Here is a 57,410-nt window from a genome sequence, read left to right as displayed (position 1 = left end):
CGAAGCAGTAAATACAGCCATGTTCGCAGCCCCGATACGGGTTCAGCGACACGCTGAACGGAATATCCGGAGACGCATTACGCGTGAGAATGGTCTTGGCGCGCTCTTCGAAAACCTGCGTGCGCAAGGCCTTGGGCTCGCCGTCTGCTTCCGGCGACGAAAGCCAGCCGTCGTCCACCACTTCGCGCTGGTCGACTTCGTAACGGCCTTGCAGGTTCGTCACCGCGCCGCGCCCCTTGCGGGGCGTGGGTGGAGCGATCGGAAATTCGTTAGCGGAATGGATGTCGGAATCGGTCACGGCTGGAGCACGCAAAAACAGAAACGGCGCAAAACACCTGTATAAATATACAGTGTTTACGCCGTTTGTCGAGTCCAGCTACGTCCCTGCCGCGCGAGCTAATCGCCAACCGCGATCGTCAGCGTCTCCTTGATCTCTTCCATCACCACATAGCTCTTCGACTGCACCGCGCCGGGCAGTTGCAGCAGGATGTCGCCCAGCAGCTTACGGTAGTCGGCCATTTCGCCGATGCGCGCCTTGATCAGATAGTCGAAGTCGCCCGAGACGAGGTGGCACTCCAGCACCTCGGGGATCTTCTGCACTTCACGGCGGAACTGGTCGAACATGTTTCCGCTTTTGTGATCGAGCGTGATCTCGACGAACACCAGCAGCGCCGCGCCCAGTTCAGCCGGGTTCACGCGCGCGTGATAGCCCGTGATCACACCGTCGCGCTCCATTCGCTTAACGCGCTCGATGCAGGGCGTAACCGACAGCCCCACCTGCTCGGCGAGGTCTTTCATCGCCATCCGGCCGTCCTGCTGCAAGAGCCGCAGGATCTTGTGATCGAGTTTGTCGAGGGCCCGGACCGGTTGGCGCTGTGTACGCATAGTGTTTTTGCTGAAAATCTTGAAAATACAATAACAAAACCTACCTGACTGTTAATAGTATAGCGGTTAACACTGGGCGATCCGCGTTACACCTCGTTAATCGAACGAATTCCAACGAATCCACGAGCGCGGCGCCCTCAGAACTCTTATTGAATATCCTGGAGCAGCTATGCGAGTCGTCGTTTTGGGCAGTGGCGTCGTCGGGGTGACGAGTGCTTATTATCTGGCGCGTGCCGGTCACGAAGTCACGGTGATCGACCGCGAGGCCGGCCCGGCGCTCGAAACCAGCTTTGCCAATGCCGGCCAGATCTCGCCGGGCTATGCGTCGCCATGGGCGGCGCCGGGCGTGCCGCTGAAGGCGGTCAAGTGGATGTTCCAGAAGCATGCGCCGCTGGCGATCCGCCTCGACGGCACGCAATTCCAGTTGCAATGGATGTGGCAGATGCTGCAGAACTGCACGTCGTCGCGTTATGCGGTGAACAAGGGCCGCATGGTCCGCCTCGCCGAATACAGCCGCGATTGTTTGCAAGCGCTGCGCGCCGAAACCGGCATCCAGTACGAAGGCCGCACGGGCGGCACGCTGCAGGTATTCCGCACGCAACAGCAGTTCGACGGCGCCGCGAAAGACATCGCCGTGCTGCAGGAAGCCAACGTGCCGTATGAACTGCTATCGCCGGCCGAACTCGCGCAAGCTGAACCGGCCCTCGCCGCGGTCTCACACAAACTGACGGGCGGTCTGCGCCTGCCGGGCGACGAAACCGGCGACTGCCAGATGTTCACCACGCGCCTCGCCGCGCTCGCCGAGCAACTGGGCGTCAAGTTCCGCTACAACACGCCGATCGACGCACTCGCCATGGCGGGCGACCGTATCGCCGGCGTGCAATGCGGCGCTGAACTGGTGCGCGCGGATTCGTTCGTTGTCGCGCTCGGTTCGTACTCGACGAAATTCCTGTCCGGCCTCGTGAAGATTCCGGTCTACCCGCTCAAGGGCTATTCGATCACCGCGCCGATCGTCAATAAAGCAGCGGCGCCGATTTCCACCGTGCTAGACGAGACCTACAAGATCGCGATCACGCGCTTTGACGACCGGATTCGCGTCGGCGGCATGGCGGAGATCGTCGGCTTCGACAAGTCGTTGCGCCAGGCACGCCGCGAAACGCTGGAACTGTGCGTGAACGATCTGTTCCCGGGCGGCGGCGATACGACGAAGGCCAGCTTCTGGACCGGCCTGCGTCCGATGACGCCGGATGGCACGCCGATCGTCGGCCGCACCCCTGTGCCGAACCTGTTCCTGAACACGGGTCACGGCACGCTGGGCTGGACGATGTCGTGTGGCTCGGGCCAATTGCTGGCCGATGTGATGTCGGGCAAGCAGCCGGTGATCAAGGCGGATGATCTGTCGGTGCATCGCTATCTCGGCGAGATCGGCGGTGCGCATCGTCCGGCTTATGCGTAAGGTTTAATGTTTTAACGCTTCGCGAGCGGTTGCGCCGGTTCGTCATCCCAGACAGACCGGCCTGACAAAAGCAAACGGCGCCTCACAAGGCGCCGTTTGCTTTTTTCGCACGAGCTTTCGCTAATTGGCTCGAGAGAAGAAGTGCAATATCAGAACTGATCTTCCGACAACGCCAGCACGCTCTCCCCACCCTTCGCGCTAACGATCGACGCTTCCAACGCCGAAGCCAGCGGCAGCACATGCTCGGCATAGAACTGCGCCGTCGCGATCTTCGCGCCGTAGAACGACGGATCCTCGTCGCGCTTTTCAGCCGCCACGAGCAACGCACGAGCCATCTGCCAGCCGCCCAGCACAACGCCCGCCAACTTCAGATACGGCACGCTGCCGGCGAACACCGCGTTCGGATCGCTCTTCGTGTTGGCGACAACAAAATCGACCGCCGCGCTCAACGAGCGATGACCCTGCGCCAGATACGTCTTCATCGAATCGAACGCAGCGCCTTGTTGCGCGCCGAGCGCCTCGATCGTTTCCGCGACACCGGCCAGCAGCGACTTCGCGACCTTGCCACCGTCGCGCACCGTCTTGCGGCCGATCAGGTCGTTGGCCTGAATCGCGGTCGTCCCTTCGTAAATCGGCAGAATGCGCGCGTCGCGGTAGTACTGCGCGGCGCCCGTTTCTTCGATGAAGCCCATGCCACCGTGCACCTGCACGCCGAGGCTCGTCACGTCGATCGACAGCTCCGTGCTCCAGCCCTTCACGATCGGCACGAGGTATTCGTAGATCGCCTGATGTTCAGCGCGTTTCGCTTCATCAGGATGACGATGCGCGATATCGCTGTGAGCCGCGGCGACATACGCCAACGCGCGCGATGCTTCCGTAAGGCCACGCATCGTCGCGAGCATGCGGCGCACGTCCGGGTGTTGAATGATCGCCACCGATTGTTTCGCGGAGCCATCCACCGGCCGGCTTTGCACGCGATCCTTCGCATACGCGACGGCCTTCTGATACGCGCGATCCGACATGGCAACACCCTGCATGCCCACCGCGAAACGCGCCGCGTTCATCATGATGAACATGTATTCGAGGCCGCGATTTTCTTCGCCGATCAGATGCCCGATCGCGCCGCCGTGATCGCCAAATTGCAGCACCGCGGTCGGGCTCGCCTTGATGCCGAGCTTGTGTTCAATCGACACGCAATGGACGTCATTGCGCTCGCCGGGCGAGCCTTCTTCGTTGATGAGAAACTTCGGCACGATGAAGAGCGAAATGCCCTTCACGCCTTCCGGTGCATTCGGCGTGCGCGCCAGCACGAGATGGGCGATGTTCTTCGCCATGTCGTGCTCGCCCCACGTGATGAAAATCTTCGTGCCAAACAGCTTGAACGAACCGTCACCTTGCGGCTCCGCGCGCGTGCGCACCAGCGCGAGATCGGAGCCGGCTTGCGGCTCGGTCAGGTTCATCGTGCCGGTCCAAACGCCTGCAATCAGCTTGGGCACGTAGGTTTGCTTCTGCTCTTCGCTGCCCGCCGTGAGCAGCGCCTCGATGGCCCCATCCGTGAGCAGCGGGCACAGCGCGAACGACAGGTTCGACGCGTTCAGCATCTCGATACAGGCTGTGGCGATCAGCTTGGGCAGGCCCTGGCCTTCATACTCGACCGGATGTTGCACGCCTTGCCAGCCGCCTTCGCCAAACTGGCGGAATGCGTCCTTGAAACCGGGCGTTGCGGTGACCACGCCGTCTTTCCAGCTGCTCGGATTGCGATCGCCTTCAACGTTCAGCGGCGCCAGCACTTCGCCGCACAGTTTCGCCGATTCTTCGAGCACGGCCTGAGCCGTGTCGAGGTTCGCATCTTCGAAGCCCGGCAGCGTCGCGATATCTTCGAGACCGGCCAGTTCTTTCATCACGAACAGCATGTCCTTGATGGGCGCCGTATAGCTCATTTCAGTTCTCCTCCTGCCTTTCGATATAAAAAAGGGCGCCGGACTTGATAGGTCCCACGCCCTTTCGTGTGCTGCCAGACGCCTTTTACCGGCGCTGCGGCGCTTAGCCGAGCTCGTTCACAAGTTCCGGCACGAGCGTGAACAGATCGCCCACCAGACCATAATCGGCGACGCTGAAAATCGGCGCTTCCGGGTCCTTGTTGATGGCGACGATCACCTTCGAGTCTTTCATGCCGGCCAGATGCTGGATCGCACCCGAGATACCGACCGCCACATACAGTTGCGGCGCGACGATCTTGCCGGTCTGGCCGACCTGATAGTCGTTCGGCACGAAGCCTGCATCGACGGCTGCGCGCGATGCGCCCAGCGCTGCGTTCAGCTTGTCAGCCAGCGGCTCCAGAATCTTGGTGTAGTTCTCGCCATTGCCCAGACCACGGCCACCGGAAACGATGATCTTCGCCGACGTCAGTTCCGGACGATCCAGCTTCGTCACTTCACGGCTCACGAATTGCGAGAGGCCCGTGTCGGCTGCCGCTTCGATCTTCTCGACGGTTGCGCTACCGCCTTCTGCTGCCACCGGGTCGAAACCGGTCGTGCGGACCGTGATGACCTTGATCGGATCAGCCGATTGCACCGTCGCGATCGCGTTACCCGCGTAGATCGGGCGCTCGAACGTGTCGGCGCTGTCCACTGCGGTGATGTCGCTGATCTGCGCGACGTCGAGCTTCGCGGCGATACGCGGCGCGATGTTCTTGCCGTAGGCAGTCGCCGGCGCGAGGATGTGCGTGTAGTCCTTCGCGATGTTCATCACGGTTGCCTGGATGTTTTCCGCCAGGCCCGCTTCGAGTTGCGCCGCGTCGGCCAGCAGCACCTTCGCAACACCTGCAATCTTTGCTGCCGCATCCGCCGCAGCCTGTGCGTTGTGCCCTGCGACCAGCACGTGAATATCGCCACCGATCTTCTGCGCGGCTGCAATCGTGTTCAGCGTCGCGGCCTTGATCGACGCGTTATCGTGTTCTGCAATTACCAGATTCGTCATTTCGTCCGTCTCCTTACAGCACCTTGGCTTCGGTCTTCAGCTTCTCGACCAGCGTCTTCACATCCGGCACCTTTACACCGGCGGAGCGCTTCGGCGGCTCAACGACTTTCAGCGTCTTCAGGCGCGGCGTCACATCAACGCCGAGGTCTTCCGGCTTGATGACTTCCAGCGGTTTTTTCTTCGCCTTCATGATGTTCGGCAACGTGACGTAGCGCGGCTCGTTCAGGCGCAGGTCGGTCGTGATCACAGCCGGCAGGCTCAGCGACAGCGTTTCCGCGCCACCGTCGACTTCGCGCGAAACCGTAGCCTTACCGTCGGCCACGACAACCTTCGAGGCGAACGTGGCTTGCGGCAGGTTAGCCAGCGCAGCCAGCATCTGGCCGGTCTGGTTCGAATCGTCGTCGATAGCCTGCTTGCCGAGGATGACCAGTTGCGGCTGCTCCTTGTCGACCAGCGCTTTGAGCAGCTTGGCGACCGCCAGCGGCTGCAGGTCTTCGCCCGACTCGATCAGGATCGCGCGGTCCGCGCCGATCGCCAGCGCCGTGCGCAGCGTTTCCTGCGCTTGCGTGACACCCGCCGACACGGCGATCACTTCGGTCGCCACGCCCGCTTCCCTCAGACGAACAGCTTCTTCAACCGCGATTTCGTCGAACGGATTCATCGACATCTTCACGTTCGCGATGTCGACGCCCGTGCCGTCCGATTTCACTCGAACTTTCACGTTGTAATCGACCACTCTCTTGACTGGCACCAGGATTTTCATGCACACGCTCCAAAGTTACGAATACGTCAACCCAACGAACATTATAGCGACTGCCTTTTCGCGGCAGCCGTGTTGTGGGTGCTCTAGCAGGAGGATATCGCTCCTCAGCGGCGTGACGGCAATATCGAACGATCGTTCTATTTTAATCTCGAAAAAACCCGGGCGACAACCCCGGGTTAAGACCTACGACTCTAATTTTGCATTGCCATCGTGTTTTGCTACGCGAAACGGTCGAAAAACTGGCCGTCAGATCACCAGGCGGTGATCACCGACCCGCCGAACTTGCTCTCGACGAATTGCTTCACTTCCGGCGAATGATACGCCGCGACCAACTTCGCAACCCAAGGCTTGTTCTTGTCAGCTTCCCGGATTGCGATGATGTTCACGTACGGACCCTTCGGGTCTTCGATCGCGATGGCGTCCTGCTTGGGCTTCAGACCCGCTTCCATCGCAAAGTTCGTGTTGATCGCGGCGGCGTCCACGTCGTTCAGCGAACGGGGAATTTGCGCGGCGTCGAGTTCGACGATCTTCAGCTTCTTCGGGTTGTCGACGATGTCGAGCGGCGTCGCCTTCAGACCCGCATCCGGGCGCAGCTTCAGCAGACCCTGCTTTTGCAGCAACAGAAGTGCCCGGCCTCCATTGGTCGGATCGTTCGGCACCGCGATCTTCGCGCCCGGCTGCAATTCAGCCAGCGTCTTCACTTTCTTCGAGTAGATGCCCATCGGATACGTGACCGTATCGGCGATACGGATCAGCTTGTAGCCGCGGTCCTTCACCTGTGCCTGCAAGTACGGGTCATGCTGGTAGCTGTTCGCGTCCAGGTCGCCGCTGGCGAGCGCCGCGTTCGGCTGCACGTAGTCGGAGAACTCGATGATCCTGATGTTCAGACCGTTCTTTGCGGCAACCGTCTTCACGACTTCCATGATCTGCGCGTGCGGGCCGCCGGTGACGCCGACCTTGATCGTGTCTTCAGCGTGGGCCACAGTCGCGGCAGCGAACAGCGACGCGGCGCCGAGTGTGGCGGCCAGCTTGAGAATGAAACGACGTTGCATGATGGACCTTTCCGAATCTGGCGATTCTGTTGTTTACTTATGGCTCAAACGACGCACGAGCCAATCCCCGAACGACTGCACCAGTTGCACGAAGACGATCAGGATCACCACGACCGTCACCATCACTTCCGGCAGGAAACGCTGATATCCGTAACGAATGCCCAGATCCCCGAGCCCGCCGCCGCCAATCGCACCGGCCATCGCCGAATAGCCGACGAGCGAGACAAACGTGATCGTCAACCCGGCGACCACGCCCGGCAGCGACTCCGGCAGCAGCACCTTGAAGACGATCTGGCTAGTGGTCGCGCCCATCGCCTGCGCCGCTTCGATCAAACCACGATCGACTTCGCGCAAAGCGGTCTCAACCAGACGCGCGATAAACGGCGCCGCGGCGATCGTCAGCGGCACCACGGCCGCAGCCGTGCCGATCGACGAACCAACTACGAGGCGCGTGAACGGAATCACGGCGACCAGCAAGATGATGAACGGCGTCGAACGCACCGCGTTGACGATCACCCCCATCACCCGATTCACCGCAATGTTCTGCAGCACGCCCTGACGGTCCGTCAGATACAGCAGCACGCCGAGCGGCAAACCAACCGCCGCGCCGACCAGACCGGAAATGCCCACCATCACGAGCGTTTCCCAGAACGACTGGACGAACATATCGAACATTTCACTCAACATACGACAGCTCCTCGACCACCACACCCTGTTCGCGCAGATACGTCAGCGCCTGTGCCACCTTCGCCGGTTCGCCGCCCGCGAGCACCGCGAGCGAGCCGAACGCCTGCCCCTGGATCTCGTCGATCTGGCCATGCAGGATGTTGAAGTCGAGTTCGTAGCGGCGAATCGTTTCCGACAGGATCGGCTGATCAACACCCGAGCCGGTGAACGCGAGGCGCAGCAAATGGCCGCTGCCCGTCTTCAGGCGTTCGGCCACGCGCGCCTTCATCGCGGGCGGCAGTTCCTGCGCGATCACGTCGCCAATCAACGCGCGCGTCACTTCATGATGCGGTTGCAGGAACACGTCGATAACCTTGCCCTCTTCGACCACACGGCCCGCATCCAGCACCGCGACCCGGTCGCAGACCTGCTTGATCACGTCCATCTGGTGCGTGATCAGCACGATCGTCAGGTTCAGTTCGCGATTGATACGCTTGAGCAGATCGAGGATCGCGCGCGTAGTTTCGGGATCGAGCGCCGAAGTCGCTTCGTCCGAGAGCAGCACCTTCGGCTTGCTCGCCAGCGCACGCGCGATGCCGACACGCTGCTTCTGCCCGCCGCTGATCTGCGCCGGATAACGATCCTTCTGCGCCGACAGGCCAACCAGTTCGAGCAGCGGCAGCACGTTCGCCTCGATCTCATCGCGCTTCATGCCGGCGAGTTCGAGCGGCAACGCCACGTTCTCGTACACCGTGCGCGACGACAGCAGGTTGAAGTGCTGGAAAATCATGCCGATTTCGCGACGCGCCTCACGCAATTGCGCGGCGGGCAGCGTCGTCAGATCGCGGCCGTTGACGACGATGTTGCCTTCGCTCGGGCGCGTCAGCAGGTTGAGGGTGCGCACGAGCGTACTCTTGCCCGCGCCGCTGCGGCCGATGATGCCGAACACCTCGCCCGCCGGAATCGACAGATTGACGTTGTGCAGCGCCTCGACCCAGCCCCGGGGCCCGGCGAACCGCTGAGAGATATTGCGTATTTCGATCATGAAAAAACGAAACGGCGGAGTTTGCCACCGAGCGTTGTGCGCTCCCGACAAGCGGCCGCCGTTGCTTTTATTAGGATTTGAGCCCGCAATTCTACCGCAGCACCGTCATTCCCTTTAATAATCAATTACGATCTTTTCATAACCACAGGGCATTAGAGGCGTGCCCGGCGCGAGATGCTCGCGCGTGCACACCCGCTACGACTATGATCGGGCGAATCAGAATCAGGACACGTTCAGGATAAACGGCCGCGATGGAAACCACTCGATCCGGTAATGCACGTTCCGCAGCGGACGCCCCTGCAAACGCCCCGAAAGGCGGCGCCGCGCTGCGCTCGACAGTCACGACGAGCGACGGCGTCGAACTGCCGTTGTACCGCTGGCCCGCCACAAAACCATTGCGGGGCACGGTCGCACTGGTGCACGGGCTCGCGGAGCACGCCGGGCGTTACGCGGCGCTGGCGGATCGGCTGAACCCGGCCGGCTTTGAACTCGTCGCCATCGATTTGCGCGGACATGGGCATGCGCCGGGCAAACGCGTGTGGGTGAAGCGCTTCGACGACTATCTGCTCGACGCCCGAGCCTTGCTCGATGAAGCGGCGACCAGTTGTGCGCCGCTGTTTCTGATGGGCCACAGCATGGGGGGCGCGGTCGCGGCGCTTTATGCAATCGAACGGCTGGAGACGAGCGGGCGTCGGCTGAGCGGTCTGATCCTGTCGAGCCCCGCGCTCGCGCCGGGCCGCGATGTGCCGCGCTGGATGCTCAAGGTGAGCCAGGTGATCAGCCGCATCTGGCCGACCTTCCCGGCGATGAAAATCGACGCGGCTTTGCTGTCGCGTCTTCAGCCCGTGGTGAATGCCAATCGCAACGATCCGCTGGTTCATCACGGCGCGATTCCCGCGCGTACCGGCGCGGAGTTATTGCTGGCGATGGCGCGCATCGAACGCGGCCGTGCAGGATTGCGCGTGCCGCTGCTGGTGTATCACGGCACCGCGGACAAGCTCACCGAACCCGACGGCAGCCGCGATTTCGGCGCGCACGCAGGGTCCCCGGACAAGACGCTCACGATGCACGAAGACAGTTATCACGAGACGATGAACGATCTCGACCGGGATCGGGTAATCGGCGCGCTGATCGACTGGATCGAGAGACGGCTGCCCAAAACCTGAGCGCCGGACGGCAGGCAGGAGCCTCAGACTTCCGTACACCCGAGTGCTGAACCCGGGCCCCGCCAGGAACGGTTCAACCCGGCTAGCGCTTCCAGTCAGGCGGTCGTTTGTCGATAAACGCCTGTACACCCTCGAGCGCCGAGTCATCCATCATGTTGCAGGCCATCGTCTGGCCGGCTAGCTGATACGCGGCTTCGATGCCCATTTCGAGCTGGCGATAGAAAAGGCCCTTGCCGGCGCTCACCGCTTCGACGGGTTTCGCGCAGATGCTTTTCGCGAGCCGCGCGACCTCTGAGTCGAGCGCGTCCGCCGGAACCACACGATTCACGAGGCCTTGCTGCCTCGCCTGCACGGCGTCGATGAAATCGCCAGTGAGCAGCATTTCGAGCGCCGCCTTACGCGACAGATTGCGCGACAACGGCACCGACGGTGTGGCGCAGAAAAGGCCCAGGTTGACACCCGAGACGGCAAAGCGTGCGGTATCGGCAGCGACGGCCAGATCGCACATCGCGACCAGCTGACAGCCGGCCGCCGTGGCGATGCCATGCACGCGCGCGATCACCGGTTGCGGCAAGCGCTGGATCGTCAGCATCAGTTTCGTACAGCGCGCGAACAGCGCCTGGTAATACGCCAGCGACGGCGCCGCGCGCATTTCCTTCAGATCGTGTCCCGCGCAGAACGCGCGGCCGGCGCCGGCGATCACCACCACCCGGGCATTGGACTCCGCCAGCGCCGTCAGGGTCGACTGAAGCTCGCCGAGCAAAGCTTCAGAGAGCGCGTTGAAGGCATCGGGCCGGTTCATGGTCAATCGGACGACGCCCGGCACGCCGTAGGCGTCGTGTTCGATTTCGACCAGCGAAACACTGCGCACGTCGGCATTCATGGCTCACTCCTCATTGAGTTCATGCAGTTCGCGACGCTCGACCAGCGCTTGTGGTGTGGCCGCTCAGATCCCGGCCAGCGCTCGCACGTGCGCGACCACGCTGCGCCCGAGCGCCGACAGGTTGTACCCGCCTTCGAGACAGCTGACGATCCGCCCCCGCGCATAGCGCTTCGCGATCTCGCGCACCTGGTCGGTGATCCAGGCGTAATCGTCTTCGACGAGACCCAGGTTGCCGAGATCGTCCTCGCGATGCGCGTCGAAGCCGGCCGAGATGAAGAGCATCTCCGGCTTGAAATCGTGCAGGCGCGGCAGCCACAGCATGTCGACCGCCTCGCGCACCGCCATGCCTTTCGAGCGCGCCGGTATCGGCACGTTGCACATGTTGGGCGCCTGATTGTCCGCGCCGGTGAACGGATAGAACGGATGCTGGAAGATGCTGCACATCAGCACACGCGAATCGCCCGAAAAGGCGGCTTCGGTGCCGTTGCCATGATGGACGTCGAAGTCGATGATCGCGACACGCTGCATGCCATGCACGTCGAGCGCATGACGCGCGGCGATCGCCACGTTGTTGAAAAAGCAGAAGCCCATCGCGCGGGCCGGCTCCGCATGGTGGCCAGGCGGGCGCACGCTGCAGAACGCGTTGTCGTAGCGGCCTTTGATGACCGCGTCGGTCGCGGCCACCGCGGCACCGGCTGCGCGCAACGCGGCCTGCAACGTGTGCGGGTTCATCGACGTGTCGGGATCGATTTCGGCGAGCCCCTCCGCGGGTGAACGGCTGCGGATGTAATCGATGTGGGCTTGCGTATGCACGCGCAACAGCGCGGCGTCATCGGCGAGCGGCGGCGACTCGCGCTCGATCAGCGAGTCGATGCGGCTCGCGATCAGTTGATCTTCGATTGCCTGCAGGCGCGCCGGGCATTCGGGATGCCATTGCCCCATATCGTGCAGCAAACAATCGGCGTGGGAATAGAAGCCTGTTGCCATGATTCTCGTCTGCGGCGCGGCGCTTTCAAGGCGCGCGCGGCGTGTCTCCGTCCAGGGGCGCGCGCACTGGGCGCGCCAACATTTGCCAAGTTACCACACCATGCGACTGTGACGCGCTGGGCACAGTTTTGCAGAAAGCGTCGGGTATACTGCCCCGATCCGTTTCCCCCTGTCTCTTTCGCACTGCGCCCCTAGCTCAATATGACCGTCAAGCTTGCTCTGTCTGCACGAAACCGGCTACGCATGAAGACCGTGGCCACCGCACTGTCCGTCGCATCGTGCATGTTCATGGCAACCAGTCCAGCGATGGCGCAAAGCGCCGCGAAGAAGCCGCCGGTGCTGCTCGCGCAAAGCCAACCGCAACCGGCGGTGCCGCAAGGCCAGACCTTCGAAGAAGAGATCATTCCGCAGCGCTACGCGAACAATCCGAACGTCGACGCGTTCATCAGCGACATGTCGGCTCGCTATGACTTCGACGAAGCCGCACTGCACGCCCTGTTCGCGCGCGTGAGCTATTCGGCTACCGCGGTCAAGCTCGTTACGCCGTCGCCCTCCCCGACGATCAAGAACTGGCGCGTGTATCAGTCGCGCTTTCTCGACCCGGTGCGCATCAACGCCGGCGTGCGCTTCTGGCGCGCCAACCAGGCCACCCTGCAACGCGCCTATGAAGAATTCGGCGTGCCGCCGGAAGTGATCGTCGGCATCATCGGTGTGGAGACGATCTACGGGCGCTTCATGGGCAACTTCCGTGTGCTCGACGCGCTGACCACGCTCACCTTCGACTACCCGAATACCGCCAATCGCGCGGATCGTCAGGCGACCTTCCGCAAGAATCTCGAAGACTACCTGGTGTGGACGCGTGATTCGCAAATCGATCCGACCACCGTGCTCGGCTCCTACACCGGCGCGATCGGCATTCCGCAATTCCTGCCGAGCAGCATCGTGCAATACGCGGTGAGCTACGACGGCAACAAGCAGATCGATCTGCGCACGAGCCAGGCAGATGCGATCGGCAGCGTGGCGAATTATCTGCGCCAGAACGGCTGGGAAAACGGCCGGCCCGTGGTGTGGAAGATCGGCATGGACGCCGGCAGCCTGGGCGTGGCGCAAGCAGCCGCCGACGGTAAGCCGGAGCCGCATTGGCCTCTGGACCAATTGCTGCGTGCCGGACTGCTGCTGAACGAGCCGGGCGTCGATATCACGGCGGAAGCCGGCACGCCGGTGACGGTGGTCGATCTGCCGTCGCCGGGGCGCGGTACCGAGTACATGCTGGGCTTGAAGAACTTCTATGTGCTGACGCGCTATAACCGCAGTTTCTTCTACGCACTCGCGGTTTATCAATTGGGCCAACGGGTCAAAGCGCAGATGGAAGCGAGCGACGCGGCGAACGCCAGCAGCAATGCAGCGGCGCCGGGCGCGGCTTCGCAGTAAGCTGAGCGGCGGGTGTCTGGCGGTCGCCGCGTCACGAACGGATAGCAAGCAATACAAAAAAAGCGCCGGTTAGACCGGCGCTTTTTTATTGGCCAACTCAGTTTGCAGGCCGCTCAATGCGCCGAAGCGCAATCAGGCCGGGAATACACCCGTCGACAGATACCGGTCACCCCGATCGCAGACGATAAACACGATCGTCGCGTTCTCGACCTGGCGCGCGACGCGCAGCGCCACCTCACAGGCTCCACCCGACGAGATGCCGGCGAAGATCCCTTCGACCGAGGCCATGCGTCGCGCCATCGCTTCGGCTGCAGCCTGGCTTACGTTCTCGACGCGATCCACGCGGCTACGATCGAAAATCTTCGGCAGATAGGCTTCCGGCCATTTGCGGATGCCCGGAATGCGCGAACCCTCTTCCGGCTGCGCGCCGATGATCTCGATCGCCTGATTCTGTTCCTTCAGATAGGTGGACACGCCCATGATCGTGCCGGTCGTGCCCATCGACGAGACGAAGTGCGTGATGCGCCCTTCGGTGTCGCGCCAGATTTCCGGACCGGTACCTTCGACGTGCGAGGCTGGATTGTCCGGGTTCGCGAACTGGTCGAGGATGATGCCTTTGCCTTCGCGCTGCATCTGTTCGGCCAGATCGCGCGCGTATTCCATGCCGCCTGTCACCGGCGTCAGCACGATCTGCGCGCCGTACGCGGCCATGCTCTGACGGCGCTCCACCGACAGGTCTTCCGGCATGATCAGCACCATCTTGTAGCCCCGGATCGCCGCAGCCATCGCCAAGGCGATGCCGGTATTGCCGCTGGTCGATTCGATCAGCGTATCGCCCGGCTTGATGCGTCCACGCGCTTCCGCCTTCTTGATCATCGACAGCGCCGGACGGTCCTTCACCGAACCCGCAGGATTGTTGCCCTCGAGCTTGGCAAGGACCACGTTATTGCGGCTGCGGATCTCGTCGTCGGGGAGCCGGACGAGTTGCACGAGCGGTGTATTGCCGATCGTGTCTTCAATCGTTTTGTAAGCCATATCGGTTCGTGTGCTGTCGATGCGCGGAGTCTTCAATCTGTCGATTCTAAACCACCGTGCGCGCGGCTGCCGTGCGGCCCTTCTGGCCGCATGGATGCAGCGATGCCAGGCGACTAGCGCATAGCGCCCATCGGGCCCGCAAATACAGCGCAAAGAACCACGCAAAAAGCCCGCGGCTGAGAACCGCGGGAGCCAGTCATCTGCATGACAGCTGAAGGAGTGTTCTTACCCACTCCGACCATGAAGCGGAACGACGATAGCGAACCAGGCGCGGGACCCAGCGCGCGAGAGGTGACCCGCCTCGCGCGCAGGGCCCGCTTCAGGCTATTTCTTCACCGCCACAGTGGCGTTGCTCTTTTGGGTAGTTGCGTTGGTTGAGTTGGCCGCGTCGGCGCCATTGCCCGCAGCGGCCGCGCCCTTGGCTTGTGCAGACGCCGCAGCCTGCGTGTTAGCAGCCGCGCCAGCCGGACCGACAGCGAGACCCTCCGCCTGCAGGCGCTCGACGGTATGCCCGCCCATGCCTTTGACGCGCTTGCCGAGATCGGCCGGGTCCTTGAACGGACCATGCGCTGAACGCTCTTCGAGAATGGCTTTCGCTTTGGCAGGACCGATGCCCTTGATGCCGCGCAGCGCATCCTCGTTAGCCGTGTTGACGTCGACCGCCGCATACGCGTGGCCGAAAGCGGCGAGCATGGCCGCGGTAACCAGAATTTTTCGAAACATATGGAATCTCCCTCGTACAACCGGTTGGCGACCATCACCAACCGGGAGATTCCAGTTTAAAGAGGTATCCGAAAGATTTACACCTGGCCGAATAGCCAACGTACGTATCGATCGACACCTTCCTGCACGCTCAGGAACGGCGCGTCGTAGCCGGCAGCACGCAACTTCGTCAGGTCAGCTTGCGTGAAGCATTGGTACTTGCCACGCAATGCTTCAGGGAACGGAATGTATTCGATCAGCCCGCGCTGCACCTGGTCCGCGAGCGACAAGGGCGGCTCGTTGTTCAACGCACGCAGCGTGTTGACCACCGTGCTCGCGATGTCGTTGAACGGCTGCGCACGGCCACTGCCCAGGTTGAAGATGCCCGACTTGTCCGGATTGTCGAAGAAGAACAGGTTCACCTTGACCACGTCTTCGACAGAGACGAAATCGCGCGTCTGCTCGCCGGCGGCATAGCCGTTGTATTCGCCGAACAGCTTGACCTTGCCTTCAGCGCGGAACTGGTTGAAGTTGTGAAACGCCACCGACGCCATGCGCGCCTTGTGCGTCTCACGCGGTCCGTACACGTTGAAATAACGGAAGCCGGCAATCTGGCTCTTCGCGGTGGGCAGCACACGGCGAATCACCTGGTCGAACAGGAACTTCGAATAGCCGTACACGTTCAGTGGCTGCTCGACTTCGCGCTCTTCGACGAAACGGCTCGAACCGCCATAGGTTGCCGCCGAGGACGCATACAGAAACTGGATGTTCTGCGCGAGACAGACGTCGAGCACTTCACGGCTATAGCGGAAGTTGTTGTCCATCATGTAGCGGCCGTCGGTCTCCATCGTGTCCGAGCAGGCGCCTTCGTGGAAAATCGCGCGCACTTTGCCGAAGTCGCCCCGCTTGAAGCGCTCGACGAATTCGGTCTTGTCGAGATAATCGTCGATCTCGCAATCGACGAGATTCTTGAACTTGTCCGCGCGCGTGAGGTTATCGACCGCGATGACGCGATGTTCACCGCGCTCATTGAGCGCCTTCACGAGATTGCTGCCGATAAAACCGGCCGCGCCGGTGACGATGAGGGTCATGATGATCCTGCGGTAATGAGCTTTGCATGGGATCGGAGTAACACGCTAACTCCGATCGACAGCTTTGCATGGGATCGGAGTAACACGCTAACTCCGATCGACAGCTTTGCATGGGACCGGAGTAAGCGCTAAAGCGCTAACTCCGGTCGACAAGTTCAGTTGACGCCCTGCGGATCCCTGCCTCGCGCCGCTGAAAGGCGCGAGGCAGGAGACCCGGCGGGCCGCATCAATGAAAAAGTTCGTCGTAGTTAACGGTAGCGGTGCCGAGTTTGCCGACCACGATGCCAGCCGCGCGATTCGCGAGCCCGACCGCCTCGACCAGCGTAAGACCCGCGCCGAGCATGGCGGCGAGCGTGGCGATCACCGTGTCGCCCGCGCCCGATACATCATACACTTCGCGTGCAACGGCCGAAGCGTGCAGGATGCCGTCGTCGGAGAAGAGCGTCATGCCCTCTTCCGAACGCGTCAACAGCAACGCCTTGAACTCGAGATCGGCACGCAGTTTAGTCACACGCGCAATCAGATCTTCTTCAGACTTCCACTGTCCGACCACCTCGCGCAACTCGGCGCGATTCGGCGTGATCAGCGTGGCGCCGCGATAGCGCTCCCAGTCGTCGCCCTTCGGATCGACCAGCACGGGTTTGCCCGCCGCATGCGCCTTCGCGATCATCTGCGTGACGTGCGTGAGACCACCCTTCGCGTAATCGGACATCAGGATCACGTCGTGCGACGGCAGCAGGTCGTCGAAACGCGCGAGGCCCGCGAGCAGCACTTCGTGCGCCGGCGAGTTTTCGAAGTCGACGCGCAGCAACTGTTGCTGACGCGACAGCACGCGCAGTTTGATCGTCGTGAGCAAATCCGGATCGCGTTCCAGATGCGGCGCTACACCGCTTTCGGCGAGCAGTTGCACGATGCGCTCGCCGGGCTCGTCATGGCCGACCACGCACAGCAAACCCGCTTGCGCGCCGAGCGCAACCGCATTGCGCGCCACGTTCGCCGCGCCGCCGAGACGGTCTTCCTGACGCTGCACATGCACGACCGGCACCGGCGCTTCCGGCGAAATACGGTTCACGTCGCCAAACCAGTAGCGGTCGAGCATCACGTCGCCGACCACCAGCACGCGCGCCGCAGCGAGACGTTCGCGCGGCACCACGGTCAGTGCGGGCGCGGGTGTGGACTGAGCGGCCTCAGGCATGGCTGGCGACATCGGCCGGAAATTCAGAGGGCTGGGCATAAGGTCGTCCGATCGAGTGATAGTCGATGCCGAGCTCGGTCATCGCGTCCGGCTCGTACAGATTGCGGCCGTCGAAGATCAGCGGCGACTTCAGCACTGATTTCAGGTGCAGGAAATCCGGGCTCTTGAATTCCTTCCATTCGGTGACGACCACCAGCGCGTCCGCGCCGGTGAGCGTTTCGTCCTGGGTGCTCGTGAACGTGAGACGCGCGAGCTGATCCGGTGCATCGTGCAGATCCAGGGCGAACACGCGGCGCGCTTCGGCCACCGCGACCGGATCGTAGGCGCGCACGTGGGCGCCACGCGCCAGCAACTCAGCGATCACGCGGCGGCTCGGCGCCTCACGCATATCGTCGGTATTCGGCTTGAACGCGAGGCCCCACACGGCGAACGTGCGGCCACTCAGATCTTCGCCGAGCTTGCCCGTGATCTTGCGCACCAGTACGTCTTTCTGCTTGTAGTTCACTTCCTCGACCGCTTCGAGAATGCGCAGATTGTGGCCGCTTTCGCTCGCGGCGCGGATCAGCGCCTGCACGTCCTTCGGGAAGCACGAGCCGCCGTAGCCAGCGCCGGCATACAGGAAGTGGTAGCCGATACGCGGGTCCGAACCGATGCCGCGGCGCACCGCTTCGATATCCGCCCCAACGCGGTCCGCCAGATTCGACATCTCGTTCATGAACGAGATACGTGTGGCGAGCATCGCATTGGCTGCGTATTTCGTGAACTCAGCCGAGCGCACATCCATGTACAGCGTGCGCTCGTGATTGCGGTTGAACGGCGCGTACAGACGCTTCATCAGTTCGCGCGCCCGCAGGCCGGCTTCGTCTTCGTCGCTGCCGAGCACGATGCGATCAGGGCGCATGAAGTCGTCGACCGCGGCGCCTTCCTTCAGAAACTCAGGATTGGACACTACCGAGAAGCGGTGCTGCTCGCTGTTGGCGAGCCCGCGTTTGGCCAGTTCCTCTTCGATCACCGCGCGCACGCGTTGCGCTGTGCCGACCGGCACCGTCGATTTGTCGACGATCACCTTGAAGCCGTTCATCGTGCGGCCGATGTTACGCGCCGCTTCGAGCACGTATTGCAGATCGGCTGAGCCGTCTTCGTCGGGCGGTGTGCCAACGGCGATGAACTGCACCTCGCCGTGCGCCACACTGGCTTCGATATCCGTCGAAAACGTGATGCGGCGCGCCTTGCGCGTGCGGGCGATCATCTCGAGCAAACCCGGCTCGTGGATCGGCACGCCGCCGTTGTTGAGGATTTCGATCTTGCGCGGATCAACGTCGAGACAGAAGACGTCGTGGCCGATTTCAGCGAGGCACGCGCCAGTGACGAGGCCAACGTAGCCCGTGCCGATAATGGTGATTTTCATACGCTTTCCGGTAGAGGAATCCGGTGAGGGTTTCTCGTAGTGAACAAGGCCGTCATGATCCCGCCCGGCCTAGTCCGCCTGACGAGCCGCCGTCGTTGCGGCGCGGCTGTACGATTGCATTTACGATCAGTTCGACGCCGTGATCGGTTCGACGCGGCGCGGCGCATAGGTTTCCCAACCACTGCAACCCGGGCACTGCCAGTAGAACAGCCGCGCCCTGAAACCACAATTCTGGCACGTATACCGTGGCAAATTTTTGGTGCGCTGACGGATCAGCGTACGCATCAGTTCGAGCTCGCTCTTCCGCGGCTCTTCCGCGACGGCTTCCTGGGCTTCAAGAAGACGCGTCATGCCCGCCAGATTCGGCGACTTCTGCATCTGCGAGCGCGCCAGCGCATGCGCGGCGTCGGGGCCGCGTACCGCCGCAATGTGCTGATAGGTCACGTCGAGCAGATCGTTCGACGGATAGCGGTCCACCCACGTGATGAGCAGATCAGCGCCATCCTGCGGGCGGCCGAGTGCCTCATAGGCCTTCATCAGCTTTTCCGCGACGAGCGGCAGATAAGCAGAATTCTGTTCTTCGACGCGCCGCCATTGGACGATCGCCGCCTCTTGCGAACCGGCCGTCGCATCCACGTCGCCAAACAGGATCGTGGCGCGTACGTTGGTCGGGTTCGCCTTTAATGCAAAGCCTAGCTGACGTCGTGCCTCGTCGGGATCTTTCTGCTGGAGCGCCTCCTGGGCGAGCTCGCAATGAAACTGTGCGATTTCCTTGTCGAGCGACTCGGCACCCATCGTTTCCAGATGGCGCGAGGTGTCGATCGATTTAACCCAGTCTTTCTCGATCTGGTAGATGGTTAGCAGCGCACGCTGCGCACCCAACGCGTAATTGCCAGTTTCAAGAGAACGGAAGGTTTCTTCGGCGCGATCGAGCAACCCGGCCTTCAGGAAATCCTGGCCCAGTTCGTACAGCGCGTGATCGCGCTCGGTGACAGGCAGATCGGTACGGCTCAGCAGGTTCTGATGCACGCGAATCGCGCGGTCCGTTTCACCGCGGCGGCGGAACAGATTACCCAGCGCGAAGTGCAACTCGATCGTTTCCGGGTCGAGCTTGACGACTTCGATAAACGCGTCGATCGCCTGGTCAGGTTGCTCATTGAGCAGGAAATTCAGGCCGCGGAAGTACGAGCGCGGCAGGTTGGCGCTTTCGGACAGCAGCGTCTTGAGGTCGTAGCGTGCGGCCATCCAGCCGAACGCAAAAGCGACGGGTATGACAAGCAGCCACCAGAAGTCTAGATCCATGCGATTAATGCAAATGTACGGGACAGCGGAAACGGAAAGCCGCGCTTCAGAAGCGCGGCAGAAGACAACTTAGATCAGCGGCGGCATGGGCGGTTGTTCGACCACGACGGGGGCTTCGCGCGCCACACGCAACTCGCGCTTGAGCCGGCCATTCTCTATGCGCAGGCGCACCATGGCCGGCATCGACGATACCAGCCCGGCCAGCAGCCCCACCACGAAGAACGCGAGGCCGATCAGAATCAAAGGCGCCGACCACGCGTAGCCAGCGAGGAAATTCAGCGTAGCAGGTTGCGTATTGGAGAGCGCGAGCACCAGCAGGAGCACGAACACCAGCACACGGATCAGCCAGACGATAAATTTCATGAATAGGTCTCTTGACGGCAGTTGCGGGGTGACGCCGGCTTGATGACGCGTCGCGCCACGGTGTTGCCCGCGCCGAAGTGACCCGTATTGTAATGGATGCCCTCGCGGCTGGGCAGGAAGTGGCTGATAGCGGACTTACGCGAGGTTTATCTTGCCGCAAAAGGATGCGTGGGCAGGTGTGTTCGATTGGGGAATGTGCCGGGCGTAACGGAGGAAAAAGCGGACGAAAAAAAAGCGCCCGAAGGCGCTTTTTCTGGTCTTTTGCCGTCTGGCTTTGGCCGCTGACGCTACCAATGCCATGCTGCAAACCGCGCAGCGAAGCATTTACAGGTCGTCGTCATCCGGCTCGTCGGCCTTCAGCGGCTCGCCCGAACGTCGGTCTACCCGCTCGCGCAATTCCTTGCCCGGCTTGAAATGCGGTACGTACTTCTCAGGTACCAGCACCTTCTCGCCCGACTTCGGATTACGCCCGACGCGGGAGGGACGACGATTAAGGCCGAAGCTGCCGAAGCCGCGAATTTCAATGCGATGACCGTTGGCAAGCGCCTCCGACATCGCATCAAGCATCGTCTTCACCGCGAAATCCGCATCTTTAAGTACAAGCTGCGGAAATCGCGTAGCCAGCTGGGCGACCAATTCCGATTTGGTCATACTGCAGCAGACCTCTCAAGAAAACGCCGGGCCACCCCCATGTTTTTCTGTCCCCCTAGGGGGGCCTGCCACGAAACGACAGGTTTGGGGGCGTTCCTCAATTACTGGTTCTGACCGTCGAGCTTGGCCTTCAGCAGCGCGCCGAGGTTCGTCGTGCCGGTAGCAGCCGAGCTCGAATCCGACGAAGCCAGGCCGCGGATCGCTTCCTGTTGCTCAGCCGAATCCTTGGCCTTGATCGACAGGTTGATACCACGCGACTTGCGATCGATGTTGATGATCATCGCGTTGACCTTGTCGCCGTCCTTCAGCACGTTGCGAGCATCTTCCACACGGTCTTGCGACAGTTCCGAAGCGCGCAGATAGCCTTCGACTTCCGCCGACAGCTGAACCACTGCACCCTTCGCATCTACCGTCTTGACCACGCCGTCGACGATCGAACCCTTGTCGTTCATGGCAACGAAGTTGCTGAACGGGTCGCCTTCGAGCTGCTTGATACCCAGCGAAATGCGTTCCTTCTCGACGTCGATGCCGAGAACGATCGCTTCCACTTCGTCGCCCTTCTTGTACTTGCGAACCGCTTCTTCGCCCGTTTCGCTCCACGACAGGTCCGACAGGTGAACCAGACCGTCGATGCCGCCCGGCAGACCGATGAAGACGCCGAAGTCGGTGATCGACTTGATTGCGCCTTGCAGCTTGTCGCCCTTCTTGAAGTTGCGGCTGAAGTCGTCCCACGGGTTCGGCTTGCATTGCTTCATGCCGAGGCTGATACGGCGGCGGTCTTCGTCGATTTCGAGAACCATGACTTCGACTTCGTCGCCCAGCTGAACAACCTTCGACGGTGCAACGTTCTTGTTCGTCCAGTCCATTTCCGACACGTGAACCAGGCCTTCGATGCCCGATTCCACTTCGACGAATGCGCCGTAGTCGGTGATGTTGGTGACCTTACCGAACAGGCGCGTGCCCGACGGGTAACGGCGGGAAATGCCTTCCCACGGATCGTCGCCCAGTTGCTTGATACCCAGCGAAACGCGGTTCTTCTCTTGATCGAACTTGAGGATCTTCGCGGTGACTTCCTGGCCAACCGACAGCACTTCGCTCGGGTGACGCACACGACGCCATGCGATGTCGGTGATGTGCAGCAGGCCGTCGATACCGCCGAGGTCCACGAATGCGCCGTAATCGGTGATGTTCTTCACCACGCCTTCCACGATCGCGCCTTCCTTCAGCGTTTCGAGCAGCTTTGCGCGCTCTTCGCCTTGGGTCGCTTCGATCACAGCACGGCGCGACAGCACGACGTTGTTACGCTTGCGGTCGAGCTTGATGACGCGGAATTCCAGCGTCTTGCCTTCGTACGGGGTCGTGTCCTTGACCGGACGCGTGTCAACCAGCGAACCCGGCAGGAACGCGCGGATGCCGTTGACCATGACGGTCATGCCGCCCTTGACCTTGCCCGTGATCGTGCCGGTCACGAGTTCGTTGTTGTCGAGAGCCTTTTCCAGCGACAGCCACGAAGCCAGGCGCTTCGCCTTGTCGCGCGACAGGATCGTGTCGCCATAGCCGTTTTCCAGCGCGTCGATCGCGACGGAAACGAAGTCGCCCGCCTGCACTTCTACCTCGCCCGCGTCGTTCAGGAACTCTTCGAGCGGGATGTAGGCTTCGGACTTGAGACCAGCGTTGACGACCACGAAGTTGTGGTCAACACGCACGACTTCGGCGGAGATCACTTCGCCGGCGCGCATGTCTTGCTTGGTCAGCGACTCTTCGAACAGAGCCGCAAAAGATTCGGTATTCGGGTTGGAAGTTTGCAGGTCGGACATAAAAATCAAAATTTGCATGGTTCTCGCGGTGCCCGGCTGGCCGGACGGTCAGCTACAACGGCAAGAATGCGAATGCCACGCGGGGTTAAGGGGTTTAAACACGCTCCACGACACACGCGGAGCACCTACTGACAACGTTGCTTCTCACTTCTTTTCTACTGCGCCCACTGCCCGGACATCAGGCATGCGGGACCCATGCTTCATACCACTGCACCACCTGTTCGACCGCTTCGTCGATGGATAATGCGGAGGTATCAAGCAGCTTTGCATCCGCTGCGGGCTTGAGCGGCGCGGCCGCGCGCTGACTGTCACGCTCGTCGCGCTCACGCAAATCCCGGAGCAAGTCCTCTATATTAGCAGAAAATCCTTTTTGGATCAATTGCTTATGCCGGCGCGCCGCACGGGCCTCGACGCTGGCGGTCATGAACACCTTCAACATGGCGTCCTGGAAGATCACCGTGCCCATGTCGCGGCCGTCGGCGACCAGCCCCGGTTCCTTACGGAAAGCCCGCTGACGGGCCACCAGCGCGGTTCGCACGGGCGCGTGCACGGCAATTGCCGAGGCGCGGCTGCCGACTTCCTCCGCGCGAATGTCGGCCGATACGTCGTTGCCGTCGAGCTGCGCCAACCCCTCGCGAAAGGTGATGTGCAGATCGTCGATCAGGCTGACAAGGGCGTCGGCGTCATCCGCCGCGATGTTGTAGCGCATGCTGGCCAGCGCGGCGAGCCGGTACAACGCGCCGCTATCCAGCAAGTGGAAGCCGAGATTCGCGGCAACCAGCGCGGCCACGGTGCCTTTGCCAGAGGCGCTGGGGCCGTCGATCGTAATGACGGGCGTTTGGTGAAAGGGACGGATCGGTTTCATCGAAAAAGTCGCACGTCAGTCGATTCGGGAACGAATCAGGGTTGAGCGAGCGCTGTGAAGCGCTCGAAATAATCGGGGAAAGTCTTGCCGACGCATTTCGGGTCGTTGATCCGGATCGGCACGCCGCCCAGGCTCACGAGCGAGAAGCACATCGCCATGCGGTGATCGTCGTAGGTATCGATCGCAGCGTTCGGAATCAGCTTTTCAGGCGGCGTGACAACGAGGAAATCCTCGCCCTCCTGCACCTTCGCGCCGACCTTGCGCAGCTCGGTCGCCATCGCCGCGATCCGGTCGGTCTCTTTGACGCGCCAACTGGCAATGTTGCGCAGCGTGCTGGTACCGTCCGCGAACAGCGCAGCAACGGCGATCGTCATCGCGGCATCGGGAATAAGGTTGAAGTCCATGTCGATCGGATCGAGCTTGCCGTTGTCGTTGCCCACGCCGCGCACTTCGATCCAGTCATCGCCCATCTGCAGGTTTGCACCCATCTTGATGAGCGCATCGGCAAAGCCGACGTCGCCCTGGATGCTGGCCCGGCCAACGCCTTCCACCCGCAGCGGGCCGCCGCCGAGCGCGCCGGCCGCGAGGAAATACGACGCCGACGACGCATCGCCTTCCACCATGATGGTGCCCGGCGATTGATAGCGCTGTCCTGCCGGCACGACGAACTGATGCCAGCCGTTGCGCTCGACCTTGATGCCGAAGTGCTCCATCAGCTTGATCGTGATCTCGATGTAGGGCTTCGAGATCAGTTCGCCGTCCACCTGCACGGTGGTCACGCCGCTTTCGGTGCGCAGCAGCGGCAGCGTCATCAGAAGCGAGGTCAGGAACTGGCTCGAGACGTCGCCGCGCACGCGGATCGGTGCGTCGGCCAGAATCTGCGCCGGGCGAATCCGCAGCGGCGGATAGCCGTCATTCTCTTCGTAGTCGATCTTCGCGCCGATCTGCCGCAAGCCGTCGACCAGATCGCCGATCGGCCGCTCGTGCATACGCGGCACGCCGTGAATACGATAGTTGCCGCCATTCACCGCGAGCGCCGCGGCCAGCGGACGCACGGCCGTGCCGGCGTTGCCGAGGAACAGATCGGCCGTGCGCGCCGTGAATGCGCCACGCGTGCCGGTCACGACACAGGTGTCGCCTTCGCGCTTCAAACGCACGCCGAGCTTTTCGAGCGCGTCGAGCATCACGCGGGTGTCGTCGGAGTCGAGCAGGTTCGTGATCGTCGTTTCGCCTTCGGCGAGCGCCGCGAGCAGCAGCACACGATTCGAAATGCTTTTCGAACCGGGCAAACGAACCGTGCCGGACGCACGAGAAAATGGTCCGAGATCGAGGAATTCCATGATTGAGTCCAGTTCCGGTTATTTCGACGCGTCGCCCAAGGCGGCCGCGTTAATGCGCTGTTCCTGCCACTCGGTACGCGCGGTGCGCGAGCGCGCGAACACGGCTTCGAGCGCGGCGCCGTCGGCGGCGTCGATCGCCGCGCGCAAACGCGCGAGCACCGCCGTGTAGGCATCCAGTTCGTTGAGCAACGCAACGCGATTCGCCACGCACACGTCGCGCCACATTTCCGGGCTCGACGCGGCGATGCGCGTGAAGTCACGGAAACCGCCGGCGGCGAATGAGAATTTCAACGCGGCGTCGGGCGAATTGAGAATCTGCTCGACCAGCGCGAAAGACAAAACGTGCGGCAAATGGCTGACCGAGGCGAGCACACGGTCATGCTGCTCGGGCGTCATGTCGCGCACACAGGCGCCGGTAGCACGCCACATCGCGGCAACACGCTCGACGGCTTCGGGCGCGTTCTCCGGCAGCGGGCACAACACGACGTTACGGTTGACGTACAGGTCGGGCAACGCCGCATCCGGGCCGCTCGCCTCACGGCCGGCAATCGGATGCCCCGGCACGAACTGGCCGATGCGCGCACCGAGCGCCGCGCGAGCGGAAGCAACCACGTCGGACTTGGTGCTGCCGGCATCGGTGACGATCGTGTCCGCGTCGAGAAACGGCGCAATGCGTTCGAGCAGCGGTTGTGTCTGCGCAACCGGCGCGGCAAGCAACACGATATCCGCGCCGGACAGCGCGGCGCGCAACGCCGCGTCGTCGCTCAACGCCGCGGATCCGTCGATCACGCCCAACTCAAGCGCGCGCGCCGTCGACGCGGATGAACGCCCTGCGCCAATCACGGTTCGCGCACCTGCTGCCTCACCCCGCTCGCCCCGCTCACGCAACGCGCGCGCGAGCGATCCGCCGATCAGGCCGACACCGAAAATCACCAGCTTGTTAAAAGAGAAAGCGGCCACGTCGGTCACAGAAAAAGCGCGCTTTTCATGAAGTGAGGCGCGCGGGTCAAGGTCAACCGCTTACGCGGCAGCGAGCGTCTTTTCGAGCGCCGCGAGGAACGCTTCGTTTTCTTCCGGCAGACCGATCGTGATGCGCAGCCATTGCGGCAAACCGTAGTTGCCGACCGGGCGAACGATCACGCCCTGTTTAAGCAACGCGAGGTTGACGCGGTTGCCGGCTGCGTCGTCGCTGCCGACGCGCACCAGCACGAAGTTGCCGTCCGACGGCACATATTCGAGGCCGAGTTTGTCGAACGCTTCGGTCAGGCGGCGATAGCCTTGCGCATTCAAGGCCGCGCTCCTGTCCAGAAACGCCTTGTCGTTCAGCGCCGCGATCGCCGCGGCTTGCGCCAGCGTGTTCACGTTGAACGGCTGACGCAGACGGTTCAGCAGATCGGTCAACTCAGGCTGCCCGATGGCAAAGCCGACACGCAAGCCGGCGAGACCAAACGCCTTCGAGAACGTGCGCGACACCAGCAGATTCGGAAAACGGCGCACCCACGCGATCGAGTCGTAGCGCTTCTCTTCCGGCAGATATTCCGTGTACGCCTCGTCGAGCACGACGACCACGTGACGCGGCACCTTGTCGAGAAACGCTTCGAGCTTGGCGCCTTCGATGAACGTGCCAGTCGGGTTGTTCGGGTTCGCGACGAAGAGCAGGCGGGTGTCGTCCGTGATCGCGGCGAGCATCGCGTCGAGGTCGTGGCCGTACTTGACGGCCGGCACGACGATCGCACGCGCGCCCACGCCTTGCGTGGCGAGCGCGTAGACCGCGAACGAGTATTGCGCGTAGACGATCGACTGGCCCTTCTCGACCAACGCATGCGCGGCAATTTCGAGAATGTCGTTGCTGCCGTTGCCGAGCGTGACCCAGTCGGCCGGCACGCCGTAACGCTCGCTCAGCGCTGCCTTCAGTTCGAATGCGTTCGCGTCCGGATAGCGGCCGAGTTCGCTGGCCGCTTGCGCCATGGCGCGTTGCGCCGATTCCGGCATGCCGAGCGGATTTTCATTCGACGCGAGCTTCACGATGGTCGCTTCGTCGAGACCAAACTCGCGGGCCACTTCCGAAATCGGCTTGCCGGCGATGTAAGGCGCGATCGCGCGCACATAGGAAGGACCGAAGGACGTTGTCATGAAAATCTCCGAACGACTAATTAGTAGTAAGTGAACCTGCGACAGGCGCGCCCAAGTGACGTGCGCGCGCCTGAGCCGACATCAACGGGCGCGCGGATACGAGCCGAGAATCTTCAGGAACGCGGCCTTCTGGCCGAGTTCTGTCAGCGCGGCAGCGACCGCCGGCTCGTCGCGATGGCCTTCGACGTCGATATAGAAGTAGTACTCCCACGTGCCGACGCGCGCCGGGCGCGACTCGAAACGGGTCATCGATACGCTATGGCGCGCCAACGGCTCCAGCAGCTTGAACACGGCACCCGGCTCGTTCGCCACCGAAACGATCAACGACGTCTGGTCGTGCCCGCTGACGCCGGTGCGCTCCTTGCCGATCATCACGAAACGCGTGCGGTTGTGCGGATCGTCCTGGATCAGGGCATAGGCGACTTGCAAACCGTAATGCGTCGCCGCGCGATCGCCGGCGATCGCAGCGACAGTCGGATCTTCCGCGGCCATGCGCGCGGCTTCGGCATTGCTCGACACCGCCTGCCGCTCGAGATGCGGCGCGTTGGTCGCGAGCCAGCGCTGGCACTGGGCGAGCGCCTGTGCGTGCGCGCACACCCGCGTCACGCCGGTGAGGCCGCCGTTCAGCGTCAGAAGATTGTGGTGAATCGGCAAGGCCAGTTCGCCGCCAATCGTGAGCTGGGTTTGCAGCAGCAGATCGAGCGTGCGCGACACTGCGCCTTCGGTCGAATTTTCGACCGGCACAACGCCGAACTCGGCGGCACCTGCTTCGACCGAGCGAAATACTTCGTCGATCGACGGGCACGGCAGACCTTCGATCGACTGACCGAAGTACTCATGCATGGCCTGTTCGCTATACGTGCCGACCGGACCGAGATACGCGGCCTTGATGGTCTTTTCGAGCGCGCGGCTCGCGGCCATGATCTCGCGCCAGATCGCGCTGATATGCTCGCTGGCCAGCGGGCCCGCGCTCATATCCTGCAGGCGTGCGATCACCTGCTGCTCGCGCTCAGGGCGGAACACCGGCGCGTTGAAATGCTTCTTGACCTCGCCCACTTCGAGCGCCACCGCGGCGCGCTGATTGAGGAGCGCGATGAGTTGCGCGTCGAGCGCGTCGATGCGTTCGCGAAGGGGTTTGAGTCGGTTATTGAGTTCGTCGTCCATGCGTGAATACGGCCCTGCCGGGTAACTGCTGGAAAGGATGCGCGCGCCTCGACCTCAGGCGCTGCGCTGTTCGAATTCCTTCATGTATTCGACAAGCGCTTTGACGCCCTCGAGCGGGACGGCGTTATAAATCGACGCCCGCATGCCGCCGACGGACTTGTGGCCCTTTAGCTGCACCATTCCCCGCGCTTTCGCGCCGGCCAGGAAATCTTCGTTGCGCGACTCGTCGGCGAGGAAAAACGGTACGTTCATCCGCGAACGCGAGCCACGCTCGACCTTATTCAGATAGAAGCTGCTCGAATCGATCGCGTCGTACAATAGCTTCGATTTTTCGAGGTTACGCGCTTCCATCGCGGCAAGGCCGCCCTGCTTCTTCAACCACTTGAACACCAGCCCCGCGACGTAAATCGCGTACGTGGGCGGCGTGTTGTACATCGAATTGTTTTCGGCGACGGTTTTCCATTCGAACGCCGACGGGCAGATCGCTTGCGCGCGATCCAGCATGTCTTCGCGCACGATCACGACGGTCACACCCGCCATGCCGATGTTCTTCTGCGCGCCGCCGAACAGCACGCCGTATTTGGCAATGTCCATCGGACGCGACAGGATGTGCGACGAGGCGTCGGCCACCAGCGGAATATTGCCGAGATCGGGAATCTCGAACGTCTCGACACCGTGAATGGTCTCGTTGGTGCACAGATGCACGTACGCCGGATCGTCCGACAGTTGCCATTCCGCGCGCGCCGGCGCCCGCGTGAAGCCCTCGGCGGTCTGCCCGCTCGCGGCAAGATGCGCCGTGCCGTACTTTTGCGCTTCCTTGAACGATTTCTGCGACCATGAACCGGTCACGACGAAATCCGCGCGCGCTTTCGCGCCCATCAGATTCATCGGCACGATCGCGTTTTCACCCAGCCCTCCGCCCTGCAGGAACAGAATCCGGTGGCTTGCCGGCACATTGAGCAGATCGCGCAAATCGACGAGCGCTTCCTCATGAATCGACATGAACTCTTTGCCGCGATGGCTCATTTCCATCACGCTCATGCCACTGCCCTGCCAATTGAGCATCTCGTCGGCTGCATGACGCAGCACTTCTTCGGGCATGGCAGCGGGGCCGGCGGAGAAATTAAAGACGCGCATCGTGAGATCCTGGAAGCTGGCGCGAAAAACGAACAGATCGCGCAAAAATCGGCGAAGTTGACAGCCGCGAAGGCCGCCACTGCAAAATTAGCGACGCGAACTCGACAGCACGAGTTTGACGACGCGCGCTTGGCAACACGTGTTCGACACCAGTTTCGCGCCCAAAAAGAAAATGGCCGTCTGCGCGTGTGCGCAAACGGCCATTATCGCATTGTCACCGCCAACCCGCCAAACCCGGCACGCCGTATAGCTTGCCGAGCGGCGGCTAGCGCGATGTCAGCGCAGCCTTTCGACCTTTTGGCTTGGTTAGTCGGCCAGGTTAGCCGACTAACTTCGTCAACTTACTTAGCCGGCTTGACCGAAGCGACTTCCTTGTCGGCCTCGTCACGCGTTGCCTTGATCGATTGCGGCATGTACTTTTGCATCAAGCCGTTCACGACGTCGCGGCCAACCTGGTCTTGCACCTGGATGAACTTGCGGCCGGTCGGGCTCTTGTAGAACGCGGTCAGATCCTTGATTTCCGACGTGCTGTAGTACTTCGCGTAAGCGTCGTACTGAGCTTGCATAGCGTCTTGACGGAAGGAGTCAGTTGCAAACACCTGGCCTGCGCCGTCAACCAGCTTCGGCACTGCATTCTTTTGCAGCGTCGGGACGGAAGCCTGCTTCTGCTTGTCCGTCATCGTCTTGTTTTCGCTCAGGGCGTCCGACAGGATGGCCGGAACCAGTTGCTTAGCTTGCATTTGCGCGCTATTGCCGATTGCGCCAACCAGCTTCTGTGCGTCGATTGCGTCCAGCAGGTCCTTGATTGCAGCCTGCTTGGCCGGATCAACCGGTGCCGCGGCAGCAGCCGGAGCCGCCGGAGCCGGGCTCTGAAGCGCTTGAGCCATAGCAAAGGTCGGCACGAGAGCAGCCAGCAACATCAGTTGTTTGAATCGTTTTTGCATCATTACTCCCTAAGAGAAATTAACTTGAACTGCAAGCTGCGCGGGGCGCGTATCGGCCCGATACGCCATTATTCCCGGCGCAGCTTTCAACCAATAACTGAGACTGAAAGTTACCGACGCGGATCAGGCCGCACCACCGTCTTCACCGCCGTTGTCGCCTTCGGCAGGACCTTCGGTGTCGCCTTCCACATCACCATCCGCTTCCGCCTCAGCAACCTGTTGCAGACCTGAAAGCTTGGTCCCTTCGTCAAGGCTGATGAGTGTAACACCTTGGGTTGCACGCCCCATTTCTCGAATTTCCGATACGCGCGTACGAATCAGCACGCCCGTATTGGTGATCAGCATGATCTGCGCTTCCTGATCCACCAGCGTGGCAGCAACGACCTTGCCGTTACGCTCCGACGTCTGGATCGCGATCATCCCCTTCGTGCCGCGCCCGTGACGCGTGTACTCGGTGATCAGCGTGCGCTTGCCGTAACCGTTTTCGGTTGCGGTCAGCACCGACTGCTGCTCGTCGCCGGCCACCAGCAACGCAATCACGCTCTGGCCGTCTTCGAGCTGCATGCCGCGCACACCGCGCGCCTCGCGCCCCATCGGACGGACGTCGTTCTCGTCGAAGCGCACTGCCTTGCCCGAATCCGAGAACAGCATCACGTCATGCTGGCCGTCCGTAATGGCGGCGCCGATCAGGTAGTCGCCGTCATCCAGGCCGACCGCAATAATACCCTTGCGCAACACGCGGCCAAAGGCTTCCAACGGCGTCTTTTTTACGGTTCCTAACGCGGTGCCCATAAAGACGAATTTGTCAGCCGAGAATTCCTTCACCGGCAAGACAACCGTAATCTTTTCGCCGTCCTGAAGCGGGAAGATATTGACGATCGGACGGCCGCGTGAGTTCCGCGAACCTTGCGGCACTTCGTAGACCTTCACGCTGTACACGCGACCACGATTCGAGAAGCACAGAATGTGATCGTGCGTGTTCGCGATGAACAGCGTGTCGATCCAGTCGTCTTCTTTCATCGCCGTGGCCTGTTTGCCGCGACCACCCCGCTTCTGCGCGCTATATTCGGACAGCGGCTGCGATTTCACATAGCCCGCGTGCGACATGGTCACGACCATCTCTTGCGGTGTGATCAGGTCTTCGGTGTTCAGTTCGGTTGCGTTCAGCTCGATCTTCGAGCGGCGCGCGTCGCCGAATTCGGCTTTGATCGACGTGAGCTCGTCGACGATGATCGCCGTAATGCGTTCCGGGCGAGCCAGAATGTCCAGCAGGTCGGCGATTTGCGCCATCACTTCGCGGTACTCGCCGATGATCTTGTCCTGCTCCAGACCCGTCAGGCGTTGCAGACGCATCTGCAAGATTTCCTGAGCCTGGGTGTCGGACAAGCGGTAAAGACCGTCGGACTGCATACCGAAGGACGGATTCAAACCGTCAGGGCGATACGCCTCACGACCACCGGCCGACGCGTTTTCCGTCTCGGCACGCGACAACATTTCGCGCACCAGCGACGAATCCCACGGACGCGCCATCAATTCCTGCTTGGCGATCGGCGGAGTCGGCGCGGCCTTGATGATCGCGATGAACTCGTCGATGTTGGCGAGCGCCACCGCCAGGCCTTCGAGCACGTGACCCCGTTCGCGGGCCTTGCGCAGTTCGTATACAGTGCGCCGCGTCAGCACTTCCCGGCGATGCGACAGGAAGCACGCCAGCATTTCCTTCAGGTTCAGCAGTTTCGGCTGGCCGTCGACCAGCGCGACCATGTTCATGCCGAAGGTGTCCTGAAGCTGGGTCGCCTTATACAGATTGTTGAGCACCACTTCCGGCACTTCACCACGCTTCAGCTCGATCACGACGCGCATGCCGCTCTTGTCGGATTCGTCGCGGATGTCGGAGATGCCTTCGAGCTTCTTCTCGTTGACCAGCTCGGCGATACGCTCCAGAAGTGAGCGCTTGTTTACCTGGTACGGCAACTCGTCGACGATGATCGACATGCGCTGACCGCGGTCGATTTCCTCGAAGTGCGTGAGCGCGCGCATCACCACGCGGCCGCGGCCGGTGCGATAGCCGTCGCGCACGCCGGCCACGCCATAGATGATGCCGGCGGTCGGGAAGTCAGGCGCCGGGATGATCTCGATCAGCTCGTCGATCGTGGCTTCCGGGTTTTTCAGCAGATGCTGACAAGCGTCGACAACCTCGTTGAGGTTGTGCGGCGGGATGTTGGTCGCCATACCGACCGCGATACCGGACGAGCCATTGATCAGCAGATTGGGAATACGCGCCGGCAGGATAGCCGGTTCGTTTTCGCTGCCGTCATAGTTCGGCGTGAAGTCGACCGTTTCCTTGTCGATGTCGGCCAGCAATTCGTGGCCGATCTTTGCCATGCGGATTTCGGTGTACCGCATCGCTGCGGCGTTGTCGCCGTCGACCGAACCGAAGTTGCCCTGACCGTCCACCAGCATGTAGCGCAGCGAGAAATTCTGCGCCATCCGGACGATCGTGTCGTAGACAGCCGTGTCGCCGTGCGGGTGATATTTACCGATTACGTCGCCGACAATACGCGCCGACTTCTTGTAAGCCCGGTTCCAGTCGTTGTTCAGTTCGTGCATCGCGTACAGCACGCGCCGGTGCACCGGCTTCAGGCCATCGCGAACATCGGGAAGCGCACGCCCCACGATCACGCTCATCGCGTAATCGAGATACGAACGGCGCATTTCCTCCTCTAGGGAGATTGGCAGAGTCTCTTTGGCGAATTGATCCATTATCCGTATCTTTTACGTGCCAAGGCGACGGCGTAAAGCTCACTTAACCGCGCCTTCGCGTAAGCATTGCAGGCGCAACGCATCACGCGATTCTAACATGTCGCGCATCCGCCCCCGGCGGGGGTACGTATACCTATTAGCAGGCGATCGGGAACGGCGCCTGAACGCCCCATCATCCAACCAGGGCAGGCTCGATTTGTGCATGGGCCAATCCGCCGCTCAGCCATGACTGGCGGTGCCTTCAGCGGATTGCTTCTGTTGCGCATGCACCACAATTGGAGGGCGATTTGATCGGGGGCAGATTTTTTTATCGTTGGAAGGGAACGATATGGCAAAATGCCAACGCACAAAGAGTTAGACACTGCTCGAAGTCTACACAGCACGTTTTTTGTTCTACACCGATGTTATACTTCGAGCAATGTATGACTTGTCTTCGTCAACAGGCTCGCAGTAAACCTGCGGTAATCTCAATTTCGAGAGGAGAAATATGAATAAACTTTCAAAGCTCGCGTTCATTGCAGCTACCGCAGTTATGGCTGCATCCGCCATGGCGCAATCGGTGCCGGCGTCGCGACAAGCTACGAACGACAACTGGGTGAATGGTACCGGCGAATACGTGTGGATGAACGGCACGAACGAGCTTTGCTGGCGCGATGCATTCTGGACGCCGGCAACGGCCAACGCTAAGTGCGATGGCGCCCTGGTTGCCCAGGCTCCGACCCCGCCGGCTCCGGTCGCACCTGCACCGGCTATTACGAGCCAAAAGATTACGTATCAAGCTGACGCTCTGTTTGACTTCGACAAGGCTATCCTGAAGCCGGCTGGCAAGGAAAAGCTGGACGATCTGGCATCGAAGGTTGGCGCGCTGAACCTGGAAGTCATCGTCGCAACGGGTTACACGGACCGTATCGGTTCGGACAAGTACAACGACCGCCTGTCGCTGCGCCGTGCTCAAGCTGTGAAGTCGTACCTCGTGAGCAAGGGCATCGAATCCAACCGTATCTATACGGAAGGCAAGGGCAAGCGCAACCCGGTCACGACCGGTTGCAACCAGAAGAACCACAAGCAACTCGTCGCTTGCCTCGCACCGGATCGTCGCGTGGAAGTCGAAGTTGTCGGTACTTCGAAGCAGTAAGCTACAAGTTACCGCAGTATCAAAGCCCCGCTTCGGCGGGGCTTTTTTTATGCCGCAGGTGCGGGCGCCGCTCGCCTTCTCCTCCGAGTACGCGCCCGACCTGCCGGAATAAGACGCGCCAGCCGCCGCGCGGCATTTTGCCGCCCCGTCGCCCGGCCTATATACTCAGGGTTTATCCTCGAGCGCCCGCTCAACGCTCTCATCGAGGCAGCTTCCGCCATGACCAACGCCGATCCCCACGAACTGCAGAAATTTAGCGACCTCGCGCATCGTTGGTGGGACCCGAACGCCGAATTCAAACCGCTGCATGAACTCAATCCGATTCGCCTGAGCTGGATCGACGCGCACGCGCATCTCGCCGGTAAAACCGTGCTGGATATCGGCTGCGGCGGCGGCATTCTGTCGGAGTCGATGGCAGGATTGGGGGCGCACGTGAAGGGAATCGACCTGTCGACCCAGGCACTCGGTGTGGCGGATCTTCACAGCCTTGAAAGCGGTGTAACCGTCAATTACGAAGAAATCGCCGCTGAAGCACTCGCCGCCCGCGAACCGGGCACTTACGACGCCGTCACCTGCATGGAAATGCTCGAGCACGTGCCCGAACCGGCCGCGATCGTCGAGGCATGCAAGACGCTGGTGAAACCAGGCGGCTGGGTGTTTTTCTCCACACTAAACCGCAATGTGAAGTCGTATCTGTTCGCGGTGATCGGCGCCGAATATATCGCGCGGATGCTGCCCAAGGGCACGCACGATTACGCGCGCTTCATCCGTCCGTCGGAGTTGGCGAGCTTCGTGCGCGCCGCCGGCCTGCGCACGACCGACATCAAAGGTATCGTTTATAACCCGCTCAGCAAGCATTTCACGCTGTCCGCCGACTCGAGCGTGAACTACATGCTCGCCTGCCGCCGCGACGTCTGATCCGCCCCCGAGCTGCCCGGACTCAATCCAATCAATGAGCGATCCCACGCCCCTGCCCCAACGCGAAGACAACGACAATGCACTCGGTCTTTGCACGGCTGTCCTGTTCGACCTCGACGGCACGCTGGCCGACACCGCGCCTGACCTGGCGGCCGCCGTCAACAAAATGCGCCATGATCGCAGCCTCGAGATGGTGCCGCTCGAAAACCTGCGGCCACTCGCGTCCGCGGGCGCGCGCGGGCTGATCGGCGGGGCCTTCGGCATCGGCCCTGAGGATCACGAGTTCGCGTCGATGCGCGCGGAGTTTCTCGCCAACTACGAAGCGGACTTGTGCATCGAGACCGTGCTGTTTCCCGGCATCCCCGCATTGCTCGACGATCTCGACGCACGAGGTGTGCGCTGGGGCATCGTGACGAACAAGGCGGCAAGGCTCACCGAGCCGCTGATCGCGCAACTCGGCCTCGAAGAGCGCGCGGGCTGCGTGGTGAGCGGCGACACGACCCCGCATTCGAAACCGCACCCTGCGCCCTTGCTGCACGCCGCGCGCGAGCTGGATGTGGTGCCGGAGCGCATTGTCTACGTCGGCGACGACCTGCGCGATGTGCAGGCGGGTTTCGCGGCCGGCATGAAGACCATTGCGGCCGCCTACGGCTACTGCGGCAACGACATTCCGCCGACGAAATGGCACGCGCAGCATGTCGTGCACTCACCCGCTGAATTGCTGCAGCTGCTGCGCGATATCGGTTGAGCGGTTGAGCGGCTAAGCGCATACAGCGAACACGGCGCACGCAACGCTATGTGGCTTGTTGCCGCTTCGCCGCGGCCGTGCAGCAATGCAGCGGGACGGCAAGGCAACAAGGCAATCAGCCAGGACGCGGCCGTCAAACTATTGTAAAATCTACGCTGGCCCAGACATTTGGGGCAACGAACCGTGGGGGCGACCTGGTTTCGACAGGGGTTGCGAAGCGGCTAGGGCATACCGAGGACCCGTCACCTCGTTAATCAATGGGAAAAACGTAACTGCAAACGACGAAACGTTCGCACTGGCAGCCTAAGGGCCGCCGTCCTCTGCCTAGTTCACTGACGGGCTAGAGTCGCAAGACCGGTAGCAATACCGACAGAGGTCATATACGTCAGTTAAGCCTTGGCGGCGTCACGACGCCCGGGTCGAAAACCTAGTGAATCGCCGTCACGCAGCGTGTTCGTCCGCGTCGTGGTGGTTAAATCAAATGACAGAACTAAGTATGTAGAACTAGTCGTAGAGTGCTTCTGGACGCGGGTTCGATTCCCGCCGCCTCCACCAAACACCTTGCAAGTGGCAGCAAAGTTTTACCAAGAACCCCGATAGCGTAAGGCTCTCGGGGTTTTTTGTTGCCAGCTTCGCCCACCTTCTCCAATTGACATCCGGGGGCATTTTTGGGGAGGCAACGAACGTACCCCTTCTCGGAGTTGCCCTCGATGCCCCTCATCGATCCCGCAATCCGCACTGCGACGCCTGCTAATAAACCCGTTCGGTCGTTCGACGGTGGCGGCCTGTACCTGGAAGTTGTCCCTAGCGAGAGCCAGTGGTGGCGCTTCAAATACCGGTTCGCGGGAAAGGAAAAGCGCTTATTCCTCGGCGTTTCCGTTCGTTTGATTCTTTGATAGTTAATCAAAGCGGGCTGCAGCCAGTTGCGCGGCGCTAGAACACCGGCAGGAACCGGGGGGCTGGAATACGTCCGCAAGCGTAGGTTAACCACTTCGTGAAGCTACGTTCATGCGATGAGGCGGCAATCTTGCGCGCGGAAAAACGGCAGCAGCGGCGGTTGCGCCGCATCAAAAAACGGATGCCGTTCGAGTAGCCGTCCCGCCTTTCGAACTTGTCTGATATCCCTCCACCCCGGCTTTGCGGATGATTGACTTTGGGTTTGTATATCCGGCTGTTGCGCAAACCCTAGGGCGCAGGAGGCGCGCTCGCACGAGACGTTGCCTGCGACGATTCATTCAAAACGGAAAACCGGAAATGTCAGATAAGCAACAAGAAGCAACGACGTATCTGTTTGCGACCATTGGTGCGCGCACGCCGTGCGGTGGGCGTGTGAGTCGAACAACGAGCGGGGTCTATGTGCAGGGGCATGCTCTGGCATATATGGGCGACACGGACAGAGGGCCTAACCATGCGTAAGGCTACGGTACGGGACGATGACCGGACGACCACGGGCGGTCGTGTCATGGGTTCCTCAACCGGGTATGCCGATCACGGCAAAAAGCTCGCGCTGGATGGTGACGTGGCGACGTGCGGCAACTGCAAGGGGACCCATAGGATATTCGGAACGGGCAAGGGAATCTCAGACAAGGGGCGCAACGTTGTTGTTGACGGTGATTCGGTACTCTGCCCGTGCGGAAAGAACCGGGTAATCGTTGGCAGCAATCCGGGATACTTTCTCACCTCGAACCACGGCTCGGCGGGTGCAAGCAGCGTGGGCAATAATTCTGCTCTTGTTACAAGCGACTCCGGTCACTGGATCAAGTTTGTATTGCGTGAATCCGTCAGTTGTGAGGGCTTGCGTTGCGCCGCGTATTTTGCGGATGGTTCTGTGGAGTACGGAGTTTTTGACTCGGACAACACGGTTCGTTTTGATCGGATAGAGGGCAACGCATGCAGCCGAGTCGAATTGCTGCTTGGTGGCAGTTCCGGGAGCTATGCTGCGGTAACCGATGCTCTTCTGTCGCAATCATGGGGTGAACAATGCCGGACAACCAAACGAATTCAAACACGGTGTACAGCGGGCCATATCAGACAAAGCAAGAGCATTCCCTAAACAGCAACATTCTCCAATCTGCCCGAGATTCATTCGAGGCCGCAGGACTATATTTTTCTAGCAATGCAATCAGCGATGCGAGTGTTCGTGCCCGTTATGCGGATGGCATCCGTCGGGTGAGCAAAATGGTCCAAGAAGAAGTTGATTCAGGAAGGATGTCCGTTGCAGACGGTGCCTCGTTTTGTCAAACCATGCGAAATCAAATCATGGAGGAGACGCGAAAAATAACTTCGCCTCAAGCGTTGCCATTTGCGCAGGTGAAGAAGGCGCAGGGACTTCATTTAGAAACCCTTTTGGACAGATAGTCGGACAGACTCTTTTCTAAGCCCTTTCGCAGCCTGACCGATGCTGAAAGGGATCGAGCGTATTACGCAGTCATCGAGGCTGCTGGGCGAAACAACGTAAAAATAACTGCAAAAACCGCCAGGCTAAGGGTTGCGGGCAAGGTCGGCATTTTGGTAACGGCGGCGCTTGCCGGATACGAAATTGTGACGGCAGACGATAAGGTCGGTGAAGCAGCAAGGCAAGGGACGGTTATTGAGGGTGGCATGATAGGAGGTGCTTTGGCGGCCCTGGCTGTGTCCTCTGTTTGTGGACCGGGAGCGCCGTTCTGTGCTATCGCCGTTCTAATCATCGGGTCGACGGCAGGAGCAACGATTACTGGCGCTGCTTACGACGTCTATATGGATGAGGTAAGGGAATTTCAGGCATGGAAAATCCGGTAGGAAAAGCTGAGCAAGAATTCATATGGGTTGTCATGTCGGAGTTTTTCGTAGACAACGAAATAGACCATGACCGCGAAGCCGCTCAAATCAGTCGCTTTCCGATGAATGTCTTAAAGGAAATATTTTTTCGAGAGGTTGCCCCCGTCTGTGGCCCCAATATGTTGACGCCTGCTCCGGCGGTCTGGGCTGGCTGATTCGGCTTGGGTTGTAAGCCAGATAAACTCTTTACTGTCATCCAAAGAGAGATCGCTCATTCGCAGGATTAGCTACGAGGCGAGCGTCCTGTACTATCGACTCCGACTTGCCGATGTATGGAGTGAGGTCGAAGATGCCATAAAGCGAGAGCGCACGGGGCAAGCTAGGCGTAGTTGATGATCTTCGCGCTAGTGTTGTCAATATGGGGTGTGGGCAGCGCGCTGATCAAATTGCCGCGCCGCCTGCTGTTTCGGGCAACCGTCACTGGTTGCACACGTGCTTCGCCCACGCTTCCATCAGCGGCCGTCGCTGTTCGAGCAGCTCAGTCCGATGGTAGGCCGCATCAACCTTGTTGGCGACCGTATGCGCGAGCGCACGTTCGGCAAGGTCTCGCGCATAGCCGTGTTCGCTGACCCAATCAGGAAAGCTGGATCTAAAACCGTGCGCCGTTGCGACCCGTCCGGGTGTGTCGCTTTGGGCTTCCGCGCGAAGCCGAGGGAATAAACGCATCCCTTCAATCGTTCATTCCCCACGCACATCCGTACACCGCGTTCCGCGCGAGACCAATACCAAGATCAGGAGCCGACATCATGCGCAAGACACTCTTCTGCCTCTCCACGCTGACTCTCCTCGCACTGCAACAGGCCGCTTTTGCCGAAGCCCCGAAGATCGTCGGTGGCCGCTTCGTCACTGCGGACGGTATGACGCTCTATACCTTTGACAAGGACACCACGCCCGGCGTGAGCGCGTGCACCGGCGGCTGCATGAGCAATTGGCCAGCGGCCATGGCGAGCCCGTCCGACAAGCCGTCAGGCGACTGGACGGTCATCCCTTCCGCCGACGGCAAACAGCAATGGGCGTACAAAGGCCATCCGCTGTATCGCTACGCGGCGGACAAGCAGGCGGGAGACATGAAGGGAGATGGCTTCAAGGACATGTGGCACGCGGCAAAGCCTTAACCGATAGCCGCTGAGCGACGGGGCCGGAGCCGAGAGGCTTGATCAAACGCACCCACGCGTACCCACGCACATCAACGAGAAACGCCGGCTGCAAGCCGGCGTTTCAAACGAACAAATAAGCGGAACACAAAAGCCGAACACAAAGGCGAAACCCGAAAACGCTGACTCGCGCTTACTCGTCTTTAGGACACTGCAAATTACAACCGTTCGGATCGCCGTTGTCGCCGCGCTTGCGCATGGACGACTTTTTGTCGGACTGGTATTTGTCCGAGGGCGCCGACGCCGCAAACGGCATCTGCGGATGTTCGGCAAGACGGAACTGATCTTGCAAGATACCGCCCGGCACGCCCGGGGAATTCTGCGCGAAAGCCACCGACCCAGTGGCGAGAAGCACACCAGCCGTTGCTGCCGCAGCACATACGTGAAGAAGAACTTTCATATCGATTCAGCGCGGCACAGCGCGCGGTTAAGGCGTAAGCGGAAGGTTAGAGATTATCCCAAACAAACGCCTCACGCAGCGGCGACGGCACCATTTTGCTTACAGTCGCTTACAGCGTAGTTGGGCCAAGCCCCACATCGAGGTCGAGCAGCTTGCCGCAGTCGCGCGGATCGTAACCCTCGAGTTGATCGACGCTCTGCCGAAACGCCGCGCCGCGCAGCAAGCCGATCACCGTGGCGAGCGGCGTGCGCTCCAGCCGGGCGCGGTCGCAGGCGAAGTAATAGTCTTCGTCGACGATCGGAATGAAGTCGAGCCCGAAGTGATGCGCCGCCGGCTCAACGCCGAAACCCACATCCGCCATGCCGCTCGCCACAAACGCCGCAATCGCCGAATGCGTGAGTTCCGTCGACGCATAACCGTTGACCCGGTCGGGATCGACCCCGATTTTTCGTAGCGCGAGATCGAGCAACATACGTGTGCCGGAACCGGGTTGACGATTGACAAAGCGAATGTCGTCGCGCGCCAGGTCGCTCAAGCCGTCGATTCGCTTTGGATTGCCCTTACCGAGAAAGAGGCCCTGCTTGCGCCGCGTCAGATGCACGAGCACGTGACGCTGCGGATCGAGCCAACGCCGATACGTATCGGCGCATGCCGCGCGGAACTCGCCTAGCGGCAGGTGGAAGCCGGCCAGATCACATTCGCCGCGGGCGAGCGCGCTCACCGCGTCCGCGCTGTCGCGGTATTTGATATCGACCGGCAGATCGTTCGCGACCAGCGCCGTGACCAGCGCCGCCACGGCGTAACCGTGCGACGCGTGGATCCGCACGTCGTCGGAGCGTGGCGCGAGCCAGCGGTTCAGTTCACTGGCGACTTCGCTCGCGAGCGCCTGCATGTTGCCGTCGAGCCGCTCGCCACACAGACGCTGCGCGCGCAACACGGCCTGCCCGAGTTCGGACAGCACCGAGCCGCGCCCACGCTCCTTCGCGATCAGCGGACCACCCAACCGCTCCTCAATGCTGCGCAACAAACCCCACGCGTGACGGTAGGACAAACCCTTAAGCGTCGCTGCCTGCGCGATGCTGCCGGATTCATCCACTAGCGCAAGCAGCGGCACCACGTCCGACAGGCTGGCCTCGCGGCCATCCGGGCCTTTCACAACCAGCTGCGCCTGACACTCGATTCTGATCATATATGCTCAACTGCTTCCTATTGCACGAGGCGTATCACCCGCCTATTGTTCAGCTATCCCATATCGAATATACGAAGCATAAGTGCACGTATTATGAATTACAAGTGCATATATGACTTTGGAGGAGCCCCCACTTGGACGATTCCACCGCCATCGCGCCGGACCAGCTCGTGCAACGTCACGCGCAGCCGGGCATGTCGCTGCTAGCGGTACTGCACGCCATTCAGGACGAACTCGGCTACGTGCCGCCCGACACGGTGGCGCCTCTCGCGCGTGCCATGAACCTGTCGCGCGCGGAAGTACACGGCGTCATCACCTACTACCACCACTTCCGCACGCAGCCCGCGGCGCCCGTCACGGTGCAACTGTGCCGCGCCGAAGCATGCCGCAGCATGGGCACCGAGGCGCTCGCCCAGCATGTCGAGGCGCACACCGGCTGCCGGTTTGATGCGGAGCATCGGCATGGCGCGACGGTCGAACTGGAATCGGTGTATTGCCTCGGCCAATGCGCCCTCTCCCCGGCGATGATGCTCAACGGTACCTTGCACGCCAGGGTCACGCCGCAAAAGTTCGACGCGTTGTTCGCAGCCGCCAGCAAATGCGTGGAGGTCGCAGCATGACGCGCATCTATGTTCCCCGTGATTCATCAGCATTGGCGCTTGGCGCGGATGCACTCGCTCAAGCGATCGAAGCTGAAGCCGCACGCCGCGGTATTGCAATCGAACTGGTTCGCAACGGTTCGCGCGGCCTGCTATGGCTCGAGCCGCTCATCGAAGTGGCGACGGCTGACGGCCGCATCGGCTATGCGAACGTCGAAGAGAGCGACGTTGCAGCGCTGTTCGACGCCGGCTTTATCGAAGGCGGCGAGCACGCGCGCCGTGTCGGCGTGGTCGATGACATACCGTATCTGAAGAAGCAGCAGCGCCTGACCTTCGCACGCATCGGCATCACCGATCCGCTTTCCGTCGACGACTACGTCGCCCACGGCGGCCTCGAAGGCTTGCGTAACGCGCTGCAAACAGACGGCGACGCCGCCTGTGAAGCGCTGATCGAATCTGGCCTGCGCGGCCGCGGCGGCGCAGCCTTCCCCGCCGGCATCAAATGGCGCACGGTACGCGGCGCCAAAGCGGCGCAGAAATACATCGTCTGCAATGCGGACGAAGGCGACTCCGGCACTTTCTCCGACCGTCTGGTGATGGAAAGCGACCCGTACGTGCTGATCGAAGGGATGATCATCGCGGGCGTCGTGACCGGCGCGACGGTCGGCTATATCTACGTGCGCAGCGAATATCCGCACTCGATTGCGACGCTCGAAGCCGCAATCGCCAAAGCGCGCGCCGCCGGCTGGCTCGGCGACAGCGTGCTCGGCTCGGCGGCGCATCGCTTCGACCTGTTCGTGGCGAAGGGCGCGGGCGCTTACGTCTGTGGCGAGGAAACCGCGCTGCTCGAATCGCTCGAAGGCAAACGCGGCATCGTGCGCGCGAAGCCGCCGGTACCGGCGTTGGTCGGCCTCTACGGCCAGCCGACGGTGATCAACAACGTCATCACGCTCGCGACGGTGCCGATCATCTTCGCGCGCGGTGCGGCGTTCTACGCAGACTTTGGCATGGGCCGTTCGCGCGGCACGCTGCCGTTCCAGCTCGCGGGCAATGTGAAGCAAGGCGGTCTGGTCGAGCTGGCATTCGGCGTCACGCTACGCGAACTGCTATTCGACTACGGTGGCGGCACGGCAAGCGGCCGGCCCGCGCGCGCGGTGCAGGTCGGTGGCCCGCTCGGCACCTATCTGCCGGAAAGCCAGTGGGACATCCCCTTGGACTACGAGGCGTACGCAGCAGTCGGCGCAGTGGTCGGCCACGGCGGCATCGTCGTGCACGACGACACGTCGAATCTCGCCGAACTCGCGCAATACGCGATGCACTTCTGCGCACTCGAATCGTGCGGCAAATGCACGCCGTGCCGGATCGGCTCGACGCGCGGCGTCGAGGTGATCGGACGGATCCGCAACGGCGACACCTCCACGAGGCAAGTGCAGTTGCTGCGCGATCTGTGCGACACGATGGTGTCCGGTTCGCTCTGCGCGATGGGCGGCATGACGCCATTCCCGGTGCTGTCCGCGCTCGACCATTTCCCCGAAGACTTCGGTCTCGATCACGCACCCAAAGCGGCTGCGGCCTGACCCAGGAGCCTCACATGTCCGACATGCTCAACTCCCCTGCCGGCGGCTGCGGCTCCGGCAACTGCGCGTGCAAATCGCAAGCCCAAGCGCAACAACGTGCGCCTCATTCGTTTTTCGACGATACCGACTACGGCACACCAGAGCGCCATGCCGATGTCGACGTCACACTGGAAATCGACGGACAGGCGGTGACGGTTCCGGCCGGCACGTCAGTGATGCGCGCCGCCGCCGAAGCCGGTGTCAACGTGCCGAAACTCTGCGCGACCGATTCGCTCGAGCCGTTCGGCTCATGCCGTTTGTGTCTGGTCGAGATCGAAGGCAAGCGCGGCTACCCCGCTTCGTGCACGACGCCCGTCGAAGCCGGTATGAAAGTGCGCACGCAAACCGATCGTCTGCAGTCGCTGCGCCGTAACGTGATGGAGTTGTACATCTCCGATCACCCGCTCGACTGCCTGACCTGCCCCGCCAACGGCGACTGCGAATTGCAGGACATGGCAGGCGTCACCGGCCTGCGCGAAGTGCGCTACGGCTTCGACGGCGCAAACCATCTGAAGGACAAGAAGGACGAATCGAATCCGTACTTCACGTACGACCCGTCGAAGTGCATCGTCTGCAATCGCTGCGTACGTGCGTGCGAAGAAACGCAAGGCACGTTCGCGCTGACGATCGCCGGACGTGGTTTCGAATCGCGCGTCGCTGCGAGCGAAAACAAGCCGTTCATGGAATCGGAGTGCGTGTCGTGCGGCGCCTGCGTCGCCGCGTGCCCGACCGCGACCTTGCAGGAAAAGACCGTCATCATGCTCGGCCAGGCTGAGCATTCAATCGTGACGACGTGCGCGTATTGCGGCGTCGGCTGCTCGTTCAAAGCCGAGATGAAGGGTAGCGAGGTCGTGCGGATGGTGCCGCACAAGAACGGCCAGGCGAACGAAGGTCACGCGTGCGTGAAGGGCCGCTTCGCATGGGGCTACGCAACGCACAAGGATCGCATCACCAAGCCGATGATCCGCGCGAAGATCACCGATCCGTGGCGCGAAGTCAGCTGGGAAGAAGCACTCAGTTACGCGGCGTCAGAATTCCGCCGCATTCAGGCGAAGTATGGCCGCGATTCGATCGGCGGCATTACATCGTCGCGCTGCACGAACGAAGAAACGTATCTGGTGCAGAAGCTCGTGCGCGCCGCGTTCGGCAACAACAACGTCGACACCTGCGCGCGCGTGTGCCACTCGCCGACCGGCTACGGCCTGAAGACCACGCTCGGCGAATCCGCCGGCACCCAGACGTTCGCCTCGGTCGACAAGGCGGACGTGATCATGGTGATCGGCGCGAATCCGACCGACGGCCACCCGGTGTTCGGTTCGCGGATGAAGCGCCGCATCCGTGAAGGCGCGAAGCTGATCGTCGTCGATCCGCGCCGCATCGATATCGTTGATACGCCGCACGTGAAGGCGTCGCATCATTTGCAATTGCGTCCCGGCACCAATGTGGCGGTGGTCAATGCGCTCGCGCACGTGATCGTGACCGAAGGGCTGTTGAACGAAGCGTTCATCGCCGAGCGCTGCGAAACGCGCGCGTTCGAGCAATGGCGTGCGTTCGTCGCCCTGCCCGAGAATGCGCCGGAAGCGACGGAGGAACTCACCGGCGTGCCCGCCGCCTCCATCCGCGAAGCTGCACGCATCTACGCCACCGGCGGCAACGCTGCGATCTACTACGGCCTCGGCGTCACCGAACACGCGCAAGGCTCGACGATGGTGATGGGCATCGCGAATCTGGCGATGGCCACCGGCAACATCGGCCGCGAAGGCGTCGGCGTGAATCCGCTGCGCGGTCAGAACAACGTGCAGGGGTCGTGCGACATGGGCTCGTTCCCGCACGAACTGCCGGGCTATCGCCATATCAGCGATTCGATCACGCGCGCGCTGTTCGAAGAAGCATGGAACGTGACGCTACAGCCCGAACCGGGCCTGCGCATCCCGAACATGTTCGACGCCGCCGTGCACGGCACGTTCAAGGGCCTGTACTGCCAGGGCGAAGATATCGTGCAGTCCGATCCGAACACGCATCACGTGTCGGCGGCGCTGTCGTCGATGGAATGCATCGTCGTGCAGGACATTTTCCTCAACGAGACCGCGAAGTACGCGCATGTGCTGCTGCCCGGTTCGTCGTTCCTCGAAAAGGACGGCACCTTCACCAACGCGGAGCGCCGCATCTCGCGCGTGCGCAAGGTGATGCCGCCAGTGCCGGGTTACGCCGACTGGGAAGTCACGGTGATGCTCGCGCGCGCGCTCGGCTATGACATGGACTATGCGCATCCGTCGCAGATCATGGACGAGATCGCGGGTCTCACGCCGACGTTCCACGGCGTGTCGTACAGGAAGCTCGACGAGCTCGGCAGCATCCAATGGCCGTGCAACGAGGACGCGCCCGACGGTACGCCGACCATGCATATCGACACCTTCGTGCGCGGCAAGGGCAAGTTCGTGATTACGAAATTTATCGCCACGCCTGAGAAGGTCACGCGCAAATTCCCGTTGCTGCTGACTACGGGCCGCATCCTGTCGCAATACAACGTCGGCGCGCAAACACGCCGCACCGAGAATTCGCGCTGGCATGACGAAGACAGGCTGGAACTGCATCCGCATGACGCGGAAGAACGCGGCATCAAGACCGACGATTGGGTCGGCATCGAATCGCGCGCGGGACAAACCGTGTTGCGCGCGAAAGTGACCGAACGGATGCAGCCAGGCGTCGTCTACACGACGTTCCACTTCCCCGAATCGGGCGCGAACGTGATCACCACCGATAGCTCGGACTGGGCGACGAACTGTCCCGAGTACAAGGTGACCGCGGTGCAGGTGATGCCGGTCGAACAGCCGTCGCAATGGCAGCAGGATTATTCGCGCTTCAACACGGAGCAGCTCGATCTGCTGAAGCAGCGTGAGCTGGCCAACGCAACGTCGGGTAAGTGAGGCGAGTCATGGACAATCAGAATCTGATCGACATGGCGAACCGGATCGGCGATTTTTTCGATTCGATGCCGGACCGCGAAGAAGCGCTCGCCGGCATCGCCGATCATATCCGCCGCTTCTGGGAGCCGCGCATGCGGCGCGCTTTGCTGGCCGCGCTCGATGAGCCGGATGTGAGCGGCATCGAGATGTCGGGCATCGTCAGGGAAGCGCTCGTCAAGCATCGTGACGGGCTGACGCCGGCTGCAGCATCTACGGTTTAGGCGGGTTCGTTCACTCCGCATCTGCCGTGCATAAGGCGGCCCATGTCACATGGGTCGCCTCGCACGGTCACCTCACGCGCCCACCAGACGGCCATTTCAGTTGGCAACCCCACCGGCGATCTCACAGTGCTGCCTGCTCCGGTATCACACCGCCCTCGGTGAACCACGCTTCGCAATGCCGCAGCAGGCCGTGCAGATCGGAACCCGTGCGCCCGCGTGCGCTGATGTAGCCGTCCGGCCGCACCAGATAGAACGACGGCCTGGTGCGTCCATAGGATTCGGACAGCGCCGGGGCGCCCTCGCCGGTCGTATCGGTCACGCGCCAGATGCGTACCGCGCCCGGCAACAATCTTTCGACTTCCGCAGCCAGTCGCTCCAGTTCCGGGTCCGGCGTAGGCGCATGTTTGGCGGCGGGATCGAGCGGCGTTTCGTCGACGGGCAGCGGCGGGACCAGCAGGAACAATGAGAAAAACGCCGGATCGTGCAGATCGAAAATGCAACCGACGCCCGGCGCGCGGCCAAGCGGCCCATCCACCACATGTACCAGCGCATCCGGCGCCCGCTCGCCGGCACGCGGGCCGCCGTCGAGCAAGCGTTCGAGCGTCAGCGGACTGCGCCGATACTGCACCGACAACTCACTGATGGTCATGCGCGCAGCATCGCGCAGCGGACCGAGTGCGGCCAGCACCGGCATCACGCGCTCGCGTAGCAGCTTCAACGGTCCATGATCGGCCTCGGCCATCTGCGTGATGAAGCCGGTTTGCCGCAGCACGTCGCGCTCGATCGGATGCCGTTCATTGTGGTACGTATCGAGCAGACGGTCAGGCGCCGCGCCTTTCAAAACGCGCGCGAGCTTCCAGCCGAGGTTGAACGCTTCCTGAATGCCCGTGTTCATCCCTTGCGCGCCGGCCGGGCTGTGCACGTGAGCCGCATCCCCCGCGAGGAAAATGCGGCCGACGCGCAGCCTCTCCACCATCCGGCTATTCAGATGGAAATACGACGACCATGCGAGCTCCGACACGTCGACGCGTTCCCGCACACGCCGGGTGATCAGCGCCTCGCATTCAGCAAGCGACGGCGGTGAAACCTGGTTGAGTGACGGCTCACCGAGCACCGCAGGCGTGGCCGACTCCGGGACCGTGGTCGGTTCGAGCGGATGATCCGCAATCAGACGATGACGGCCATGGCCCATCGGAAACAGCGCGACGAGACCCTCGCCTGACGCGAAGATATGGAATTCGTCTTCAGGCCAATCGGTTTCGGCATGCACATCGGCAAGCAGGAACGTCTGCTCGAAGGTCTTGCCCGCAAAGCTCAAGCCGAGCCGGTGACGGATCGTGCTATGCGCACCGTCAGCAGCGATCACGTACGACGGGCGCAGGGTCTCGGTATGGCCGTCCGCGCGACGCAACGTCACCTGAATGCTGGCGGAACCCTGCGCGAACATCATCAGCTCAACGCCGCGCTCGACCGTTACGCCGAGCGTGGCGAGGTGCTCCGTCAGCACACGTTCGGTCACGGATTGATCGAGAAACAGCAGATACGGATAGCGCGTGCGCAGCGGATCGAAGTCGAGACGCGCGAGACGCATGCCATTGGAAAAAAGATTGGCGATGCGCGCACGATGACCGAGGTCGAGAAACGGCTCGATCAGCCGGTGTTGTTCAAACAGTTCGAGCGTGCGCGCCTGAATACCGATGGCCCGCGAATACGGGTTCGGTTGCAGCGCTTTGTCGATCAGACGCACGGGAATGTGGGCGCGCGCCAGACTCATCGCCGCAGCGAGCCCGGTCGGCCCCGCCCCGACGATCAGCACCGGCGAAGCATCGTGAGCGGCGACGTCCATGCGGAACTCCGGAGGCGGCAAGTCGTTCTAGTGTACGCCGCCGATAATCCGCCCAACGGTGCGCTGCATCAATCGTGAGGATGATCCATTGCGCATCGATGCTCGGTGGTGCCGAGGTCGACTTGCAGCGTGGCGTGGTGCATCGAAAAACGTTCGCGAAGAGTGACGACGATGCCGTCGATCGACTCGTCGCCAGGATGGCCGGCCGGCATCACCAGATGCGCGCTGAGCGCATTGCCGGTGGTCGACAGGGCCCACACATGCAGGTCGTGCACGTCGGTGACACCGGGTTGTCCGGCGAGATAGTCGCGGATACGCTGCAGGTCGACGCCGGGCGGTACGGCGTCGAGCGCCATGCGCACCGAATCGCGCAGCAGGCCCCATGTGCCATAAACAACCACCGCGACCACGAGCAGGCTCATCACCGGGTCAAGCCACGTCCAGTTGGTATAGAGAATCACGAGACCGCTGATCGCGACCGCAGCCGAGATGGCAGCGTCCGCGGCCATATGCAGGAAAGCGCCACGTATGTTCAGGTCATCCTTCTGGCCGCGCATGAAGAGCCACGCCGAGAAGCCGTTCACGACCACGCCAACCGTCGCGACGACGAACACCACGAGTCCAGCGACCGGTGCCGGGTTCATCAGGCGTCCGACTGCCTCGGCGACGATCACGCCACACGCGAACAGCAACAGCGCCGCATTGGCGAGCGACGCCAGGATCGACGAACTGCCGTAGCCGAATGTATAGCGTGCCGACGGACGGCGCGCGACGAGCCAGGTTGCGCCCCAGGCGAGCAGCAAGCCGAGTACGTCGGAGAGATTGTGGCCGGCGTCGGCGAGCAGCGCGGTGGAATGCGCGATCACGCCGTAGACGGCTTGAACGACCACGATCGCGGCGTTCAGTGCGACGGCGAGTGCGAAGGCACGGCCGTGGCCTGCGACGGGTGCGTGGGCGTGGCTGTGGCCGGCGTGGCCGTGGGAGCTTTTGCTATGACTGTGGCCGGCGTGGCTGCCGTGGCTATGGTCACTGTCGCCCTGCCCGCTGTGACTGTCGGCGCTGTGGCTGTCGGCGGCGCCGTGGCTGTGAGCATGGTCGGCGTCGTGGCTATGGGCGTGGTCGGGGTCGTGTGAACCGCGCTCGAGTGCGCCCTGCGCGCCTGCCTCACGCTCATGCGCTCCGTGATCCTGCGCACCGCGCTCTTTCCCCTCGATCTGTGCATCTACGCCATCGATTCCGTCGAATTCCCCATCGAGCCACACCGGCGCGTGGTCGTCCTCGCGTTCGTCGGCGCCCCGGTTCGGGGTGGTGGTTTTCTTCATGACGGGTCCAGGGGAAATTCGCCGGCAGGCTCAGCCACATGCTCGAGCATGCCGGCCAGCATCGCGCTGATGTGACGGTCGGCGGCAAGATAGAACACTTGCTTGCCCTGCCGCTCCGCGCGCACGATCCGCGCCGCGCGCAACAGCCGCAGATGGTGGCTCACCAGCGACGACGACAAGCCCAGCCCTTCCGCAATCGCGCCGACCGCGCGACGCTCGTCGACGCACGCCAGCACGATGCGCAAGCGCGTTGGGTCGCCGAGCAGGCGAAACAGGTCGGCCAGCGGCACGATTGTCTCCACCGGACGGTCTTCGACGCTAACAAACAAGGGAGTGGAAGCCATGGCAGGCGGCATCTTCGGCATACATATGAACAGGTATTCACATGTTATATATATCGAGGCAACAGGTCAAATCGGAGGGCGGCCCGGCGAGTGTGGGAAAATGCGGCCTCTGCCTCATCCGAATGCCACCCCCCGTCATGCAACAAGTATTTGACCGCGCTTTCGCGGCGCATCGTGACGGCCGCCTCGACGACGCCGAACGCGGCTACCGCGCGACGCTCGACGGCAATCCCGTGCACGTCGACGCGTTGCACCTGCTGGGCGTCCTGCGCCACCAGCAGGGCCAGCACGCCGAAGCCGCCGCGCTCGTGCGGCGCGCGGTGAACCTGCGCCCGGAAGACGCCGCGCTGCAACTGAACCTCGGCAACGCGTTGAAGGCGCTGGGCCAGATCGACGACGCCATCGAACAGTTCCGGAATGCGCTCACGCTTGCGCCGTCCTTTCCGATGGCGCACTACAACCTGGGCAATGCCTACGCGTCGGTGGGCCGCCACGAAGACGCCGCCGACGCCTTCGAGAAATCGTTGCGGCTGCAACCGGACGACGCCTCGTCGCATAACAATCTCGGCAATGCATTGCACGCGCTCGGCCGTCATACGGAAGCGATTGCGTCGTTCCAGCGCGCGCTCGAACTGCGCCCGGGGCATGCGGGCGCGCTCAACAATCTGGGCATGTCGCTGAACGCGCTTGAGCGCGCGGACGAGGCGATTCCGCGCTTTCAGGCGGCGCTCGCAGTCGAACCGCGGTTCGTCGCCGCGCACTTCAATCTCGCCAATACGCTCGACGCCATCGGCCGCCATGAAGAAGCGGTCGCCTCTTTCCAGGCGGCGCTTGCTTTGCAGCCGAACCTGCCGCCCACCATCTTCGGGCTCGGCAACGCGCTCGCGGCACTGGGCCGCCATGCGCAGGCGCTGCCGTATCTCGAGCGCGCGGTCGGCCTCGATCCGCAATTCGCGCTCGCCTGGCTGAGTCTCGGCACAGCACATCAGGCGCTGGGCGCGCACGCGGCAGCTGTGCGGGCGTTCGATCAGGCGCTGCGCTTGCGCCCCGACCTTGCGTCCGCGCACATGAACCGCGCGCTTGCCTGGCTCGCGTTGCGCGATTTCGCGCGCGGGCTGCCGGAATACGAATGGCGGTTGCAAACCACCGCGCAGCCGGTCATCCAGACCTTGCCGCGCTGGCACGGCGAGCCGATCGAACAGCGCACGCTCCTCGTCCATGCCGAGCAGGGTTTCGGCGATACGTTGCAATTCGTGCGCTTCGTGCCGCTGGCCGCGCAGCGTGCAGCGCGCGTCGTGCTCGAAGTGCAGCCGCAACTGCTGCCGCTGCTTGCACCGGCCGCGCAAGCCTGGCGCGTGACCTTGATCGCCCAAGGCGCACCGCGTCCAGCGGCGGATCTGCAATGCCCGCTGCTGAGCTTGCCGCTCGCGCTCGGCACGACCTATGACACGATTCCCGCCCGCACGCCCTACCTCAGCGCGCCGCCGGCTTACAGCCGCAAATGGCGCGGTTCGCTCGGCGGTCACGCGAAGCGCAAGATCGGCATTGCGTGGTCAGGACGCATCCAGCAGAACGAAACCCGTTCGATGCCGCTCGCCGCGCTCGCACCGCTGTTCGCGCTCGAAGGGATCGACTGGATCGTGCTGCAACCTGAACTGGGCGCCGAAGAACGCGCGGCGCTCGACGCGCATCCGCGCGCGGCGTCGATTCATCGCCTGGATAGGCGGATTGGCGATTTTGCGGATACCGCGGCGATCATAGAGCGGCTCGACGCGGTCGTGTCGATCGATACGTCGATCGCTCACCTCGCCGGCGCACTGAAAAAACCGCTGTGGCTGATGCTGCCGTTCGCCGCGGATTGGCGCTGGTTCGTCGGCGAGACGCGCAGCCCGTGGTATCCGGGCGCAACGCTTCTACGCCAGCCGCAACCTGGCGATTGGGGCGACGTGGTGGAGGCGGTGGCAAACGAATTGCGCCTCGGATAACGACACCAGGCTCGTCGAAACCCGCTGCCTATGCGGCGCCCAACAAAAAACCCCGCGCTCGTGAGAACGCGGGGTTTTTGTTTGTCCGGATAAACGGTCGACCTTAAGCTGCCCCTTAAGCCGTTCGATACTGATTGCGCGACTCCGGCGTGCGATACAGCACCAGCGTCGCGATCAGTCCGCAGATCGCCGCCACGCCCAGGAACAGGCCCGGCGCTGCCTTGTTGCCGGTGGTGTGAATCAGCAGCGTCGAGATAGCCGGCGTAAAGCCGCCGATCGTCGTAGCAAGGCTGTAGGCCAGCGAGAAACCGGCGGTCCGCACTTCGACCGGCATCACTTCGGTCAGCGCCACGACCATCGCGCCGTTGTAGCTGCCGTACAGGAACGACAACCACAGTTCGACCGCCAGAAGGCGAACGAACGACGGCTCGGCAACCAGCCATTGCAGCGCCGGATACGCGGTGACGATAGTCAGGATCGTGAAGACCAGCAGCACCGGACGGCGGCCGATGCGGTCCGACAACGCGCCCGCGAGCGGCAGCCAGATCAGGTTCGACAAACCGATACAGACGGTGACGACGAGCGTATCGATCGACGACAGCTTCAGCACTTCCTTGCCGAAAGTCGGCGTGTAGGCCGTGATCATGTAGAACGACACGGTGGTCATGATGACCATGCCCATCCCGCCCAGCACGATGCCCCAGTTCGCGGCCATCGTCTTCATGATCTCGCCCATGCTCGGATGATGCTTGCGCGCCTTGAATTCCTCGGTTTCCTGCAACGAACGGCGGATCAGGAACAGGAACGGCACGATCAGGCAGCCGATCAGGAACGGCACGCGCCAGCCCCAGGCCGTCATCTGGTCAGCCGGCAACCACTTGTTCAGGAACACGCCGATCAGCGCGGCGAACACCACCGCAACCTGCTGGCTGCCCGACTGCCACGCGCAATAGAAGCCCTTGTTGCCCTTGGTGGCGATCTCCGACAGATAGACCGATACGCCGCCCAGTTCGACCCCGGCGGAGAAGCCCTGCAGCAACCGGCCGAACAGCACGAGCGCCGGGGCAAGCACACCAATAGTCGCGTAACCTGGAATCGCGGCGACCGTGAGGGTGCCGAGCGCCATCAGGCCGAGGGTGAGGATCAGGCCTTTGCGCCGGCCGTGATGGTCGATGTAGGCACCCAGCACGATGGCGCCAAGCGGGCGCATCAGGAAGCCCGCGCCGAATACCGACAGCGACAGCATCAGCGAGGCGAATTCGTTGCCACTCGGGAAATAGGTCTTGGCAATCGCGGACGCGTAATAGCCGTAGACCATGAAGTCGTACATCTCAAGAAAGTTGCCGCTGACCACGCGGAAAACTGTCTTGACCTTGGATTCTCTGGATGAGGAAGTGGCGTGTGATGCAGTAGACATGACATTCTCTTATTAGCCCGTCGCCACGCAGACGGGTGGCGCTCGGGCAGTTGAATCGATCCACTGCGCTCGGCAAGCGGATGCCACAGGCGACTTCTTGGAACGCGCGCCGGGGGCGCTGCATTTTCATGCTGAACGCATTCGTGCGGTATCAGGGTAAACGTTGTGAAATACCCGGACTCCGCAACACGTAATGTTACCGTTGATGGCACTGTCGCGCATTCCATACAGTTTCATTACAGACAACGCCCGCTCACCCATGCGGTAGACTTTTTGCAGACAGGCAATTCCCGTTGACCACCATCCCGATGCAATCCTCCCACGCACTTTCACTGCGTCCTGCGACCCTCGCGGATGCAGCACTGATCGCCTCGATCCATAGCACCAGCTGGCAGGCTACCTACCGCGGCCTGTTGCCGGACGCGTTCCTCGACGGCGAAGTTACGCGGGAGCGCGCCGCCTATTGGGAAGCACGCCTGCGCGCGCCGGGGAGCGAGCGCCGCATCGTCCTGATCGCCGAGCTCGCAGGCGAGCCGGTCGGTTTCGTCTGTGTCGAACGGCAACCGGAGTCCGCGTGGGGTGTCCTGCTCGACAACCTGCATGCGTTGCCGGCGCACCAGGGCATCGGCGCAGGCAAGCTGTTGATGCGCGCTGCCGAAGACTGGGCTCGCGCGCAAGGCGAGACGCAGTTGTACCTTTACGTGCTCGAAGGCAACACGCCGGCGATCGGCTTTTATGAGAGGCACGGCTGGCAGTTCGTCGGCGCTGAACCGGATCAGATCGGCGGCGTGGATATTACTGCTTTGCGCTATGTGTACCGGCTGGATCGATGAGATAAGCGCGCCCTGGTTTGATCGTCGCCCAGAGCGCGGCCGACTCAGGACAGAACGGCGCTTCTTTTTCGGAACAATCCGATCGTTAGTTCGGCCACTTCCAGGCATCATCTTCCACACCCCGATGGCTTCACAGTGACCGCTCATGCGGCGGCGTGCTCGACCTGAGTACGGCGTTTCCCTATAGCGTTGTCTACCGCGCTTTCATACGCATCGCTCCGAAGCCAGAGCCCCCTGAGCCGCCAGCCCGCGGCCCCTTTACGAGGCGCTGCGAAGAAACCGATGTCGACCACCATCCCCCTCACCCTGATCGAAGGCTCCATGGCGCTGCCGAGCCTGTCGCCGCTCTGCCGCCTGCTGCCCCCGCCATTCGGCCGCGATTGGGCACTGCTGCCGCCGGGGTACAGTTTGAGGGCTGAACTCAAGGCGCTCTATGCGGCCGTGTTACGTACATTTTGTCTGAATGCGGAGACCATCCGCGCGCTCTGCCAGTGGGAATCGCGGCGCTTGCCACCAGCTGCGTCATCAGGTTTCACCTCAGCTGCTCCCTCGACAACCGTGTTCGACGCACCCGTCGACGAATCGTTGCGAATGTCCGCCGAAGCCGCACCTTTCTCGCCAGTTAGCGTGCCGGCGGCTCCTGCCTCGCCGCGCGGCGCACAGGTGCATTGGGGTGCGCTAGCGGGTGGCGCCTGTGCGCTCGGTGGCGCCGCGATGCTTGCCTGGGTTGCGTTCGGTCATCTGGCGCAGCGTCACACGATTAGCGATGTCAAACCAGCTGACAAGGTCCCGGTCCGCCAGGAAGCGCAACTGGCGACTCGTCACTCGTTTGACGCAGCTGTCGTTCCCAATGCCACCGCCGACAAGCGTGCAGCGGTGCTTGCACCGAGCGCCGCGTCGTCGCCCGTGCACGTGGCAGGCGCGTCTGGATCCGCACCCGCATCGGTACCCACATCGCCTGAAATTTTGCCGAGCGCACTTGCCGCGGCTGCGCTACGCGATTTCACGGCAAGTCCCGCTTCGGAAATCGTCACGCCAGTCAACGCAATGCCGGCGCGCGCTACAGCCGGCAAGAAGGTATCGCGCCGCCAGGATAAGCAACGCAAAGACGCCGCGAACCTGTACGAAAGAAGCGACCGCCGTTCGCAGCCCACCATCGCGACGTGGTTGGCACCGCAGTTGCCATCGCAGTTGCCACGGACCTCGCCGATGAACGAAGTGCCGCAGATCGCGGTGCCGGCAATCGCACAACGAACGTCGTCGGCGCCATCGTCGGCGGGGCCTTATTCGCCACTTGCGCCATCGCAACTCGGCACCGGCGAATACGCGTCGATGACCACTTCAGCCGCCACTCACCTGCGCAATATTGCGCCGCCATCGCGCCCTGCTTCGTCGATCAATCCGCGTGGAACCAGCGAGACAGAATGGATCAATCGCATGTCGCAACGTCGCGTGACCGAGGTTCCCGATCAGTTCACGAAGTAAGCGCGTCGTTATCGAAAAGTCGAGTTGCAAAAAAAGCCCAGCCAATGTGATGGCCGGGCTTTTTTACGCTCATACGCCTACTTCTGCGTTGGCAATCCGAACTCGGTTTGCCGCTGCAACTGCATCACTTCGCCCTGTACCTGACGCAACTGCGCCTGCGCCTTTTCCTTTTCCGCGTTCAGCGCAACTGCCTCACCTTGCGTCTGCCGCTGATAGTCGTTGACCTTGGCCTGCTGCGTGCGCGCGACGTCGAGATCGGCCTGCAACCGTTTCGCGCGATCTTCCGACAACGCGATGATGTCTTCGATATACGCCTTCTGCGCTTGCAACTGCGTGCGGCGAATCTCGACGTCCGCGAGTTGCGCCGTCTGCTGGACGAAGCCGGCATAGATTGCTTCAGCGCGGCCTACGTCCCCCGACTTGATCACGCGCCAGAAATGCTTATCCTGGAAAAGCGCGACGTAGTACGTCATTTCCTGCGGATAGAAAAACAGACTCGCGCCGTAACTGCCGTTATATGTGGTGCGCAATTCGCTCAGCTTCGCGTCGTGAATCATCTGTATCAGTTCGGCGACATTGCCTTGCGCATCGCCGGCGGTAGCCGGCGTGCTCGATGCCGCGTTGCGCAGCGCCGCGGCGACCGGCTGCGGCGTTAGTGTGTTCATGGCCGGCCGCGTGCCGACCAGAGGGGCGGCCTCGCCGCTTTGCGCTGCCAGCACAAAGCCACCATGCTGCAACAGCGCACACGAGGCCGCGAGCAGCATGGCGCGCCGTACAATTAAGGGGTACTTCATACGTGCATGCTCCATGCAAATCCAAAACAGCCTTGGATTATCGCGCGGATTAGGCGCTAAGCGAAGCATTCAAGCGTCGCGCTGACCGACTTTAAATCGAGATAAATCGATAACGAATGATTTGGCCGGATGGACGCGCCAGTCGCGAAATAAAAGATTTTAGATAAGACAAAAACGCAACAATCTGACTCACGCATGACGCGTGCGGATGTTTCTCAATCTGCCTGGCGTTCGCGCGAATACAACATCGAGCAGAGCGACAATATGGAGATAGCTAGTACGACATCCCGCAATTACTTTTAATAATTGGTTGCATGGTTTATCCTGGCGGCATGAGCCGAGGTCGTCATGCAACGCCAGTGAAGCTGGCCAGGAAGGACAGAGAGGAGCTGCAGGCGCTG

The 57,410-nt window shown here is 61.9% G+C and carries 51 protein-coding genes, 1 other RNA gene and 1 pseudogene (1 of these 53 running past the window's edge); 18 read left to right on the top strand and 35 right to left on the bottom strand.

Going from position 1 to position 57,410, the window contains the following annotated elements:
- Together GNZ12_RS36600 and GNZ12_RS36595 are read right to left on the bottom strand one after the other, a co-directional pair.
- A protein-coding gene (locus tag GNZ12_RS36600) for a PA0069 family radical SAM protein (RefSeq protein ID WP_172316911.1) crosses the window boundary here: on the bottom strand, nt 1–298 show its beginning. The gene continues 848 nt to the left of window position 1, outside the view; 298 of the gene's 1,146 nt are visible here — the first part of the coding sequence; it begins with the start codon at nt 296–298; the stop codon falls past the left edge of the window.
- Nucleotides 299–396: 98 nt separating this feature from the next.
- Entirely contained in the window at nt 397–885 is a 489-nt protein-coding gene (locus GNZ12_RS36595) for an Lrp/AsnC ligand binding domain-containing protein (protein WP_007180908.1), read from the bottom strand.
- A gap of 169 nt (nt 886–1,054) precedes the next feature.
- On the opposite strand from GNZ12_RS36595, the gene GNZ12_RS36590 reads away from it, so the two are divergent.
- Entirely contained in the window at nt 1,055–2,341 is a 1,287-nt protein-coding gene (locus tag GNZ12_RS36590; protein WP_172316909.1) for a D-amino acid dehydrogenase, read from the top strand.
- A gap of 149 nt (nt 2,342–2,490) precedes the next feature.
- Here the strand turns inward: GNZ12_RS36590 and GNZ12_RS36585 are convergent, their stop codons facing one another.
- The 6 genes from GNZ12_RS36585 to GNZ12_RS36560 all read right to left on the bottom strand — a co-directional run bounded on the left by GNZ12_RS36585 (nt 2,491) and on the right by GNZ12_RS36560 (nt 8,846).
- Nucleotides 2,491–4,281, bottom strand: coding sequence for an acyl-CoA dehydrogenase (locus tag GNZ12_RS36585; protein WP_172316907.1), 1,791 nt, complete (start codon nt 4,279–4,281; stop codon nt 2,491–2,493).
- Between the two features lie 103 nt (nt 4,282–4,384).
- Nucleotides 4,385–5,320 (bottom strand): electron transfer flavoprotein subunit alpha/FixB family protein, encoded by a 936-nt coding sequence (locus GNZ12_RS36580; RefSeq protein ID WP_172316905.1) that lies wholly within the window; start codon nt 5,318–5,320, stop codon nt 4,385–4,387.
- A gap of 13 nt (nt 5,321–5,333) precedes the next feature.
- Nucleotides 5,334–6,083, bottom strand: coding sequence for an electron transfer flavoprotein subunit beta/FixA family protein (locus tag GNZ12_RS36575; protein ID WP_172316903.1), 750 nt, complete (start codon nt 6,081–6,083; stop codon nt 5,334–5,336).
- 251 nt (nt 6,084–6,334) lie between these two features.
- The gene (locus GNZ12_RS36570) at nt 6,335–7,135 is read right to left on the bottom strand and encodes a MetQ/NlpA family ABC transporter substrate-binding protein (protein ID WP_172316900.1); all 801 of its coding nucleotides are present in this window, start codon (nt 7,133–7,135) and stop codon (nt 6,335–6,337) included.
- Between the two features lie 33 nt (nt 7,136–7,168).
- Nucleotides 7,169–7,822: a methionine ABC transporter permease gene (locus GNZ12_RS36565; protein WP_054037200.1), complete on the bottom strand. Its 654-nt coding sequence runs from the start codon at nt 7,820–7,822 to the stop codon at nt 7,169–7,171.
- The gene (locus GNZ12_RS36560) at nt 7,812–8,846 is read right to left on the bottom strand and encodes a methionine ABC transporter ATP-binding protein (RefSeq protein WP_012433961.1); all 1,035 of its coding nucleotides are present in this window, start codon (nt 8,844–8,846) and stop codon (nt 7,812–7,814) included. The genes GNZ12_RS36565 and GNZ12_RS36560 overlap by 11 nt, the downstream gene beginning before the upstream one ends.
- A gap of 251 nt (nt 8,847–9,097) precedes the next feature.
- Here GNZ12_RS36560 and GNZ12_RS36555 point away from each other — a divergent pair, with 251 nt between their 5' ends.
- Complete coding sequence (locus GNZ12_RS36555; RefSeq protein ID WP_172316898.1) at nt 9,098–10,012, top strand: alpha/beta hydrolase; 915 nt, start codon at nt 9,098–9,100, stop codon at nt 10,010–10,012.
- Between the two features lie 82 nt (nt 10,013–10,094).
- Here GNZ12_RS36555 and GNZ12_RS36550 read toward each other — a convergent pair whose 3' ends face one another.
- The gene (locus tag GNZ12_RS36550) at nt 10,095–10,895 is read right to left on the bottom strand and encodes an enoyl-CoA hydratase (protein WP_172316896.1); all 801 of its coding nucleotides are present in this window, start codon (nt 10,893–10,895) and stop codon (nt 10,095–10,097) included.
- Between the two features lie 63 nt (nt 10,896–10,958).
- On the bottom strand, nt 10,959–11,882 hold the full coding sequence (locus tag GNZ12_RS36545) for a histone deacetylase family protein (RefSeq protein WP_172316894.1): 924 nt from the start codon (nt 11,880–11,882) through the stop codon (nt 10,959–10,961).
- Nucleotides 11,883–12,164: 282 nt separating this feature from the next.
- Here GNZ12_RS36545 and mltB point away from each other — a divergent pair, with 282 nt between their 5' ends.
- Nucleotides 12,165–13,313, top strand: a complete 1,149-nt coding sequence (gene mltB, locus GNZ12_RS36540; RefSeq protein WP_172316940.1) for a lytic murein transglycosylase B — start codon at nt 12,165–12,167, stop codon at nt 13,311–13,313.
- Nucleotides 13,314–13,445: 132 nt separating this feature from the next.
- Here mltB and cysM read toward each other — a convergent pair whose 3' ends face one another.
- The 17 genes from cysM to gyrA form a co-directional block, all read right to left on the bottom strand.
- Complete coding sequence (gene cysM, locus GNZ12_RS36535; protein ID WP_172316892.1) at nt 13,446–14,348, bottom strand: cysteine synthase CysM; 903 nt, start codon at nt 14,346–14,348, stop codon at nt 13,446–13,448.
- Nucleotides 14,349–14,672: 324 nt separating this feature from the next.
- The gene (locus GNZ12_RS36530) at nt 14,673–15,071 is read right to left on the bottom strand and encodes a ComEA family DNA-binding protein (RefSeq protein WP_172316890.1); all 399 of its coding nucleotides are present in this window, start codon (nt 15,069–15,071) and stop codon (nt 14,673–14,675) included.
- A 77-nt stretch (nt 15,072–15,148) separates the two neighbouring features.
- Nucleotides 15,149–16,141, bottom strand: coding sequence for an ADP-glyceromanno-heptose 6-epimerase (gene rfaD / locus GNZ12_RS36525; RefSeq protein WP_172316888.1), 993 nt, complete (start codon nt 16,139–16,141; stop codon nt 15,149–15,151).
- Between the two features lie 226 nt (nt 16,142–16,367).
- Nucleotides 16,368–17,375, bottom strand: coding sequence for a D-glycero-beta-D-manno-heptose-7-phosphate kinase (gene rfaE1, locus GNZ12_RS36520; protein ID WP_328806118.1), 1,008 nt, complete (start codon nt 17,373–17,375; stop codon nt 16,368–16,370).
- Nucleotides 17,329–18,744 carry a UDP-glucose dehydrogenase family protein gene (locus GNZ12_RS36515; RefSeq protein ID WP_172316886.1) on the bottom strand — a complete coding sequence of 472 codons (1,416 nt, stop codon included), beginning with the start codon at nt 18,742–18,744 and terminating at the stop codon, nt 17,329–17,331. Before GNZ12_RS36515 ends, rfaE1 begins: the two co-directional genes overlap by 47 nt.
- Nucleotides 18,745–18,870: 126 nt before the next feature.
- Nucleotides 18,871–20,046: a lipopolysaccharide assembly protein LapB gene (gene lapB, locus GNZ12_RS36510; RefSeq protein WP_172316883.1), complete on the bottom strand. Its 1,176-nt coding sequence runs from the start codon at nt 20,044–20,046 to the stop codon at nt 18,871–18,873.
- 69 nt (nt 20,047–20,115) lie between these two features.
- Entirely contained in the window at nt 20,116–20,409 is a 294-nt protein-coding gene (locus GNZ12_RS36505) for a LapA family protein (RefSeq protein ID WP_172316881.1), read from the bottom strand.
- Nucleotides 20,410–20,733: 324 nt separating this feature from the next.
- Nucleotides 20,734–21,060 carry an integration host factor subunit beta gene (locus GNZ12_RS36500; RefSeq protein WP_028200079.1) on the bottom strand — a complete coding sequence of 109 codons (327 nt, stop codon included), beginning with the start codon at nt 21,058–21,060 and terminating at the stop codon, nt 20,734–20,736.
- Between the two features lie 101 nt (nt 21,061–21,161).
- Nucleotides 21,162–22,895: a 30S ribosomal protein S1 gene (rpsA, locus tag GNZ12_RS36495; protein ID WP_074282568.1), complete on the bottom strand. Its 1,734-nt coding sequence runs from the start codon at nt 22,893–22,895 to the stop codon at nt 21,162–21,164.
- 160 nt (nt 22,896–23,055) lie between these two features.
- A complete protein-coding gene (gene cmk / locus GNZ12_RS36490) occupies nt 23,056–23,742 on the bottom strand; it encodes a (d)CMP kinase (protein WP_172316878.1) in 687 nt (228 codons plus the stop codon).
- A 35-nt stretch (nt 23,743–23,777) separates the two neighbouring features.
- Nucleotides 23,778–25,082, bottom strand: a complete 1,305-nt coding sequence (gene aroA / locus GNZ12_RS36485) for a 3-phosphoshikimate 1-carboxyvinyltransferase (protein WP_172316876.1) — start codon at nt 25,080–25,082, stop codon at nt 23,778–23,780.
- Between the two features lie 18 nt (nt 25,083–25,100).
- Nucleotides 25,101–26,051: a prephenate dehydrogenase gene (locus GNZ12_RS36480; protein WP_172316874.1), complete on the bottom strand. Its 951-nt coding sequence runs from the start codon at nt 26,049–26,051 to the stop codon at nt 25,101–25,103.
- Nucleotides 26,052–26,102: 51 nt separating this feature from the next.
- Complete coding sequence (hisC, locus tag GNZ12_RS36475; protein ID WP_172316872.1) at nt 26,103–27,215, bottom strand: histidinol-phosphate transaminase; 1,113 nt, start codon at nt 27,213–27,215, stop codon at nt 26,103–26,105.
- An 81-nt stretch (nt 27,216–27,296) separates the two neighbouring features.
- Complete coding sequence (gene pheA, locus GNZ12_RS36470; protein WP_172316870.1) at nt 27,297–28,379, bottom strand: prephenate dehydratase; 1,083 nt, start codon at nt 28,377–28,379, stop codon at nt 27,297–27,299.
- 54 nt (nt 28,380–28,433) lie between these two features.
- Entirely contained in the window at nt 28,434–29,516 is a 1,083-nt protein-coding gene (serC, locus tag GNZ12_RS36465) for a 3-phosphoserine/phosphohydroxythreonine transaminase (protein WP_172316868.1), read from the bottom strand.
- A 341-nt stretch (nt 29,517–29,857) separates the two neighbouring features.
- Complete coding sequence (locus GNZ12_RS36460) at nt 29,858–30,460, bottom strand: DUF2059 domain-containing protein (RefSeq protein ID WP_172316866.1); 603 nt, start codon at nt 30,458–30,460, stop codon at nt 29,858–29,860.
- 123 nt (nt 30,461–30,583) lie between these two features.
- Nucleotides 30,584–33,220 (bottom strand): DNA gyrase subunit A, encoded by a 2,637-nt coding sequence (gene gyrA / locus GNZ12_RS36455; protein WP_172316864.1) that lies wholly within the window; start codon nt 33,218–33,220, stop codon nt 30,584–30,586.
- A 487-nt stretch (nt 33,221–33,707) separates the two neighbouring features.
- Between gyrA and ompA the strand changes: the two genes are divergently transcribed.
- From ompA to GNZ12_RS36420, 7 genes and pseudogenes are all read left to right on the top strand, one after another.
- Nucleotides 33,708–34,355, top strand: a complete 648-nt coding sequence (gene ompA, locus GNZ12_RS36450) for an outer membrane protein OmpA (protein ID WP_063496925.1) — start codon at nt 33,708–33,710, stop codon at nt 34,353–34,355.
- Nucleotides 34,356–34,574: 219 nt separating this feature from the next.
- Nucleotides 34,575–35,273, top strand: a complete 699-nt coding sequence (gene ubiG, locus GNZ12_RS36445; RefSeq protein WP_172316862.1) for a bifunctional 2-polyprenyl-6-hydroxyphenol methylase/3-demethylubiquinol 3-O-methyltransferase UbiG — start codon at nt 34,575–34,577, stop codon at nt 35,271–35,273.
- Nucleotides 35,274–35,307: 34 nt separating this feature from the next.
- On the top strand, nt 35,308–36,021 hold the full coding sequence (locus GNZ12_RS36440) for an HAD family hydrolase (RefSeq protein WP_074282559.1): 714 nt from the start codon (nt 35,308–35,310) through the stop codon (nt 36,019–36,021).
- 185 nt (nt 36,022–36,206) lie between these two features.
- Nucleotides 36,207–36,576: a transfer-messenger RNA gene (gene ssrA / locus GNZ12_RS36435) on the top strand.
- 155 nt (nt 36,577–36,731) lie between these two features.
- Nucleotides 36,732–36,896, top strand: a pseudogene (locus GNZ12_RS36430) (Arm DNA-binding domain-containing protein); the annotation flags it as partial.
- 479 nt (nt 36,897–37,375) lie between these two features.
- The gene (locus tag GNZ12_RS43995; RefSeq protein ID WP_328806117.1) at nt 37,376–38,074 is read left to right on the top strand and encodes a PAAR domain-containing protein; all 699 of its coding nucleotides are present in this window, start codon (nt 37,376–37,378) and stop codon (nt 38,072–38,074) included.
- A gap of 709 nt (nt 38,075–38,783) precedes the next feature.
- Complete coding sequence (locus GNZ12_RS36420; RefSeq protein ID WP_172316860.1) at nt 38,784–38,993, top strand: DUF7079 family protein; 210 nt, start codon at nt 38,784–38,786, stop codon at nt 38,991–38,993.
- Between the two features lie 262 nt (nt 38,994–39,255).
- Here the strand turns inward: GNZ12_RS36420 and GNZ12_RS36415 are convergent, their stop codons facing one another.
- Nucleotides 39,256–39,504 carry a hypothetical protein gene (locus tag GNZ12_RS36415; protein WP_216673503.1) on the bottom strand — a complete coding sequence of 83 codons (249 nt, stop codon included), beginning with the start codon at nt 39,502–39,504 and terminating at the stop codon, nt 39,256–39,258.
- 80 nt (nt 39,505–39,584) lie between these two features.
- On the opposite strand from GNZ12_RS36415, the gene GNZ12_RS36410 reads away from it, so the two are divergent.
- Complete coding sequence (locus GNZ12_RS36410) at nt 39,585–39,953, top strand: COG4315 family predicted lipoprotein (RefSeq protein ID WP_172316858.1); 369 nt, start codon at nt 39,585–39,587, stop codon at nt 39,951–39,953.
- 172 nt (nt 39,954–40,125) lie between these two features.
- Here GNZ12_RS36410 and GNZ12_RS36405 read toward each other — a convergent pair whose 3' ends face one another.
- Nucleotides 40,126–40,392 carry a hypothetical protein gene (locus GNZ12_RS36405; protein ID WP_172316856.1) on the bottom strand — a complete coding sequence of 89 codons (267 nt, stop codon included), beginning with the start codon at nt 40,390–40,392 and terminating at the stop codon, nt 40,126–40,128.
- A gap of 109 nt (nt 40,393–40,501) precedes the next feature.
- Nucleotides 40,502–41,581: a substrate-binding domain-containing protein gene (locus tag GNZ12_RS36400; protein WP_172316854.1), complete on the bottom strand. Its 1,080-nt coding sequence runs from the start codon at nt 41,579–41,581 to the stop codon at nt 40,502–40,504.
- Between the two features lie 134 nt (nt 41,582–41,715).
- On the opposite strand from GNZ12_RS36400, the gene GNZ12_RS36395 reads away from it, so the two are divergent.
- Genes GNZ12_RS36395 through GNZ12_RS36380 form a run of 4 tightly spaced genes read left to right on the top strand, consistent with a single transcriptional unit; the run spans nt 41,716 to nt 46,983 of the window.
- Complete coding sequence (locus GNZ12_RS36395) at nt 41,716–42,201, top strand: NAD(P)H-dependent oxidoreductase subunit E (RefSeq protein ID WP_172316852.1); 486 nt, start codon at nt 41,716–41,718, stop codon at nt 42,199–42,201.
- Nucleotides 42,198–43,757, top strand: a complete 1,560-nt coding sequence (locus tag GNZ12_RS36390) for a formate dehydrogenase beta subunit (RefSeq protein WP_172316850.1) — start codon at nt 42,198–42,200, stop codon at nt 43,755–43,757. Before GNZ12_RS36395 ends, GNZ12_RS36390 begins: the two co-directional genes overlap by 4 nt.
- 14 nt (nt 43,758–43,771) lie before the next feature.
- Nucleotides 43,772–46,723, top strand: coding sequence for a formate dehydrogenase subunit alpha (gene fdhF / locus GNZ12_RS36385; protein WP_172316848.1), 2,952 nt, complete (start codon nt 43,772–43,774; stop codon nt 46,721–46,723).
- A gap of 8 nt (nt 46,724–46,731) precedes the next feature.
- Entirely contained in the window at nt 46,732–46,983 is a 252-nt protein-coding gene (locus GNZ12_RS36380; RefSeq protein ID WP_172316846.1) for a formate dehydrogenase subunit delta, read from the top strand.
- 121 nt (nt 46,984–47,104) lie between these two features.
- Here GNZ12_RS36380 and GNZ12_RS36375 read toward each other — a convergent pair whose 3' ends face one another.
- The 3 genes from GNZ12_RS36375 to GNZ12_RS36365 all read right to left on the bottom strand — a co-directional run bounded on the left by GNZ12_RS36375 (nt 47,105) and on the right by GNZ12_RS36365 (nt 50,495).
- Nucleotides 47,105–48,829, bottom strand: a complete 1,725-nt coding sequence (locus tag GNZ12_RS36375; RefSeq protein ID WP_172316844.1) for an FAD-dependent monooxygenase — start codon at nt 48,827–48,829, stop codon at nt 47,105–47,107.
- Between the two features lie 68 nt (nt 48,830–48,897).
- Nucleotides 48,898–50,151, bottom strand: a complete 1,254-nt coding sequence (locus GNZ12_RS36370) for a cation diffusion facilitator family transporter (protein WP_216673502.1) — start codon at nt 50,149–50,151, stop codon at nt 48,898–48,900.
- The gene (locus GNZ12_RS36365) at nt 50,148–50,495 is read right to left on the bottom strand and encodes an ArsR/SmtB family transcription factor (RefSeq protein ID WP_120305045.1); all 348 of its coding nucleotides are present in this window, start codon (nt 50,493–50,495) and stop codon (nt 50,148–50,150) included. Before GNZ12_RS36365 ends, GNZ12_RS36370 begins: the two co-directional genes overlap by 4 nt.
- A gap of 137 nt (nt 50,496–50,632) precedes the next feature.
- Here GNZ12_RS36365 and GNZ12_RS36360 point away from each other — a divergent pair, with 137 nt between their 5' ends.
- Entirely contained in the window at nt 50,633–52,480 is a 1,848-nt protein-coding gene (locus GNZ12_RS36360) for a tetratricopeptide repeat protein (RefSeq protein WP_172316842.1), read from the top strand.
- A gap of 115 nt (nt 52,481–52,595) precedes the next feature.
- Here the strand turns inward: GNZ12_RS36360 and tcuC are convergent, their stop codons facing one another.
- Nucleotides 52,596–53,897 (bottom strand): MFS transporter, encoded by a 1,302-nt coding sequence (tcuC, locus tag GNZ12_RS36355; RefSeq protein ID WP_172316840.1) that lies wholly within the window; start codon nt 53,895–53,897, stop codon nt 52,596–52,598.
- 308 nt (nt 53,898–54,205) lie between these two features.
- Here tcuC and GNZ12_RS36350 point away from each other — a divergent pair, with 308 nt between their 5' ends.
- A complete protein-coding gene (locus GNZ12_RS36350; RefSeq protein ID WP_172316931.1) occupies nt 54,206–54,730 on the top strand; it encodes a GNAT family N-acetyltransferase in 525 nt (174 codons plus the stop codon).
- Nucleotides 54,731–55,012: 282 nt separating this feature from the next.
- The gene (locus GNZ12_RS36345; RefSeq protein ID WP_172316838.1) at nt 55,013–56,215 is read left to right on the top strand and encodes a hypothetical protein; all 1,203 of its coding nucleotides are present in this window, start codon (nt 55,013–55,015) and stop codon (nt 56,213–56,215) included.
- A gap of 77 nt (nt 56,216–56,292) precedes the next feature.
- Here GNZ12_RS36345 and GNZ12_RS36340 read toward each other — a convergent pair whose 3' ends face one another.
- Nucleotides 56,293–57,009 carry a DUF2968 domain-containing protein gene (locus tag GNZ12_RS36340; RefSeq protein WP_172316836.1) on the bottom strand — a complete coding sequence of 239 codons (717 nt, stop codon included), beginning with the start codon at nt 57,007–57,009 and terminating at the stop codon, nt 56,293–56,295.
- Nucleotides 57,010–57,410 lie beyond the last annotated feature (401 nt).

Source organism: Paraburkholderia solitsugae, from assembly GCF_013177695.1.
GTDB classification, from domain to species: domain Bacteria; phylum Pseudomonadota; class Gammaproteobacteria; order Burkholderiales; family Burkholderiaceae; genus Paraburkholderia; species Paraburkholderia solitsugae.
This window is presented reverse-complemented; position numbering and strand designations above follow the sequence as displayed.

Bases quoted from the DNA above. Each gene is read 5' to 3' on its own strand.
- GNZ12_RS36595 (WP_007180908.1), bottom strand. From the start codon at position 885: ATGCGTACACAGCGCCAACCGGTCCGGGCCCTCGACAAACTCGATCAC.
- GNZ12_RS36590 (WP_172316909.1), top strand. From the start codon at position 1,055: ATGCGAGTCGTCGTTTTGGGCAGTGGCGTCGTCGGGGTGACGAGTGCT.
- GNZ12_RS36585 (WP_172316907.1), bottom strand. From the start codon at position 4,281: ATGAGCTATACGGCGCCCATCAAGGACATGCTGTTCGTGATGAAAGAA.
- GNZ12_RS36580 (WP_172316905.1), bottom strand. From the start codon at position 5,320: ATGACGAATCTGGTAATTGCAGAACACGATAACGCGTCGATCAAGGCC.
- GNZ12_RS36575 (WP_172316903.1), bottom strand. From the start codon at position 6,083: ATGAAAATCCTGGTGCCAGTCAAGAGAGTGGTCGATTACAACGTGAAA.
- GNZ12_RS36570 (WP_172316900.1), bottom strand. From the start codon at position 7,135: ATGCAACGTCGTTTCATTCTCAAGCTGGCCGCCACACTCGGCGCCGCG.
- GNZ12_RS36565 (WP_054037200.1), bottom strand. From the start codon at position 7,822: ATGTTGAGTGAAATGTTCGATATGTTCGTCCAGTCGTTCTGGGAAACG.
- GNZ12_RS36560 (WP_012433961.1), bottom strand. From the start codon at position 8,846: ATGATCGAAATACGCAATATCTCTCAGCGGTTCGCCGGGCCCCGGGGC.
- GNZ12_RS36555 (WP_172316898.1), top strand. From the start codon at position 9,098: ATGGAAACCACTCGATCCGGTAATGCACGTTCCGCAGCGGACGCCCCT.
- GNZ12_RS36550 (WP_172316896.1), bottom strand. From the start codon at position 10,895: ATGAATGCCGACGTGCGCAGTGTTTCGCTGGTCGAAATCGAACACGAC.
- GNZ12_RS36545 (WP_172316894.1), bottom strand. From the start codon at position 11,882: ATGGCAACAGGCTTCTATTCCCACGCCGATTGTTTGCTGCACGATATG.
- mltB (WP_172316940.1), top strand. From the start codon at position 12,165: ATGTTCATGGCAACCAGTCCAGCGATGGCGCAAAGCGCCGCGAAGAAG.
- cysM (WP_172316892.1), bottom strand. From the start codon at position 14,348: ATGGCTTACAAAACGATTGAAGACACGATCGGCAATACACCGCTCGTG.
- GNZ12_RS36530 (WP_172316890.1), bottom strand. From the start codon at position 15,071: ATGTTTCGAAAAATTCTGGTTACCGCGGCCATGCTCGCCGCTTTCGGC.
- rfaD (WP_172316888.1), bottom strand. From the start codon at position 16,141: ATGACCCTCATCGTCACCGGCGCGGCCGGTTTTATCGGCAGCAATCTC.
- rfaE1 (WP_328806118.1), bottom strand. From the start codon at position 17,375: ATGCCCAGCCCTCTGAATTTCCGGCCGATGTCGCCAGCCATGCCTGAG.
- GNZ12_RS36515 (WP_172316886.1), bottom strand. From the start codon at position 18,744: ATGAAAATCACCATTATCGGCACGGGCTACGTTGGCCTCGTCACTGGC.
- lapB (WP_172316883.1), bottom strand. From the start codon at position 20,046: ATGGATCTAGACTTCTGGTGGCTGCTTGTCATACCCGTCGCTTTTGCG.
- GNZ12_RS36505 (WP_172316881.1), bottom strand. From the start codon at position 20,409: ATGAAATTTATCGTCTGGCTGATCCGTGTGCTGGTGTTCGTGCTCCTG.
- GNZ12_RS36500 (WP_028200079.1), bottom strand. From the start codon at position 21,060: ATGACCAAATCGGAATTGGTCGCCCAGCTGGCTACGCGATTTCCGCAG.
- rpsA (WP_074282568.1), bottom strand. From the start codon at position 22,895: ATGCAAATTTTGATTTTTATGTCCGACCTGCAAACTTCCAACCCGAAT.
- cmk (WP_172316878.1), bottom strand. From the start codon at position 23,742: ATGAAACCGATCCGTCCCTTTCACCAAACGCCCGTCATTACGATCGAC.
- aroA (WP_172316876.1), bottom strand. From the start codon at position 25,082: ATGGAATTCCTCGATCTCGGACCATTTTCTCGTGCGTCCGGCACGGTT.
- hisC (WP_172316872.1), bottom strand. From the start codon at position 27,215: ATGACAACGTCCTTCGGTCCTTCCTATGTGCGCGCGATCGCGCCTTAC.
- pheA (WP_172316870.1), bottom strand. From the start codon at position 28,379: ATGGACGACGAACTCAATAACCGACTCAAACCCCTTCGCGAACGCATC.
- serC (WP_172316868.1), bottom strand. From the start codon at position 29,516: ATGCGCGTCTTTAATTTCTCCGCCGGCCCCGCTGCCATGCCCGAAGAA.
- GNZ12_RS36460 (WP_172316866.1), bottom strand. From the start codon at position 30,460: ATGCAAAAACGATTCAAACAACTGATGTTGCTGGCTGCTCTCGTGCCG.
- gyrA (WP_172316864.1), bottom strand. From the start codon at position 33,220: ATGGATCAATTCGCCAAAGAGACTCTGCCAATCTCCCTAGAGGAGGAA.
- ompA (WP_063496925.1), top strand. From the start codon at position 33,708: ATGAATAAACTTTCAAAGCTCGCGTTCATTGCAGCTACCGCAGTTATG.
- ubiG (WP_172316862.1), top strand. From the start codon at position 34,575: ATGACCAACGCCGATCCCCACGAACTGCAGAAATTTAGCGACCTCGCG.
- GNZ12_RS36440 (WP_074282559.1), top strand. From the start codon at position 35,308: ATGAGCGATCCCACGCCCCTGCCCCAACGCGAAGACAACGACAATGCA.
- GNZ12_RS43995 (WP_328806117.1), top strand. From the start codon at position 37,376: ATGTGCAGGGGCATGCTCTGGCATATATGGGCGACACGGACAGAGGGC.
- GNZ12_RS36420 (WP_172316860.1), top strand. From the start codon at position 38,784: ATGGAAAATCCGGTAGGAAAAGCTGAGCAAGAATTCATATGGGTTGTC.
- GNZ12_RS36415 (WP_216673503.1), bottom strand. From the start codon at position 39,504: ATGCGTTTATTCCCTCGGCTTCGCGCGGAAGCCCAAAGCGACACACCC.
- GNZ12_RS36410 (WP_172316858.1), top strand. From the start codon at position 39,585: ATGCGCAAGACACTCTTCTGCCTCTCCACGCTGACTCTCCTCGCACTG.
- GNZ12_RS36405 (WP_172316856.1), bottom strand. From the start codon at position 40,392: ATGAAAGTTCTTCTTCACGTATGTGCTGCGGCAGCAACGGCTGGTGTG.
- GNZ12_RS36400 (WP_172316854.1), bottom strand. From the start codon at position 41,581: ATGATCAGAATCGAGTGTCAGGCGCAGCTGGTTGTGAAAGGCCCGGAT.
- GNZ12_RS36390 (WP_172316850.1), top strand. From the start codon at position 42,198: ATGACGCGCATCTATGTTCCCCGTGATTCATCAGCATTGGCGCTTGGC.
- fdhF (WP_172316848.1), top strand. From the start codon at position 43,772: ATGTCCGACATGCTCAACTCCCCTGCCGGCGGCTGCGGCTCCGGCAAC.
- GNZ12_RS36380 (WP_172316846.1), top strand. From the start codon at position 46,732: ATGGACAATCAGAATCTGATCGACATGGCGAACCGGATCGGCGATTTT.
- GNZ12_RS36375 (WP_172316844.1), bottom strand. From the start codon at position 48,829: ATGGACGTCGCCGCTCACGATGCTTCGCCGGTGCTGATCGTCGGGGCG.
- GNZ12_RS36370 (WP_216673502.1), bottom strand. From the start codon at position 50,151: ATGAAGAAAACCACCACCCCGAACCGGGGCGCCGACGAACGCGAGGAC.
- GNZ12_RS36365 (WP_120305045.1), bottom strand. From the start codon at position 50,495: ATGGCTTCCACTCCCTTGTTTGTTAGCGTCGAAGACCGTCCGGTGGAG.
- GNZ12_RS36360 (WP_172316842.1), top strand. From the start codon at position 50,633: ATGCAACAAGTATTTGACCGCGCTTTCGCGGCGCATCGTGACGGCCGC.
- tcuC (WP_172316840.1), bottom strand. From the start codon at position 53,897: ATGTCTACTGCATCACACGCCACTTCCTCATCCAGAGAATCCAAGGTC.
- GNZ12_RS36350 (WP_172316931.1), top strand. From the start codon at position 54,206: ATGCAATCCTCCCACGCACTTTCACTGCGTCCTGCGACCCTCGCGGAT.
- GNZ12_RS36345 (WP_172316838.1), top strand. From the start codon at position 55,013: ATGTCGACCACCATCCCCCTCACCCTGATCGAAGGCTCCATGGCGCTG.
- GNZ12_RS36340 (WP_172316836.1), bottom strand. From the start codon at position 57,009: ATGAAGTACCCCTTAATTGTACGGCGCGCCATGCTGCTCGCGGCCTCG.